Here is a 57,671-nt window from a genome sequence, read left to right on the forward strand (position 1 = left end):
TCACTTCCCGAAGGGGAATGATGCAACGCTACCTCATAAATTGTGCCCGCGCAGCAACTCTGAAGGATTGCGCACCTTTCCCATGTTGATTCTCGGCATCAGAAACAAGAAACCGGAAATCTCTATCGGCAGAATCTGCGGGTTGAGGGGAGCTGACCCCTCGTCCCTCACGTCGTAGGAGAAAGAAGGATGCTGACGGTCTCTCCGACTGCAGTGATTTTTGCGATCAAAGCGATTTTTCCGGATTTACCGTTGCAGCGAATTTCGGCAGTTCAGCGAAAGTCCCACTTCTTTCGCTAACAAAAAACGTGATTTTCATCTTCCAGCGATGTGATGGGTCACGAAATGCCGATTCAAGGTGAAGAGTCAGCCGTCTCCGGCTGGGTCTCGAATTCTGTCAAGGGCAACATTTCGGGCGTGCGGCAACGACCGGGATCCTTGCTTCTGAGTCTTTCTAACAGGACATCCAAAGCTATGCGCAAATACTCTTATTTCGCTCGCCTCGCCGCATGTGCCGCGGGCCTGAGCGTCGTGATCCCCGCAGTGGCCCTCCAGGCTGGTGAAAAGCCCGCCAGCACCCGGCAGATTGGCAGCGATGTCGTTCTGGTGGGGGGAACCCTCAAAGGTCAATATGTCACCGCCACCGGTGCCCCGATTGACGGTGCTCAGATCGTCGTCCGTCAGGGAACCCGGGAAATTTCCCGCACCACGACCGACGCCAAAGGGGTCTTCACCGTCAGCAACCTGAAAACGGGTGCTTACGAAATCCAGTCTCCCAACGGACTCGAAGTCGTCCGCGCCTGGGATTCCAACGTCGCCCCCGCCAACTCTGCGCAGTCGGCCACGATTGTGAAGTCCGGAGTGGTCCGCGGGCAGGGTGGTTCCAACACGACTCTGACCTACGTCGGCGTGGGACTGGGTGCCATCGGTGCCACGACCGGGATCATCGCCCTGGCAGAAGATGACGACCACAGCCACCGCACCGTCAGCCCGTAAGCGGGAGGGGACTCGCGACCGGTGGTTGCAGACGGGGAAGCAAGTGATCCGTGCAGGGACAACACTTCCGCGACCAACCTCGTCCCGCCAGCCCGCTCCGATTCCCTGACATGTTTGCGAACGTACCCGCACATTCCTGGCAATGTGCGGGTTCTTTCATTTTCAGTCATGTCTTCGTGACGGGCTGGCCGATTTCTTCGGTCCCGGCAAAGTGCTGATGTGGCGGTCCCCATCCCGTTGAGACGCCTGATTTCGCGCGGTGCCGAATCGACCGATCCGATGCAGACCATGCTTCGCAGGACAGACAATGAGCCGGTCTTCTTCAGACCCTACCACGCTGGATGAGCTACACACCTATATCCATCGCACGCTGTGCGACGCGGAAAACCTGTTGAGCGACCAGTTTGTCACCCGCGTTTCCCCGCTCTTCTCTCAGGGGAAACCGTGCGGTCTGGAATATTCTCTGCAGGGACTGCGCAGCGTCCGACTCACTGCCATCTGGGCCGCCGATCCCAACGTCGTCTATTTCTATGACGCCCGCGGTGAACGATTCCAGAAGGTGAAGCTGAAACACCGGCTACCGCTCCCCGAGACGCCGACAGCCGCTGCCGGCTGAGGATTTCTCAGTGGGCTGCCGGCCGAGAGACAAAGAGCAATCCCTGCAAGGCGAGATAGATTCCCAGCGGCAGAAAGACCGCCACCCACAGCAGGGATACGATTCTCTCGTACCACGGGCCTGGGAGATTTCTTACATTCAGCCGGTTGCCGACATCGCGCAGCTGCGACTGTTCCAGTTGCGTCATAATCAGCTGACGACGGGCATTGGCCAATTCGTCATCGGGAGTCGATTCGACGATGAGGACCGGGCTGGTCTGAGACCAATGACGAGCGATCTCCTGCAGGTGGGCACGGCCGGCATCCGTTAGCTGCGGCTGCTGATCAACAAACTCTGTATCCCGCAGTATGAACCCCGCGTTCTGTGAGCGACGGTACTCCCGGTCTCGGGGATCGATGAGCTTCGCGAGTCCCAGCAGCGCCACAGTTCCGAACAGAGCCCATAACAGTGCACCGCAGCCAATGGCTGTCATCTGCGATTTGAACTGACTTCGCTCCGAGACGTCTTCATAGTGGAGATCGATGGTCCGCCGACGCTGATGAGAACGCCGTGCGGCGGCCGCCAGCTCACCGAGTTGCAATATGTCTTCCCAGCGTGGTGTCGAGCCCTGAAGAGGCTTAATCAACTCCTGCAGTTGTGAGCCCGCATCGGCATTCATGGCGTCTTCCAGAGGAATCACTTCGGCCGATTCCACCTGCCGTTCTGTCGACCGCTGCTCGCGAGCGCTGACTTCGATCCTCTCCTGTTGTTGATGGACTGTCAGCCGCCATTCGGCTTTCGGTCCGGAAGTGAGGGTCCAGCGAGCCTCCGGCAGCCCGTCTCCACGCAGGACAACCTCAACCTGCTGCGGATCAGTCCCGGGGTGTCCGGAACATTGCATCGTCACCTGCGTGTGACGGCCGCACAGAGTGCGAATCCAGTCAAGGTCCTGCAGCAGCCAGCGGTCGACCAGTGCGGGGTTTAGGCCGCTGCCGATTGGGACTGACGGAACGCCGCGAACGAATTCCAGTTTCCAGTAGGGGGCGCCGGTTGATTCGTCGGGAGGAGCGGCGAACCTTCGGGCAACTTCACGAACCCCCGATGTCATGAGGGGGCGAATCAAATCGGGATGGTCCTGCCAGATCCGCATCGACTGAAACAAGGCCGGTGGACCAGCAACAGTATCGGTGACGATCCACAACGGCACCTTCCGCTGCGCCAACTGGTGCATGGCGGCCACAATCTCAGCGGATGTGCCGGCAACCAACACTGCGTCGGGCATCTCTTCCGTCAACAGCAGGTCCCAGCTTTCCACGACATCCAGTTCAGGAAAATCGTTTTGTAGTCTCTGTTGCCACTCGGCACTTTCTCCCCAAGCCCGGATTTGCGGAGTTCCACTCAGCTGCAAAGCGGCGTGCAGAAACGGCCAGGCTGCCCGATCGCCAATCAGAGCGACGAGTTTCATGCTTTCCAACTTTGGCAGGAGGCTTTCGGAAACGTGTCCGCAAAGTACGGTTTCTCTCGTTCCGCCCGAGATCGGCTGACGGGACTGAAGTGCACCGCCTCACTGTGATGACTGCAGTAGTATTAGAACAAGTTGTTCGGCATACTGCCTGCCACCTGCAGTTCACTCTCAGAATCTGAGCCGAATCCAGCAAAGCACAACGAAATGCCCATTACATTGACGCTGCGTGCCCCGGGGGCCCTCCCCGTCGATGTCTCGTCGCTGCGGCTCGATCAGCTTTGCGGCCAGGACGAGTCCACCGCCGCCCGGACCGTGATTGGCATTGGGAACCGGCAGCTCCCCTGTGGCGAGATCTTTCATGTGAGCGGGTCTGCTGCGGCGGATCAGCTGCTGATTTTTGAGGGAGACTGCCGCAACGTTCAGGGGATTGGAACCGGGCACGCTGTGGGCCGCATTCGTGTTCTAGGTTCCGCGGGGGTTCGTCTTGGGGAAGAGATGCGCGGCGGCGAAATTGTTGTCGAGGGAGATGCGGGCGACCGGGTCGGCGTTCAGATGCGGAGCGGACGCATTCGCATCCAGGGGAATGCCGGAAATCGGGTCGGCGCGGCGGACTGCGGCGCTCGAAAAGGGATGACCGGCGGCGAAATTCTGATCGCCGGTCACGCGGGGCACGAGATCGGCCAAGCGATGCGCCGAGGGGTCATTGCGGTGGGCGGGCAGGCAGGCGATGCGGCCGGTGCCAGCATGATTGCCGGGACGATCCTGATTTTCGGATCGGTCGGCCGACTTCCCGGCGCCAACATGAAGCGGGGGACGATCGGCCTGCTCAGCCCCCGCCAACAACCTGAACTGCTCCCGACATTCCGCTATGCCACGACCGAGCGGTTCGTGGCGATGCACCTGACTCTCCGTTCTCTGCAGCGGCTGGGATTCGTCGTCCCGGAACCCTGCCTGTCAGCCGAATTTGATCTCTATCGGGGAGATTTCCTCGAACTCGGCAAAGGCGAGATCCTGACGATGGCAGGCTGAGCGACCGGAAGGGGGAACGCAGGAGCCCCTGCGTTGGCACTCCATCCGTGCAGCATCGCGAATATTGATCGCGTTCCGATACCGCACGGACTCCTGCCTGCCGGATGCGTCAGGCGCCTCCTCCGCTCTGCAGTTTTTCGAGCCGCTGGCGTGCATCTTTATAATCGTAATCGTGGACAATGATTTCGCCGTAATATTTCTCCGCGGCGGCCTTGTCCCCGAGTTCGTCTTCGCAAATCCGCCCCAGCAGGTAGTAGCACTCTTTGTAAAGGTCGATGTCGTTCTCTGGACTCAGATCCGGGAGCGCCCGTTCGAACTGGCCGCGGGCCAGCGACGGCTTCTTGTCATAGACGAAGCTCTTCCCCAGGGCGACCAGCGACTTGGTCTTCATTCGTGGATCCTGAGCCGATTTCTGCAAGAGCGGGATCGCCTGAGACCATTTCTGCAGCTGCATCAGCAGCAGTGCCAATTCATACTTGATGTTCAGATTGGACGGATAACGGTCGACCCGTGCCGTAAGAATTTCGATTCTGCGGGTCCGGAAGTCGATCGACATCTGCGCGACCTGCTTGCGATCCTCATCGCTCCCACTGGCGGACGCCTTTTCTTTCGCGGCGTCCAGTTGGTACTTCGTCATGAGCAGTTCATAATCTTCGGCCTGCTCGCGGACGGAGGGATCATTCCCCGACACTTCCTCGGCGGTCTTCATGACCTCATACGCGTCTTCGAACTTTCGGGCCGATTTCAAATGAGACGCGAGCTTCAGATAGTGCTCGATCTTGGTCGGCTCTTTCCGGATCGCGTGCCGCAGGTCGGTCTCCGCATCCTGACCGGGAGCGACCGACTCACCCCGCCGACCGGCGGTGGCACCTCGATTGGAGGCCACGTCACGCGTGTTTTGAGCGTCGGTATAACCGCCGCGGTCCGTGGTCTTCTCGGTCTGCAGCTCGGTAATTTTACGGCTCGCGGTCATGTCGGCCGGTTCCAGTTTGTGAACCTGCTCCCAGACCTTGATCGCATCGTCGTACTCACGGCGCTCGCGCAGCAACTCCGCCAGTTTTGTCAGCAACGCTTTGTCTCGGGGGGCTGCCTTACAGGCTTCCATGAGCGCAAACCGGGCGATATCGGTTCGCTCCAGCTTGACGGAGGCTTCTGCAAGTTCCTCGTTGAGCTGCGTATCCCACGGGTTGACGAGAAACCCTTCTTCGCAGGCCCGCGAAACCTCATCCCAGTCTCCAGCGGTCTTGGCCTTCTTGATGCGGCTGCGGATGCCCATCAGCTTGGTGCGCTCGAATGTCCCGCCCCCTTTGCCGTTGTCGTTGTATTTCTTCTTCGTCGACTGTCGCAACAATTGACGGTAAGTCAGATTCTGGGGCTTGAGCTTGACGCAGGACAGGAACATCTCCATCGCGAGTCCCCAGTTCTGCTTGTTGATCGCGTCATTTCCACGGCGAAAACACTCTGCTGCCCATCGATCTTCGTCGGCCACTCTCGGCTCTCCCAATATCCGCACTGAACCTGAATCGACTTGACCGGGCGGCACCGCAGGACCCTTCCGGCCAGATGTCTATTCTAGGCAAACTGGTTCGTGCCGGGCTATCGACTTCGGCGATTCTCAGCTCATTGTCCGGCTAAAAGTCCGCTTCCAACTCCCTGTCGGAGTGCCGGGGGCAAATGCGGCAACCTGCCCCGGTTCTGCGAACGGGACACCAGTTTTCAAATGGCGGACTCACTGCTACCATGCCGCGTGAGTACCGAGAGGGGTATCCGTTGCTGCCGACGGACCGGATCCATCCACGCTGAGGGAAGACACGCTGTGGAAGGTGGGCGACAGGACGTTAGACCCGGCGTCGCCACAAACCGGAAGGATGGACCCCACTGGACAGTTTCAGGGATCAAGGAACGAATCATGCTCCGTCGAGCCGCTGACCTCTTTTGCGCAGGGATGTTGATCATGACAATGCTGACTCCGGCCGCCCGGGGAGCCGAACCCAGGCTGGTGACTTCGGTCGAAGGGATTTCGGAATATGAGCTGGAAAACGGCCTGAAAATCCTCCTGTTTCCGGATCCTTCGAAGTCTCAGGTCACTGTCAATCTGACGGTTTTTGTCGGATCGCGACATGAAGGCTACGGCGAAGCGGGCATGGCTCACCTGCTGGAGCACATGCTGTTCAAAGGAACGCCAACCTTCCCGCAGATCCCGAAAGTCCTCAAAGACCACGGAGCCGATTTCAACGGCACCACTTCGCTGGACCGCACCAACTATTATGAGACTCTCCCTGCCAGCGATGCCAATCTGGAATTCGCGATCACCCTCGAAGCCGACCGCATGGTCAACAGCTACGTCAAGGGTGAAGACCTGGCGACCGAGATGACCGTGGTCCGCAACGAGTTTGAACGTGGAGAAAACTCTCCGCGGGGAATTCTCGACCAGCGCGTCATGAGCGCCGCCTACGAATGGCACAACTACGGCAAGTCGACGATCGGAAATCGCGCTGATATCGAACGGGTTCCCATCGAAAGTCTGCAGCGGTTCTACAAGAAGTATTATCAGCCTGACAACGCGATGCTGATTGTCGCGGGGGCTTTTGATCCGGAATTCGCGCTGAAGCTGATTCAGGAGAAATTCGGAGCGATTCCCCGTCCCGAGCGTGTGCTGGATCAGACCTATACCGAAGAGCCGGCACAGGACGGCGAACGGCTGGTGACGTTGCGTCGCGTCGGTGATGTCGGCCTTGCGGAAGCGGTCTATCACATTCCGTCCGGAGCCAGCCCCGAGTACCCCGCGATCGACTGCCTGGCCTACATCCTCACCTCGACCCCCTCAGGCCGGCTCTACAAGGCGCTGGTGGAAACCAAACTCGCCTCACGCGTCAGTGGCTATGCCGATTCACTGCATGATCCGGGAGTTCTGAAGGCGATGGCCGAAGCCGCGCCCGGCGTCGAGCCACGTGATCTGCTGGGCAAGATGCTGGAAGTGATCGAGTCGACAGGCGAGCAGGGTGTGACCGAAGAAGAAGTCGAACGGGCCAAACGCTACTGGATGAAGATCTGGGAAATGTCGCTGACCGATAGTGCCGGACTGGCCCGATATCTCAGCGAATGGGCCGCGCAGGGGGACTGGCGACTGATGTTCCTCTACCGCGACCGGTTGGAACAGGTGACTGTCGAAAGCGTCAATGCGGCAGCCAGGCAATACCTTCGCCAGAACAATCGCACTGCTGGAATCTTCATCCCGACCAAGGTTCCCGAGCGGGTCTCGGTCCCCAAGACTCCTGATCTGGCTGAGATGATCGGTGACTACAAAGGTCGCGAAGTCGTCGCTGCGGGAGAGGCGTTCGACGTCTCGTACGAAAATATCGAGCAGCGCACGCAGCGTGTCATTCTTCCTTCCGGCGTGAAAGCGGCTTTCCTTCCCAAGAAGACCCGGGCCGAGGCCGTCGTCGTCCGACTGAGCCTGCGTTACGGAACAGCGGAATCACTGCAGGGACTCGCGCTGGCCTGTGAAGCCCTCCCGCATCTCATGTTGCGAGGGACCAAGCAACTGACGCGGCAGCAGATTCAGGATGAACTCGACAAATCCAAAACGCAGCTGACCGTCCCGTTTCAGGGGGCATCGGCCGGCAACGCCGTTTTCGAGATGGTCACCCGTCGCGAACATCTGCCTGCTGCCCTGGAACTGTTGCGGCAAGTGGTCCGTGAAGCCACGCTTCCCGCTGCCGAACTTGAATTGATTCGCACGCAGCGTCTCAGCAGCTATGAACAACAGCTGTCCGATCCGTCAGCGCTCGCGCAGAACGGGCTGTCGCGGGCCCTGAACGCCGCCTATCCGCCCAACGATGTCCGGTACGTGGCCTCACCGGCCGAGGAACTCGAGCGCTGGAAGGCGCTGCAGCGGGATTCCGTTGTCCGCCTGTATGACAACTTCCTCGGCGGGAACTACGGCGAAGTCGTGGTGATCGGCGATTTCGAAACGGCGGAGATTCAGCCGCTCGTGGAAAAGATCTTCTCCAATTGGTCTGCGAAGGAAGTGTTTGCTCACATTCCGCGCACCGGCAACGTGGCGGTGCGTTCCAACCACGAAGAAATCCGGACTCCTGACAAGGAGAACGCCACCCTGATGGCCGGCAGCGTCTTTCCGATGCTCGACAACAATCCGGATTATCCGGGATTGATCATCGGCAACTTCGTGCTGGGCCACAGCGGCCTCTCTTCTCGACTGGGGGATCGTGTCCGACAGAAAGAAGGGCTTTCCTACGGTGTCGGCTCGGTGGTCCGGTCCTCGGCACTCGACCAGCGGACTACCTTCCTGATGTACGCCATCTTCAATCCGACCAACACGACCAAGGTGGAGACCGCGATCCAGGAAGAAGTGGCGCTCCTGCTCAAGGAGGGGATTACCGAAGAGGAACTTCAGGCCGCCAAGAAAGGCTACCTGGAGGGACAGCTCATCGAACGCAATGATGACAGTTACATCGCCTCGCTGCTGACATCTTCGCTGTACCTGAACCGTGACCTGTTGTTCTACTCGACACGGGACCAGCAGATTCAGCAACTGACTGTCGCACAGGTCGGAGAGACCATGCGGAAATGGATCGATCCTTCAAAAATCGTGACGGTCGTCGCCGGCGACTTCAAGAAAGAGTAGTCACGCAATTACGGTCTCTGCAGCGTGCTTCGCATGCTGCAGGGACCACTTTTGAGGGCCGTTTGCTCATTGCCTCGCCTCAGCAGCGTATTTCTGTACGACAGAAAGCCTCTTCTTCCAGGACGGCAATGGGTGAAGGAATATGCTCTCAGTTTCGATATCAGCCCGAATTACAGGCTTCGGGCAACGCTGCTCGGCGGCCGCGACGTGCGGCCGGAAGATTCGTCGATGATCTTCTGGTCCAGCTGACCCAGTCTTCAGATTCCGCGTGATCGACGAGTCGGCCCGCTTCCTGATTTCGAATCGGAAGGCATCGACTGCGGACAGACGCAACTTTCCCCGTTCAGAACCGGAGCTCCCATGACCGATCCCGCAAATGCCCCTTTCCAGACAACCGGAAGCGGCCTGAAGTACAGAATTCTGGCAGCGGGCAGTGGCAAATCTCCCACCGCCAGCAGTGCCGTCACCTGTCATTACCGGGGGTGGCTCGATAACGGCAATGAGTTCGACAGCTCGTTCGGCGGGGCCCCCGTCACCTTTCCATTGAACCGTGTGATTCCCGGCTGGACGGAAGGACTGCAACTCGTCCAGGAAGGGGGAAGGGTCGAACTGGAAATCCCGTCGAATCTTGGCTACGGTCCTCGAGGAATGCCTCCCGTCATTCCAGGTGGAGCAACACTCCATTTCGAGGTCGAATTGCTTGAGGTCAGGTAATTCATCTCATTCGGCCAGGCCACTTCCCGTCTGGATTCATCTCCCAGTTTCTCAACCGAATTTTCAGTGCGAGCCTTTATGAGAACTCTTCTCACTGGTTGCCTTGTTGCGTCATTACTGTCGAGTTGCGTATCGGGTCCGGAAGAAGAGGCCACCAGGGCCGAAATCCGTGAGCAGGAATTGGTCGAGGTCGCAGAGCCGCAGCTCGATGTCATTCCTGCTGCCAATGAAGCAGCAGCCGAAGCGCCGGCGGACACGGAGTTCAAGACGACAGCCAGCGGCCTGCAGTACAAGATCATCAAGCCGGGCAACGCGCGGAAGCCGACTGCCAGCTCCAATGTCACCTGCCATTACAAAGGCTGGCTCGACAACGGTCGCGAATTCGACAGCAGCTACAAGCGAAATGAGCCCTTTCGGACCTCGCTGGGGGGAGTCATCCCCGCCTGGACGGAAGGGATGCAACTCATTGGCGAAGGGGGAGAAGTCGAATTGATCGCTCCTCCGCAACTGGCCTATGGTCCTCGTGGAATGCCTCCCGTGATCCCGGCGAACGCAACCCTGCACTTCCGAGTAGAACTGATCAAAGTGAACTGAGTGACGGCCGACGAAACCTCAGGCTGATCAACGAAAAAAGCCCGCCGACAGTGGTCAGCGGGCTTTCATTTTTTTGGCAGGTCGACGTTGCTACTTGGTCGCATCTGCGGCTGGCTCCGCAGCCTTTTCCGCTTCGTTGGCCTTCTCTGCCTCTTTCAGGCGCCAAGGAGGGAGGGAAACCGGAGGAGGCTCGAGCGGCAGGAGGTAAGCCCATGTCTCGCTCAGGTCTTTGTCTCCATCCTTGAGCGTCAGCTTCAGTTCAACCGGCCCTTCGCCCGTCGGCTTCACCGTGAGATTTGTCGTCCAGACGCCCGGGACGCGTTCTTCCACTTTCGACGACGTCACTTCACCTCGAATGGAAGTGATTGCTGCTGTTGGGATGCGGCCATCCGCCGGAGCAGAACCGCCGGTGAAGTCGATCGCCAGCTTGATGATCCCCGGCTGATCGCGGCTCACACGGTAGGCGCTCGCCTTTTTCAACGTGTGGTTGGCCCGATCCCCGGCAAAGAACGAAATCCGGTACGAGAGATCGACCGGCTTCCCGGGTTCCGGTTTCTGATCCGGAACCCACCAGACCGCAACGTTGTCGATCCCTTCATGTGGAGCGGGGAGTTCCAGCAGCTCGACTGCTCCCGGACCCCAGTCCGATTTCGGTTCAATCCAGACGCCGGGACGGGAATGGTAGAGCGCCTCATCATCGAGGTAGTGTGACTTCGTCCGGTCACGCTGCAGCAGACCGAAACCTCGCACCCCGGGATAGCTGAGATGCACCAGCGACGGATAACTCTGCCGACAGAGTGCCCGCCATAACCAGGTCCCGTCGGCCGTTTCAATCTGGAGTCCGTCCGAATCATGGACTTCCGGTCGGTGATCTCCTTGAGGCCCATCGAGTCCATCTCCCCACATCCACATGCTGCTCAGCGGGGCGAAGCCGACCTTTTCCGGAGTGTTCCGGAAATAGAGCGTGGCCCGAACGTCGATGTCGGTCGACTCGGTCCCCGGAATCAGGTGAAACTCATAGGCACCGGTGACGCTGGGGCTGTCCAACAGAGCCAGCACTTTGAGAGACGTGTCTCCCGGTGCGGGTTCGGTGATCCAGTATTCGCGAAAGACCGGGAACTCTTCCGCCTTGGGAAGACCACAATCGATCGCCAGGCCACGAGCCGATGTTCCCAGCCCGCCCACTGCCGGGCGAGCCCGGAAGTAGCTGGCTCCGACAAAGCTGAAAATCTCTTCGAGCTTTACCTGTCCGGGAAAACAGGCATTGACACGAAATCCTGCAAATCCCAGATCGTCAGGAATCGGGAGATCCTTGGTGAACTCACGATACTGGAAGTAGTTCTTCGAAAAGGGGAGCGGCTGCTCCTGACCGTCGACGATCAGATTGATCGTGACGTCGTCATGATGCACATACCCTTTGTGGTAGAAACCGATCCGGTAGGGGAGGATCGTATCTCCCCAAATTGCCTTCGTGTCGTCGAACCCGATACGTCGAAACGCGTCGTAGTTCATGTGCTCGGGAGACAGACACTCGGGCACCGGAGGCTGCTGGCGATACTCGCTCGCAGCCAGCGTGCGGGCGGCTGCCTGCAACTGATCGAAGCTCTTGACCGGGTTAACGGTCAAGCGGTTGTCGGCTGCCTGTACGACGCCGAGCATGCACAGCAACAGGGCAGATCCCGACAGTTGGCTGCGCCAGTGGCGCACCATCATGACCATTCGCATCAAGGCAATGACCCTTCGATAAAGTTCGCGGCGACTTTGGGTTTCAGAGCGGACCGTCAGTCGCTCCCGTTCACACTCTCGTGAAGCGGATGCCGCGAAAACCGGATTCAGAAGCAATTTTCAGGCAATCGAGGGTATCCCAGCGGAGCAGAACGTCAAGCCCCGTTGCCGCGGCATTGAATCTCCGTACGCGATCGGGACGACTCCGTCCGGAATGATGGCGCAGCCTGAATCCAATGCATCAGTTCCCGGCTGCGCGTCGCCCGTGGTGATCCACTTTCTCCAGCGATTCAACAGGCAAGTCCGCTCCCGTTGCAAGCCCCTCAGTCAATTCAGCGCCACCAACAGCAAGCGACGGGCTGAAGGCTCAACCCGTCGCGGCGTCAACATCGTGAAACAGTAGCAGACTTTACGGCTCGAGCAGCCCCTCTCGAATTGCCATTCGGGACAGCTCCACACGGTCATGAATACAAAGCCGCTTCATCAGCCGGTACTTCTGGCTGTCAACCGCCTTTTCGGTCAGCTGCATGCGGGTTGCAATATCACGGACACTCAGCCCGCTGGCGAGATGTCGGAGAACGTCCAGCTGGCGTGAAGAGAGCTTCATGAGGTCCAGCTTCTGGCGACAACGGAGTCGACCCGTTTGCGGATCTGCTTCCAGGCGGGCCAGCGCTTCGTCGCAGAAGACCTGCTTGCCCTGAGTCGCTCGATTTAAAGCGTCGCACAGAAAGGAGATCGGTCCACCTTTGATGAGAAATCCGGCGCAGTGCAGCGAGAGCGCTCGATGCAGATGTAGGTCTGACAGCATCCCGCTCAGGAAGATGACTGGGAAATGCCCGACTTGCCGAAACATCTCGGCGGCAATATCGAAACCACTTTGTCCCGGCAGCTGGACGTCGATCAGGGCGACATCCGGACGAGACTGCACTGCCAGCGAAATGGCAGCCTCCGGAGTGGTGGCAATTCCTGAAGTTCTCAGGGTTTCGGACAAATCAATTGCCCGCCCCAGGGCCTGTGCCACCATTTCGTGGTCGTCGACAATCAGGACGGACTTCAAGTCTGTTGATTCGCTCAACACGATTCACGACCTCATCTCTCAGGCAGGAAAACGAACTCGTTCACGGAAAAATCATTAATGCCCGCAAAGTCAGTTCAGCAGTCTCATCAGGTGGGGGAATCACAAAGTCAAATGTTGCAATATTAAACGTGTGTGGCCTATGTTTCCAAGGCAGGAAACCGGCGAACGACCTAATTGACCTTCGGTGTTCCAACAGTGAGGGGAGTCAAAAGATGTCGACAATAGATCCAATGGAAGCAGGCCCCTTGGCCGCGCCGGTTCGTCAGCTGATCTCCCGGTTCTCGATTGTCATTCCGGCCTTTACGCTCCTTGGAATGGGGGTCGGGGCAACGCTTCCCCCCGGATTTGCCGCCATCACGTTTGGCTCTGGGATCGTCGGTATTATTGCTTTTGCCTACTTTGAAATGCAGAGCCGCCAGTCGAGCCCATCCCACGAAAAAGGGATCGACGAACTTGAGAATCGATTATATCGCCACACCCGTGACGGCGAGTGAGATTCCAGCCATCGGGACGCTCTGAACAGAGAATTCTCATCCTCGGGGGCGTTCTCTGATATGCCAGTCGGCGTTTGTGGAACTTGCTGCGAAAAGCCTCAGTCCACATGTGTCCCCTGCAGACGCTTCAGGGAAATGTGTCGAAATTGCAATGGCCGGTCTCCGTTCCGGAATTCGGCACGGACCGTTGGTGCAAAACGGCTGTTGCACACCGTCCTGGAAACGAGTGCCGCGTTAAGCCCACCCAGGATGCCGGCACCGCAGGGCTACGGCTTCTTGCGCAGGGAGAGGGGGGGCGACAAAATTTCCTGAATCAGGATCGCGTCGCGGACTCCTTTTCGAGAGCGCAGTGCAGACATCATCGCCGCTGCGGGTGAGCGATAGGTTTCGTGGGTCGCTTTAAATGCTGTCGGGCGGTGGGCTGCCTCACTGCTTTCCCCCAGAACCGTTGTTGCTGCAGAGATTTTCTCTTTCGAAACAGGTGCCGCAGCGGGAACCACAGGCTGACGAGGGGGGGCCGCTTTCTTCGCTGCTGCGGGCTGCTGGCGATTGGCTCCTTTGTTCCGCTGTTGTTTCTGCTTCTTCCCGGTCTGTTCTTTCCAGATCTCTTCCCGACTACGGTGGCTCTCCTGCGGGACGGGAGAGGGTGCCCGACGTTCCTCCGGTTGAGGAATCTGGGCGGTCGGGCCACCACGTTGTCCCTGCTTCAGAAAGCGATCGATTTCCTGCTGGATGAGGTCTCTCCGGGCGTTCCCCTCTGCATTGGCGGGTCGCGGCCGGGGCGGTCCTCCTCCTGGCGGTTTGACCCCAGTAATGAGATTGCGAATCCAGCCGACGATCATAAAGAAGATCGCTGCGACCCAGATCACTCCATCGATGTCGACGGCGAGTGTCACCGGCAATGGAATCATGTCATCGGGCCTTCAGGGTGAATTCACAGATCGTGAGATCAGCAACCATGCTGCAGAAAATGGGGCTCGCGAAACGTGACTTCGAACTGGTATGCACCAGACGTACCGTCCCTGGGTTATTCAGCTGATTCGCTTCCCGGACGGGGCGACTTCGTCTCCGACTCCCGCAATGGCGGACCGCATTGATGTGTCGGCCTGCACATTCTTCAATTCATAGTAATCCATCAGCCCGAGTTTTCCCTGACGGAATGCGTTGGAGATCGCCATCGGCACCTCTGCTTCCGACAGAACCACGGCCGCCCGGTTTTCTGTCGTCAGTGCGACCATTTCCTGTTCCTGGGCCGCTGCTGCGGCTCGACGCTGCTCTGCGCGGGCCTGGGCGACCCGCATGTCCGCTTCTGCCTGGTCAGCCTGCAGGCGGGCACCGATATTGTCACCCACATCGATATCGGCAATGTCAATCGAAACAATCTCGAAGGCGGTTTGCGCTTCCAGCCCCTGATTCAGCACTGTCTGTGAAATGCGGTCCGGGAATTCCAGCACCTGCTTGTACGAAGGGGTCGAGCCGATCGCCTGAACGATCCCCTGACCGACGCGTGCAATGACGGTTTCTTCGGTGGCTCCCCCGATCAGCTGTTGGATATTCGTCCGCACCGTCACACGAGCGCGGGCCTTCAGCTGCACACCGTCTGCTGCCACAGCATCCAGAGTGCCGACGCTTTTCTTCGGGTCGGGGCAGTCGATGACTTTGGGATAGACGCTGGTCCGCACCGCGTCGAGCACATCTCGCCCCGCCAGATCGATGGCCTGTGCGACCTGCCAATCCATGTCAATCCCTGCGCGGTGCGCCGCGACGAGTGCCCGAATCACATTCGGCACATTCCCCCCCGCGAGGTAATGGGCCTCCAGTGCGCGGGTGGTGATTCCAAATGCCTCGGTCAGACCCGCCTGGGTCGCCATAATTTTCGAGCGGACAATGATCGTCGGGTTCACTTTGCGGAACGGCATCACGATCAGTTCCCGGAGTTTGACTCGGGCTCCGGTCAGAATGCACTGCACCCACAGCCCCAGATACTTCGCGAAGATGGCGAAGCCGACAATCAGCACCAGACAGGCGATGATTAAACCGAAAACAACCCAGCCACTGGTCATTTCGCTGCCTTGCAGGGGGTCCGAGAGTTCAATTCTTCACAACGCCAAAAGCCATGTGTACTTGCGCTATTGCATTGCGTCAAGGGACCGGGGAGGAGCCGTTTTCCGGCCGTCGCTGTTCCTCCGCTTGATCCAACCCGATCGGGGAAGGGAGGCAAGGGATAAACGGACCTGCGTGTTGTTGGGGGGCGGGAACGGTCCGAGAGTGCTTATTTCGATTTCCCCGCAGCGGGTGGGGCCCCGCCCGCCGGGTTCTCTTCCGTGACTTCCGCCGACTTGTCTCCCACTTTCTCTTTCACCGTGGGGATGACATAGAAAATCAGAGCAGCAATCACGCCAGCCGACGCCAGAACCGTCAGGGCCAGTCCCAGGATCACTCCCGGCCCCAGGCCGTTTTTGCGACGTTCTTCACGCTGCTGGCGTTTTCTCTCTTCCGCCTGCTGCTTGGCGAGCACCGCTGGATCGATGACTTCGATTTCTTCGTGAGAGAACGAGTCGAGATTCAGACTCAGCAAATCTCCCTGCTCGTCAGACGGTTTGCCCGACTTTTTCCCCTTCGCTGTCCCTTTTTTCTCTTCACCGACAACGGACGGCTTTTTGCATTGCGGACATTTGATTTTTTTGCCTTGGAACTCGTCCTTCAGCCGACTCTGGAAGCCGCATTCACAACGAAAATCAATGGGCATGCGAAACTCACACTCTCTGCGCTGACTGCCGAGACTTGCAAAACCGAGGCTGACTTTGCCGTGAGATTAGTGTTCGAGCCCATCCAAGTCACGTATCGAGGCGGAAGGCACTCTGAATTTTCCGATACCTCTCGCCCTCCGCTGGTCAATTTCGCGTTCGCCATGACAATCGGAAAGAACCCGATATGATGGGTGGGACCAAGCTCTCCGGGATCCCCTGCGGAACGAATTCATGATCTATGTCTGGGCATCCCTGCTTTTAGTCGTCAATTCGCTGAGCCTTGCCAGCAATCTGTTTTCGCTCCCCGGAAACTGGTTGATGCTGGTTTTTGGGAGCCTCTATCTTTACCTGCAGCCGGCCGACATCCACCCTCGGCTCGAAGCGAGTGTTCTGATCGCAGGACTGATCATTGCCATTGGCGGAGAGGTCTGGGAGTTCGTGGCGAGTGCCGCGGGGGCGAAGAAGCAGGGGGGCAGCCGCCGCGGTGCGGCATTTTCGATTGTCGCGTCCATTGTGGGAAGCATTGTCGGCGCTTCTCTGGGATTGCCGATTCCGGTCGTCGGTCCCATCATTGGGGCTGTGGGAGGGGGAGCCATTGGTGCTTTTGCCGGAGCTTACTACGGGGAACGGGACCGGAATCATCAGGAGCGAATGGCAATCGGGACCGGGGCCTTTGTGGGTCGCCTGATGGGAACTGCCGGCAAGCTGATCTGCGGGCTGTTGATTCTCGTCCTCCTCACGCTCGATTCATTCGTCGATTTCTAGGGCAATTTGACTTTTGATTGCCCCGTTCTGGCCCCGCGGCCGTCGGCCTTTTACCAGGCGAAACGCTGGCTGCGCGGGCACTGAACAGAGCAATTCGCTCTCGCCCAGATCCCGAGTCAGCGACGATTCCAATTGGCGAGTCCGGCCACTCATGTGACACGCTGAGACCACCGAACTTTGACGCGACGGCCCCTAGCTGTTGAGCACCTTGCGAAGCTGGTTCATCTGGGCCTGGACCCGGTCCTCGACATAGGCCATCGCCTTCTGGACCTTGGCCTGCGCAGCCGGGTCGTCGCGATGAATTCCCATGAGAATCTCGAACATCCCCTCCGCGGAAATGCTGTCGAATTCAGGGGCCCATTCTTCAAGGCCAATATCTTTGAACATCCAGCATTTCGGTGAACGATCTTCTGAGAATGTGTGCAGGATGGGTGTCCCGACCGTCAGCGCCATGATCGGCGAATGCGGTTCGTGACAGACCACCGTGTGGGCGCGGGCGAAGAAAGAGCAGGCTTCATCAGCACTCCAGGATTCGTCGAAGGTGACCACATGCCGCTTCAACTCGCGAGGCAGCGGATCGGAGATGAACTTCTTGTTGTAAATCATCTCCTTGCGTGCCTCGGGGGCAATCACCACCTTCCCGCCTGTTTCCTTCACCCACATGCTGATCAGGTCCTGATAGACCTTCGCGCGGCGTTTATCGTCGGCAATGTTTTCGGGCGTCGGATGAAGCGGATTCAGCTTCTGCGGACGTTTGTCGTCGACACCGGGTGAAGAGGGACTGTGCGTTCGCAGCTGGATGGTGATGAATTTTTTCTCTTCCAAGCCGTGCTTTTTCATCCGCGCGATCGCTTTTTCTTCATCGCGGACGTCGATCCCGAAGCAGCCATCCGCTGCAAACTCCGTAAACGGCGCATTGACGCGTGCCGCTTGCAGGGGCTGCAGCGATTTCGTTTCGCGACAATAGATGAATGACGCGGTGTTCAGCGCCGCAATCCGTTCTTCTTTGCCCGGGCCATTGACCATGTCAGGAAAGAACGAGTTTCAGTGAGATGATGAGCTGCTGGCGCGAACAGGGCATTCAGATTGCCATCGCTGACTTTGGAACCGGCTTCTCTTCGATGGCTTCACTCAGCCAGCTGCCGTTGGACCTGCTGAAAATCGACCGTGCGTTCATCAGCAGGATTGCCTCATCCCGCAAAGGCTCCCGCATCGTCCAGACAATTCTCGCTCTGGCCGCTAATCTGGGACTGGAAGTGATCGCCGAAGGGATCGAGTCGAGCGAGCAGTGCGAAGAACTTCGCAATATGGGGTGTCAGTACGCTCAGGGATTTCATTTTTCTCCACCGCTCCTCGCTGACAAGGTGCATCAGCTGATTCTGCTTCCGGCATGCGGAGGGCGCGAGCGACGAATGTTGCCTGTCTGACCGTGACGATCAGTCTGCCTGCGGAATGGAAGAGTCCGATGCCGGCAGATCGCGATGCAGCCCCTGCTCCCACTCCGACCGAAAACGTTTTTCGACCACGTCCGCTCCCACAACGGATCTCTTCGCCCATTCCAGCTGAAGTTCCTTGTGTTCCCGCTCCGACAGCTGCCAGGGAATTTGCCCGGCGTGCAGCCGGCGAGTCGTCTCCTGGAGACAAAGCGCCGCAGCGACGGAGACGTTAAAGCTCTCGACGAAACCATACATCGGCAGGTGGACGCAAAGATCCGCAGCCGCGATCGCCTCTGAGGGAAGGCCTTGCTTTTCAGTGCCGAAGCAGAGTGCCACCGGTCGATCGAGCGGAAGTTCCTGAATCGGCCGGCTGCTTCCTGACACGACAGTTGCCACCACCCGGTAACCGGCCTTCTTGACCGAATCCAGGCAGACCGGAAGCGCATCAGGTCCGCGGTAATGCTGTAGCGTCAACCAGCGGTCCGTGCCGAGTGAGATTTCGGGATTGGTCTCAAACTCATGTTCCGTTTCGGCGATGTGCACATTCTGAATGCCAAACGCTTCACACGTTCGAAGGATCGCACTGGCGTTGTGCTGCTGGTAGAGATCTGCCAGCACCACCGTCACCCAGCGGGTTCGTCGACGAAGGACTTCATCGAATCGCTCCATGCGCCGCGGTGTGACGATCTGCTGCAGATAGCGATACAAGGCGAGTTCGTATGGGGGCATGTTCGTGGTTCATCCCGGCGGCACGGTCAGTGTGGTGCACTCGGGGGCCAATCAAAAGAATGGAAAGACTACCGCAGATCCAGCGGATCGATATCGATCGTTAATTCGACTTCCGGATGGATATTCAGTCGCGGCACCGCGGCTGTCCAGAGCGCTTGGATCAGTTCCAGCTGCGGAGCCGTCATCTGAAAATGGTAACGGAAATACTTTCGCAGTCGGGTCACCGGGGCCGGCGCGGGACCGAGAATCCGCACTGCCGATCCGCTTTCTGCTGCAATCCCCCGCACCAGATCCGTGATCCGACGGGTCTCCTGCTGGACGATTCTGTCGTCGAGCGACCGCAGAATCACGCGGGCCATCATCGTAAACGGAGGAGCCTGAATCTGCCGACGAATCTCCAGTTCCCTCTTGGCAAACCCATTGTAATCGTGCTGGGCAGCGAACTGGATGACAGGATCATCAGGGTTCATCGTCTGCACGAAGACGCGGCCTTCACGGTCCCCCCGCCCCGTCCGTCCCGCCACCTGCGCAATCAGTTGAAACGTCCGTTCCGCCGCCCGCAAGTCCGGTTGATGCAGAAGCGTGTCGGCATCGACCACTCCCACCATCGTCACGTTGGGAAAATCCAGCCCCTTGGCGATCATTTGCGTGCCGAGCAGAATATCGATCTTCCCCTGCCGGAACGCATCGAGTGCGGCATCGTGACTTCCCGGTTTGCGCATCGAGTCACTATCCATGCGAATCACGCGGGCATCCGGAAACTTGATTTTGACTTCGGCCTCCAGCTTTTGCGTCCCTGTTCCCAAAAATCGCATTCCGGGCTGTGCACAGGTGGGGCAGCGTTCGGGAACGGTTGTCTGGTGCTCACAGCTGTGGCAGAGGAGGACTTCGCGATCCCGATGCCAGGTCAGGGTCAGATCGCAGTCCGGACAGCGGATGCCGCCGCATTTGGGACACCACATGACCGGTGAGAAGCCGCGCAGGTTCAGAAACAGAATCACCTGTCCTTGCGACTCAAGTGCTCTCGTGATCCCCTGCCCGAGTGCCCGGCCGATGGCGTGCCGTTTGGAGATTAAAGGATCGTTCCGGATGTCCACCAGTGTCACCCGGGGAAGCGGTCGACGCTCCACTCGCTGCAGCATGGGAAGTAGAATGTCCGTTCCCGCCTGTGTGCGGACCAGGGATTCCAGCGTCGGCGTCGCCGAACCGAGAATCAACGGGATGTTCTCACGGCGGGCCCGTTCCCGTGCCACGTCTCGCGCATGATACCGGGGAGTGGTCTGCTGTTTGAACGTGGTTTCATGCTCTTCATCGATGACGATCAGTCCCAGATGCGGAGTCGGGGCAAAGATCGCGCTGCGCGCACCGACGATCACCTGCACGCGCCCCTGCGCAATCTCCTGCCAGTGCCAATGGCGATCGGCGTCCGAAAGATGGCTGTGAAGGACCGCGACGGAATCAAACCGGGCACGAAAACGCCGGATGGTCTGCGGAGTGAGGCTGATCTCGGGGACCAGGACGATCGCCTGCCGTCCATAGCTGATCACTTCGCGGATGGCCTGAATGTACACTTCGGTTTTGCCGCTGCCGGTGATGCCATGCATCAGCACGGTCTCGTGACGCTGATTCCTTAACAGGTCGACCAGGCAATCGAGTGCGGCCTGTTGCTCCTCGTTGAGTTTCAGATCGGCCTGCTTCTCGACATCGAGCGATCGGGCTTCGCCCACACTGCTGCGACGACGGAGGGGGACAATCAGGCCTTTCTTGCGCAGCGTTTCGATGGGTGAAGTTCCGCACGCGGCAGCCTGAGTCAGTTCCTCCACCGTTAAGGGTGCGTCGCTCGCAGCGAGCAGATCGAGAATCGCCTGCTGCTTGGGGGGCAGCTTTCTGCCTGTCGCGACCCCATCAGCAGCCAGTTCAAAGCAGACAATCTCACGGGTTCCCGCTTGCCTTTTCACTCCGGCGGGGATCACGCTGTCGAGTACCTGTCCCCAACTGCAGAGGTAACGCTCACTGATCCAGCGGGTCAGTTCCAGCATTCCTGCGGAGATCAGAGGTGTGCGGTCACAGATCTCGGAAATGGATTTCAGCCGCTTTCCGGAGAAGCCCTCGGTGACCAGACCGACGCAATATCCGAGTGTCGCCTGATCGCCCCGACCAAAGGGAACCTGCACCCGCTGGCCCGGTTCGATCAGCTCCCGCAGTGAATCGGGGACAAGATAATGGTAGGCTGTGTCCAGTGGACGGTTGAACACAACCTGGGCGATCAGCCGGTCCTCTGCAGCCGCAACTTCCCAGTCGGGCTGTTCGATCTCCGTGAAGAGGAGTCCGGGTTGTCGGGGGCGTGAGGTCACCGCGGTTGGCTCGTTGATCGAAAGTATTGATAATTCTGGGTTTACCGTACGATTCGTCTCGAATCCCAGGGGAGAGGGAGATCGGTCGGCGCCGAACATGCCGGCAATTTGTGACAGCTGGGGAGACAGGGGGCAATTATTGCCGTCCGCCTCCACGGACGAAATGGCGTGCATCGAGTTTATCGACTCCGACAGCGATCGGCAAAAAGGAGCAGTCCCTTCCGCTTCGCTGTCCACAAAGTCGATTGCCCTTGTTCGGGCCCTTTGAATTCCATAGCGTTCCCGCACCAATTCGCCGGTTTCGCTCCTGATCCGGCAACCTGTCCCTCCCCTCCCGTCGTTCGCTCAGACTGCCTGTCGGCAAGGATGCCGCGATGGCCCGTTGGCCGCGACAATTCGGCATTGCTTACCTCGCCTTGAGTGCGGGGTGTGTCTCGCTGGGCCGGCCGGTCAGTTTCTCTCCCAAATCGCACCCTGGTCAAAAGCCTGAAGCGCAGGCGGCACGTCAGGATGCCCCCCCTGCGAATCCCGTGGATCCGGTGGCCTCGACAACCAATGGTTCGGCCCGGCACGACCCGGCCACGAGAATGCTGATCGACGCCGAACTGAAGGATGCGACTCCTCAGGAGCGGGCGGAGTGGCTGGCCTATCTGGAAACAGTCAGCGCGGACAAAGTCCCCTACATCCTCAAAGCGAGACGCATCGAAGTCAGTCGACGGACCGAGCTGCTCGCGAAATCGACTTCATCGCCCACTGTCACTCCCGCCAGCCACGCTGAACCGGGCGGTCCGATCCCGCACATCATTCCCGGCGCATCCTCGGCCCTGGCCCAGGTTTCCGCAGCCGACACCACTCCCGGTCAGGAAACCCACCCCACGACCGCCTGGTCGGACCGCTTCAAGCTGGACCGCAATGCCCTCTGGCCGGAGCGTTCTGCTTTCGGTCTGCCGAAGAAGCCGATGACGGATTCCCATGCGGTGCAGGCGAGTGCGACCGCCCCACACGAAATTTACGATCCGGTCACGACCACTCCCCCTCCGAGTGACGTCCGTCTGACTCCGGGAGCCGCACTCTGGGAAGACGAACTCCGCAAGCTGATTTCTCTGCTGGAGGCCGAAACGTCCTCGGCAGCGGCCGACGCCAGCACACTCGAAAGCCGCGAGCACCTGCGCAAGCAGGTCGCCTTTCGGCTCCTCTTGCTCGTGGCAAATGAACCCGAGAAAGCCCAGCAGGCCATTCCCGGCATTTCTCCGGCGGAGCAGGAGTTCTGGTCCACGCTGTTCGTCGGGTTGTCCCAATTGCTGGATCAATCGAACTCGCTCGATCCGACGGAACGAGCGACGCAGACGATCATGCATCTGCGCACGGCTGCCAATCAGCTGCAGCAGTCGGCCCGCCTCCAGTTGAGAAACGTCACGTTCTGCGAACAGATCAACAGCTTCGGGAACTACCAGCCCTTTGAAACCGATCACTTCCGGCCGGGACAGCCTCTGCTGATCTACGCCGAGGTGCGGAACTTCAGCAGCGAGCCCACGATCTCCGGCTATTACCGGACCCGAATCAAATCGACGATTGAAATTTCCAAAAGTGGAAGCGACGGCGAGGTCGTCGACCAGAATACGTTCGATGCCACGGAAGACCTGAGCCGCACGCTGCGGTCCGATTACTATCACAGCTACCGCGTCGATCTCCCTGCTCATCTTCAGCCCGGTTCCTACATTCTGAAACTGACGATCCAGGATGAGCTGACAGGCCGTGCCGCACTGGAAACCATCGGCTTTCAGATTCAGTAGAGCCTGCGGGAAGCTCGGTGAAATAACAGGGATGCCGGCTGGTATCCTGTGACGACGCTGAGTGCAACGTGGCTCAGTCCGGCAGGTCGAAACGGTTCTCCGGAGCTCAACCCGAAAGCATTGCCGCAACTTGCACAGCGGAGGGATGCAGAGTGAGCGTTTCCAGCGGCGAAACACTGGCCAGAAAGAGCCCGCAGGCGAACGCGTTCTAATGGGCGGGACGTTGTGCCGAGAGCCGTCTGACTTCCAGCAGCCCCCGCATTTTTCCGGTTTCCGGATCAATGGACTGCAACCCCTGCAGCAAGACGTCTGTCGGCACCCAGTAAGGCTCGTACCAGCGACGATCAGGATCGAGAATCAGGACCCGATCATTTTTCTCGTCGAATGCTCCGAGAGGAGCCATGTGCCCGACCGCCCCTTCCGGATCTTCAGTCAGCGCACTCTGCAGGAAGTTTGCGAGGAGAATGTCACTGTCGCCCGCTTCATTTCGTCTCAAATGCTCACGCAATTCGTTGAGAGCCGTGTCGGCAGGACCCTCGTAACGGATGATCTGGACCTCGATCGGATCGGTCTTGAAGTGCCGGCTCAGCGGAGGGAAGATTCCCGCCACATCGGCGAGATCGAGCCCCGGCCCGGTCGGTGAGGCTTTGTCCCGCAGCTCTGCGCTGGGGATGGCCGCAAGGACATTGGCGGGCGTGGCGAGCTCTGTCGCCCCCGACAGGGACTGATGGACCCGGAGGGCGTTCAGCGCCATCGCGACAGTCGTGATCGTGCAGGAATGGTCATCCGGTTGAGCCACGTAATACGGAATCAGCGCCCAGAAGTCGGGCGCCGCCTGAGTCTGAAGATGTTCCCGCGACTGGGTCAGACGCACGACTTTTGATCCGTATTTCGGTCGCATCATTTCTCCTGCAATGGTCTCGGCAGGTCTGCCCTGTCCGCTGAGGAGCAGTATCGACACCCAGACGAGACAAGCTGACAAAAGGTTTCCGAACCGCCGTAACCTCCCCGGACTGCAGACGTCCACCTGCGCTGCTGACAGCACTTGCCCACAACCCTCGACCATAAAGGACCTCTGCTTTACTGTATGCGTGCTGCCCGAGACCTCTGATTGCACGCTGTTGCGAAATTGCAATGGCAGTGCGGCAGTCCGTGGGACAGCCAACATTGATCATCGACTTCTTTCACAGATCCGGCAACTATGACACTCCGCATTGGTCTCGGCCATGACACCCATCGCCTGCAGCCGGGAGGGCCGCTCACGATCGGCGGCGTTGTTGTTCCCCATGAGCAGGGATTCGTGGCGCACAGCGATGGAGATGTGCTGCTGCATGCGCTGATTGATGCCATTCTCGGGGCACTTGCCTGGGGCGATATTGGCGAGTGGTTTCCAGATACCGCTCCCGAGTTCCGAGGGGCCGACTCCACAAAACTCTTGGAAAAGGTCCTCGAGCGGGTCCGGGCAGAGGGCTGGGAGTTCGTGAACGTGGACAGCATCCTCTTTGCGCAGCGGCCTAAGCTCTCTCCTTATAAGGATCCGATCCGGCTGCGTGTCGCCGGGCTGCTGGGAATTCCGGTTTCGCAGGTGAACGTCAAAGCGAAAACCGGGGAGCGGGTGGGCCCGATCGGTCGCGAGGAAGCAATCTCGGCGGAGGTCGTCGTTCTGCTGAACCGAAGTGCGCATGTCGGGTAATCGCGTCGGTGGACAGATCAGAAATTTTTTCCCGGGAGAGCGTTTCGCGCAGCTTCGCTTGAAGTGCATTGCAACTGGAATGGCAGTAGTATTGAATAGCAGGCACTCTGCACGAGACGGTCGGGTGACACCGGCCCCCGACCCACAATAATCCGTTCCAGGATCTGGAGACCGGAAGAGATGAAGTCTTCCTCGACAATCTGCTGGTTGCGATTCGGCCCTTTCCTTGTCGCATGCCTGCTCCTGCAGTCCCAATGGATTGACTCACCACCGCTGCCCGCTGCGGAGCCGCAACCGCCGACTTCCGCCGCCAACAGGGAAGTGGAAGCGGTGATGCAGAACTTCAAGGGGAGAGGAGCCTTGGGTGATGGGAGTCTGCCAATGACTCCTGAGCAGGCACTGCAGCAGTTTCGGTTGGCCGATGGCCTCGAAATTGACCTGCTGGCTGCCGAACCGGAAGTCATGCAGCCGGTTTATCTTTCATTCGATGCCAAAGGGCGGATGTGGGTCGTGCAATACCTGCAATATCCCTTCCCGGCCGGTTTAAAGGTGACTCGGTACGATCAGTACCTGCGAGCCGTTTTTGACGATGTTCCCCGTCCACCGCCGCACCACGTCAAAGGAAAAGACCGCGTCTCGGTCTTTGAAGACACCGATGGCGACGGCAAGTATGACTCGTCACGTGTGGTCATCGACGGATTAAATATTGCCACCGCCGCTCTGGCAGGTCGCGGTGGAATCTGGGTCATGAACACTCCGTATCTGCTCTTCTATCCGGATGCCAATGAGGATGGTATTCCCGATGGCGATCCGGTTGTCCATCTGAGCGGCTTCGGACTGGAAGACACCCACGCTGTGGCTAACAGTCTGGCCTGGGGACCGGATGGCTGGCTCTATGGAGCAATGGGGTCGACCACCACAGCGACCGTCTCGTCGAAGGTGTCGAAGAATGTCGCTGTTGAAGGACAGCACATCTGGCGCTATCACCCGGAGACGACGGTCTTCGAAGTCTTTGGCGAAGGGGGAGGCAATACCTTCTCGGTGGAATTCGACAAGGAGGGTCGACTCTTCTCGGGGACGAATCATGGTTCCACACGAGGCATGTTCTATCCCCAGGGATCGTTTGGGGAAAAGAATTTCGGCAAGCATGGACCACTCACGAATCCCTATGCCTTCGGCTACTTCCACCACATGAAGCATCAGGGGGATCAGGTCCGGTTTCCGCAGACTTTCGTAATCTACGAAGGGGGAACTCTGCCGGAGATTTACGACAAGACCGTGATCGCAGCCAACGCACTGCATCACCGGGTCTGGGGGAGTGAACTGCAGCGAGACGGCTCCACGTACAGGACCACCGATCTCCCGGTGCTCTGTGACACGAAAGACACATGGTTTCGCCCGGTCGACATCAAAGTGGGGCCGGATGGGGCACTGTATCTGGCGGACTGGTACGACACCCGTCTGACGCACGTCGACCCGCGCGATAACTGGCATAAGGAGAGTGGCCGGCTGTATCGCATTCAGGGGAAGAGTGCCTCAGATCAGAAGCTTGTCGACCTGACGAAGGTCCCCAATTCAGAGTTGATTGTCCTGTTTTCTCATCCCAACAAGTGGCAGCGTTTCACCGCCTCGCGCGTTCTCGCCGACCGGCTGCGGGCCACACCCGAGTCTGCTGAATCCCAGACAACTCTCAAGCAGTTGCACCAACTCCTCACCGAACGGGCCTCCTCCGGGCTCGAAGCGCTGTGGACCTTGCACAGTGCCCATCAGATTCACGAGCAGCAACTCGGCGATCTGCTCTCTCATCCCAACCCGGATGTGCGTCGCTGGAGCGTCCGGCTCCTCGGGGACGACCGTGTCGTCACCCCTTCCACTGGTCGGACGCTGGCAGCGCTCGCTCAAAGCGAGCAGGATGTCCAGGTCCGCTCCCAGCTGGCATCATCCGCCAAGCGGTTCACGACTTCCGTGGCACTCCCGATCCTGCAGTCGCTGATCAACCATGATGAAGATGCCAAAGATCCTCATCTTCCCCTGCTGATCTGGTGGGCGTTGGAGGGGCACTGCGGCACGGAACTGGTTCAGCGATCTGCCCATATCGGAGTCGCTCTGGCGCCGGAAGAGTCCATTCCCCCACGCGACCAGGTTTTCGCGATGATCGCCTCCCCGGAAATCTGGGAGAAGCCGATCTTCCGCGACTGGATCGCAAAACGCCTGATGCAGCGCTTTGCTCTGGACGGAATCCGCCAGATGACCCGCAGCGAAGATCCAACAGCACTCGCCACTTGCGAGCGGCTCCTCTCGGTTGCTCCCGCCCGGATGCGACCTGTGCTGATGGCGGGCTTTCTGGAATCGTATCACGGTCGGAAAATGACCAGTCTCCCCGCGGGCCTGCAGCAGGCAATCAGCGCCTACCAGCAGTCGCTGGGGGAGACCGATATCGTGCTCGGAGTACGACTGGGGCAGCAGGAGTCGATCGATCAGGCACTGGCTCTGATTGCGAACGAGAAAGGGGATCTGTCGACGCGGCTGATGCTCATTGAAACGTTTGGAGGCATTGAAATCGAGAAGGCCGTGCCGGTCCTGGTCCGCCTGCTGAAAAGTCCTTCCAACGGGATCAAACGGGCCGCGCTGCAGGCGCTGACCCGTTACTCAAATCCGCAGATCGGAGAAGACATCTGCGGGGCCTGCCATTCCACGCTGACCGAAGAGGATGGCCTGCGCGAGGCGGCATACCGCGTGCTGGCCACGCGTGAGCCCTGGACGGAAAAACTGTTGAATGAATTCGAAAAGCGTCGACTCGTGAGCACGAGCGTTCCGGTGGACGTGGTGCAGCAGATGCGACTGCACGCCAATCCGAAGGTCCAGGCCCGGATCGACCACCTGTGGGGGAAATCGCGGCTGACCTCCGCGGAGAAGGTCGAGGAAATGGAACGACTGCGTCAGCTGCTGCTGACCCCCCCGACCGCCGGTCCCGATGAAGAGTCCCAGCTCGCGGAAGGGCGCAAACTGTTTACACAACGATGCGCTGCCTGCCATACGCTGTTCGCCGAAGGGGGCCAAACCGGGCCCAACCTGACAGGCTATGAACGCACCAATCTGGATTTTCTGCTGCTGGCGATTTCCGATCCCTCCGCGGGAATTCGCGAAGAGTACACCCAGTTCCAGGTGGTGACCGAAGATGGTCGGGTGATGACCGGACTGATCACCGACCGCAATGCCAGCAGCATCACTCTCCGCAGTGCCGACGGGAAATCGACGAATATTCCGCTCGAAGACATCGAAACTCTGCAGGCCATGTCGACATCCATGATGCCGGAAGGACTTCTGAAGGACCTGACCGAGGCGCAGACTCTGTCCCTGTTCCGTTACCTGATGTCGCGCACTCCTCCCAGTTCGCTCGACAGTGCGCCACAAAAACCTTGAGATTGCTCGGCATCGCGTGAAGCGGAATCCCGCCAGTGTCCCATCCCGCAGGCGGCACCGTGGCCGACTGCGCTGACAGTGCATATGATTCCCACCAACCGACTGCCGCGGACCCGCAGCCTCACAGATCAGGAATGGTGAGCAGTCATGGTCTCATGCGACCTGACCACCCCTGAAGTGTTGACGAGAGAACCCGCCTCCCGTTCCGCTCTCGTTCCACTGGCTGCCTCCGCGTCCCGTCGGCAATGAGAGTTTGTTGCCGGAGTGATGATTCGCCGGCCGCATCCCTAACCTGCCCCCTGCCGAGTTCTTTAACAGATGGACTGCCAGATGACTTTCAGGACTGCCGTTCGATTTCTGTCGGTACTGTCAGTCGGCATTGTGCTCTCCCTGAAGCCGGGATCGTCCCTCGGAGCGGATCCAAAAAAATTCGAGCTGCTGCCCAACGACCGCGTCGTATTTCTCGGAGCGGAGTTGACCGAGCAGGAAATCAAACACAACTTTCTCGAGGCGGCGCTTCTCTCGCAGTGGCCGGATCGAAATTTGACGTTCCGGAATCTGGGCTGGGCCGGGGACATACCGACCGCCGTCGCCCGAGGCTACTTCGGTGGGGCTGCCGAGGGATACCGGCGTCTGCTGGAAGAAATTGACCGCCTACAACCGACGGTTGTCTTTGTCGCCTATGGAGAGAACCTGACGGAGAGCACCGAAGAGGATCTGCAGGAATTTTTCAAAGGCTACACGCAGCTCATTCAGGACTTGACCGGTCGGAAGCTGCGACTGGTTCTGCTGGGGCCTCCACTGGCGGAGGCGAAATCCGCTCCACTTCCAGACGTCACTGCGCTCAATCAATCACGTCGACTTCTCGGAGACAGGCTTCGCAAATTTGCCGATGAACATCAGCTCCCCTATGTCGATCGCATGAGTCCAGCAGTCGACACGCTTCCCCAGGCCGATCACGCTCCCCTGACGTACGATACCATTCGTTATACGGCCGCGGGCTATCGCCGACTCGCTCAGGTCACCCTGTTCGAGCTGGGGCTGGCATCGGCCGCGATCAACAATCTCGATGCCGAGCTCCTGAAACTGATCCAGCGCAAGAACGATCTCTATTTCCACCAGTATCGTCCGCAGAACGAAACGTATCTCCGGGGTTTTCGCAAATATGAACAGGGGCAGAACGCCCGCGAAATCGCCGAATTCGATCCGCTGATCCAGCGCGCCGAAGAACGGGTGACCGCGCACCTTCTGAATCAGCCGGTCCCCCCGGAGATGACTCTCCCGGAGCCGGCGCCGCTGGCATTCAAACCACTCACCCCGGAAGATCAGCTCAAGACGTTTCGTCCAGCCGACGGGCTTGAGGTCCGGCTGTTTGCCGCCGAACCGTTGATTTCCAATCCGATCCAGATGAACTTCGACAGCCGTGGGAGGCTGTGGGTTGCGAGCAGTCCGATCTATCCGCAATTGCGACCGGGGGCGGAACCGAACGACTCGATCGTCATCCTTGAAGATCGCGACGGGGACGGGCTGGCCGAGACCAGGACGGTGTTCGCCGAAGGTTTGCTGATTCCGACCGCCGTCCTGCCCGACGAGCAGGGGGGAGCATTCGTCGCCAACTCGACCGAGTTGCTCTATCTCAAAGATACCGATGGAGACGGTGTCGCCGATGAGCGGCATGTCCTGCTTTCCGGCTTTGGAACGGAAGACACGCATCACATCCTCCACACGTTCCGCTGGTCGCCGGATGTGCTCCTCTCGTTCAATCAGTCGATTTATATTCACAGCCACATCGAGACCCCGTACGGCATCGAACGGATGCTTGGTTCGGGAATCTGGCGGTATCGGCCACAGACCGCCCGCGCTGCGCAGGTGATGCACGGCCTGGTAAATCCGTGGGGGCTGATCTTCGATCGCTGGGGTCAGAGCTTCGCCACCGACGGCGCCGGCAGCGACGGCATTAATTACGCCTTTCCCGGTGCTGCCTACCCGAGCGCTGTCGGCTTCGACCGGGTGCTGAGGGGGATGAATCCGGGACAGCCGAAACATTGCGGGCTCGAAATCATCAGCGGTCGACATTTCCCCGAGACCTGGCAGGATCTCCTCGTGACAGCCGATTTTCGTGGCAATCGAATCAACTCGTTCCGGCTCACGCCCGAGAAGTCCGGCTATATCTCCACTCAAGGTTCCGATCTGCTGACCAGCAGCGACCGCGCCTTCCGGCCCGTGGACATCAAACTGGCGCCCGATGGAACGCTGTACGTCGCCGACTGGCACGATTCGATTATTAATCATGGAGAAGTCGATTTCCGAGATCCCCGACGGGATGATCGTCACGGCCGCATCTGGCGGATCGTGGCCAAAGATCGAGAGACCCTCGCTCCCCCGCAGCTGGAAACGGCCACGATTTCCGAACTGCTGGAAATGCTCAAGTCTCCCGAGCAATGGACCCGGCAGATGGCCCGGGTTCAGTTGACGCTGCGTGATCCGAACGAAGTTCGCAGCTCACTTGACAATTGGATTCGACAGCTTCAGGTGGGCGACGATCAACTGCGGCTGGAAGCGCTGTGGACCGGTCAGGCGCTGGGCCAGATTCCTGAAGAACTTCTGCGTGAGATCCTGACATCAACAGAACCCCGGGCCCGAGCAGCAGGGATCCGCGCACTCTCGCAGGCCACGCAGGAGGGTTTTGGCCTGCCCGGCGGCTACGATTCACTCAGCTGGTTTGAAAAGGCTGTGGCGGACGACCACCCGCAGGTCCGGCTCGAGGCAGTCAACGCACTGCGAGCGATCGGGACCGTGCGTGCCGTTGGGCTGGCCATGCGGGCCCTCGATCAACCGATGGATCCGTATCTCGACTACGCACTCAGCCTGACAATGAAACGGACGCAGGCCAACTGGCTTCCCATGCTGAGTGCGGGAAAGGGCGACCTCGCGGACAGTCCGGAGAAGGCCCTGTTTGCACTGCTGGCTGTCGACAATGCATCGACGCTGGAAGGGCTCATGAAGTTGTTGACAGGCAATGCCATTCCCGCCGGGAAGCTGGACGCCGTTCTGGCCAGTGTTGGAAAGTTTGCGGGCCCCGGTGACGTCCAGGCACTGTTCAAGCGGGCAACGACTCACCCAGACGAGCGGCAGGCGATTCTGCAGGCACTTGTCACCGCCGCTTCCAAACGGGACGTCGTGCCGACGGGTGACGTCAGCGGCCTGCGGCAGTTCCTGACGAATGCGGATGCACTGCGCCTCGCCGGATACTGGAAGCAGAAGGACTTGCAGCCGCAACTCGTCCGGATCGCGACTGATGAATCGCAATCCGACACATTGCGACATGGGGCGATTGACGGGCTGGCAGCCCTGAAGGATGGCCAGGCCCTGCGTCAAATCGGGGAGAACGTGGCGATTCGCGTCCCCATCCGCAGGCTGGCGGTCGTCTCGCTGCTTTCCGTCTCATCAAAAGCCGCGGCGGATCAGGCTGTCCACATGCTTCAGGGCTTTGATGAAGCGGACAGTGCCGAAATCACCGCTTTGCTCGAAGGATTTCTATCGGCGAAGTCGGGGCCCCGTGAGCTGGCTCGGGCTCTGGAACACCAGAAAATTCCAGCCGCTGTGGCCTCGCTCGGAATTCGTGTGGCCGAGTCGAAAGGGAATCGTGGCATTCCGGTGGTCGATGCGCTGCGCACGGCAGGAGGCCTGACTCGTATCGACAAATCACTGACCGCCGAGCAAATGACGGCGCTTTTGAAGGAAGTCGAGGCTGCGGGAAATCCGGCCCGTGGCGAAGTCATTTACCGGCGGAAGGAATTGACCTGTATGAACTGTCATTCCATTGGGGGCGCGGGAGGGCTGGTGGGGCCCGACATGCTCTCGCTGGGGGCGAGTTCACCGGTCGATTACATCGTGCAGTCGTTGCTGGAGCCTTCGGCGAAAATCAAAGAGGGGTACCACACGGTTTCGATTGCCACGACCGATGGGAAAGTTCTCAACGGAGTGCTCGTGCGGGAAGGATCGGACAATGTGGTCATCCGCGATGCGCAGGGCAAAGAACTGACGATCCCCACTGCGGAAATCGACGAGCGGGTCATGAGTCCTGTTTCCATCATGCCGGCCGATCTGACCGGAAAACTGGCCCGCGACGAATTCGTCGACCTCGTCGCGTTTCTCTCCGCACTGGGCAAAGAAGGGAAATACAAAGTTCCCCAAAACCGCTTTGTTCGTCGCTGGACAACGCCCGCTGGTGAGCAGATCCTCAGCCAGGTGAACGGTCAGCTGGCGGCGACCGATTTCCCGGCCGAGCGCTCGGTGCTGTTCACGCTGCAGGTCACGACCCCCGGGAAGATCGGCCTGAAGGTCAATTCGGAACGTGCACTGTACCTCACACTCGACGGGGCTGATCAGAATCTGCTGGCTGAGAAAGCAGTGACAGTGGTTGATCTCCCGGCCGGGTTGCACACCTTCAAGCTAAGCATGTTCGGTCACCGTCGCGACCCGATCTCGATCGAGATCATCGACCTCGATGGAGAAGCGGGCCATGCGGAAGTGGTGAACCGTTAGAGCATTTTCATTTGAACTGCCTGGGCCAGCGCACGGGAGCAATGCCTAGGCATCAATAACTCGGTTCCGGAGCGGCAATCGCTGTCGTCTTTCCCCGAGGTTCAAACTCCGGAAAGACATAGGGATTCTCCGTGACCACCGGTTTGCTGGTGGTCGTGCGCTGCGGCTTGTCTTCGGCCTTCGGGGCCCGCGCCTGCACACCGAGCAGCTGATCTCCGACCTTGATGCTGGAAATCCGCAACGCGGAATTCGAGGCGAGCGACAGTGCAGTCCGACCCTCCGACAGGCCCGCTCCACCGGGCTTCAGCGTCAGGGTCACAATGGTGTCATCCGGATAGGTCAACTCCATTTGCACTTCCCGTGCGGTCTGCCCGTTCAGTCGGAGACCCCGCGAATCGCTGGCGGTGTATCGCAGATCGTAGTAACCCTGTCCGTTGGTGACGTGCGGCTGCGGCAGACGGACACCATCCTGATAAACATCGAGCTTGGCCAGATGCAGCTGCCAGCTGCTTCCCACGCGGAGCATCAACTGATCCGAACTCAGTGAGGAACGCGGGTAGGCTTCCAGCGACGCAACGATGTTGTTGACGACGACGGGCGGGACGCGGTCCACCCCCACCAGCGCCGCGCAGCGCAGCAGGACCGGTGCAGGCAAATGGGCCACCGCTTCGGCATTGTTCAAGAGGCTGACGAGTTTTTCATTTTCGTGTGAAAAGTAATACAGCGACGCCAGAAACACATGGCTCTGTGACTTCTCGAGACCGACGTCAATGTTACGGAGGATGGCATCTTCCGCATCGGGAATCTGCCCGTGACGCTGCAGAATGCGAGCCGACATCAGGTTGGCTTCCCACACGTCGGTCGAGTAGGCCAGCGACTTGCGGGCTGAATCGACTGCGGTTTTCCGGCCCAGATAGTCTTCAATCGCCGCCATGTTGGCCATGGCGGTCGAGAGCAGTTCATCCTTGCGGAAGTGGCCGTTGCCAATCTTCTCCAGCCGCTGGTACTGCTCGGCCGCTTCCGAGAGCTCACCGAGTTCCTGTTGCGTTCGGGCGACGTGATACCAGTAGGGAGGATAGGCTTCCATATAGTTTTCCATTCGCCGCAGCACGCGCAACCGCACCGCCGGGTCGTTCTCCTGCATCGCTTTTTCGAGCTGATCGAGGTCATCACCGCGGACCAGCCAGCGATCGGGGATATTCTTCTTGCGGGCCAGTTTCCAGAACGTGTCCAGAAACTGGTTGGAGCGCTGCACAACGCTCGCCACGCGGTTCTTCTCGATCTTGAACAGATCGGTATCCCGCTGAAACGTCTTGGAGCGGTAATCCCACCAGCTGTTGGCGCCGGTCTTGACCGCGCTGCCGAACTGGGCGGTCAGCAGGTCGGTCCCGAACGCCACCGCATCCCAGGTCACCTGTCGCCGGATATTGGCCGTATGGTTCTTCTGGTACATGCTGCGTTCTTTGTCGACGAGACCGATCTGGCTGATCTCATCGAGCACGGAGGAATACAGCGCAATCACCTCAGGATCGTTGACGCGACCGAGGTTCAGATTGTTGAGGATCTTTTCCTGCTCCTCGCGGAGCACAGTTTCCGTGGGGTATTTGCGAATGCGATGAAACGAAGCGCGGCAGTAATTCAACGCCACGGCGGTCGCCATCGAACCTTCGTTCGGCTTCTCCTCTGCGAGAACCGGTGCAACAAGCAACGTCACGATCAGCACTCCCCGAATCAGCGGAGAGATGATTCTGTGATGCAGGAACGGGTTGATCATGGAAATCTGTCGCGGAATGTGAATACGTCAAAGCAGTGGACGTCATTCCCACTCTACCCTTCCCATCGAAGGGCTGCAGAACTCCTCTGGCAGTTCGCATACCCATTCCGGGAAAAGCGTGAGCGATAACGGTCAGTGAAGATTTCGGTCCCCCGCACATCTTTTCTGACCGCAGTAATCGCTCCAGATTGCACGAATCGACGTGCACGCTGTTGCTCGACCGGCAGAATCGGCCGGAATCGCTGCCGGCGCCCCTTCCCGCCGTCGGCGGGATTTGCAACGCAGTTTGCAAGTTTTGCACAGCGATTGAGGAGAGAAGCCCGATGCTGAGACTTCCCGCCCCCCGTCCCGCGGCGGCCGCATTCCGATCGGGAAGCTCCACACAAGGGGCTGTCCTCGTGCCGCTGTTATTTCGCTCCCAGATTGGTCGCCACCAGCGAGTAGACCCACGGGATCAGGTAGTAGAGGCCGACTCCCACCGCTGCGAGAGCCGCGAGGTAGACAACAAGGCTCATCATTCCCAGAGTGTTGTTCAACATGTTGTGCAGCGCGCGCCAGATCTTGCGCCGTTCGTACTGCTTGGCCAGTTTGTTGTATTCCGTTTTGAGGCTCTTCTCCTGCACGTGGGCATGCAGGCGGGTGAGCATTTTGCGGGCTTCTTCATCAAATGCAGGAATCTGAGCCAGGGGGAGGAATGGTCCTTTGGCGTTCACGCTGGCCCTGGTTTTCTCGTCGAATTTGTCGTTCTTCATCGCGGTCATCACCTGCACCGCCGTCATCTTCATAATGCTCGGTTTCCCCTTGGCATCCGGAACCTGCACAAACCAGCTGGTCTCGAATTTCGACGTGGGTGCCGACTTGGCGCCGGCTGGCGTGGTTCCGGACTTTTTCTGGGGAGCAAGGCCCGGCCGGGTCTGTCCCCCGATGATCGTCGAGGCGGCTTTGCGACGGACCACCACCCGTTGATCGTCGGAAATGAACGTGAGCGCCTCCGATTCCAGCCCGAGGGACTCCAGGTCCTTGATGAAGTCGGCACAACTCTGGTAGCGATGCTGAGGATCGGCGGCCATCGCCTTGTCGATCATCAGGTTCAATCGATCGGGGACTTCATTATTCAGACGCCGGGCGGGAGTAAACGTCCCCTTTTCCTTGTTGGTGATCAACTCCAGAATCGATCCGCCAGCGAAGGGGGTCTTGCCGGTGACGAAATGATACAGCGTGCACCCCAGTGCGTAGACATCGCAGCGCCGATCAACCCGCTTGGCATTCCGCGCCTGTTCGGGGGCCATGTAATGGGGCGTTCCCAGCCCTGTGCCGCTTTGAGTCAGCGACATGTCCTCGTCGTCGACCGCCTTCGCGAGGCCCAGGTCGGCGACCTTCACGACACCTTTCCTGGTGACGAGGATATTGTCCGGCTTGATATCGCGATGCACCATGTTCAGCTCATGCGCATAATGCAGTGCCTCGCCGCAGATGATCGTCACCAGCAGTGCATCCGGGAGGGGAATCTTTCCCAGCTGATTCAGCCAATCCTGCATGCTTTTGCCGTCGATCAGCTCCATCGCGACATAGTGATTCCCTTTGTGTTCACTGACGGCATAACAGCTCACCACATTGGGGTGGGCGATTTTTGCCATCGAGCGGGCTTCACGAATAAAGCGATCCACAAAGCCCGGTTTGGCTGCAATTTCCCGAGCCATGACCTTCACAGCGCAGTCGCGGTCGAGGCTGATCTGGTGCGCGAGATACACGACACCCATCCCCCCTTTACCCAGCTGACGTTTTAGCTCGAAGTCACCCAGTGTAACCGTTTTCTTCGCGGCATCAGTGTTCTCGCCAGCCATCGAATCGCCCCTTGGATTGGTGTCGCCCGAACGAAATGGAGAGAAATGAAAGCAGCGACACGACTGTGAGTGGAACCGGCGATGACCCGGAAATCGGTCGAACGACCGCGGCAGAAGGTCCTCCGATTCAATCGCTGGCAATTATGTCCGGAGATATCAGCGGATGCCAATGAATCCGGAAATTTGATCGGTCTCCAGGCGTTGACGCGGCTTGACCGGACTGCGGTTCGCCCGCACAATCGCAGAACATGCTGACACGACGCACACTCACGCTGGTGATTCTGCTGATTGTCCCGCTCGTGGTGTATCTCGGGCTGGGAGCTTACGCGCTCTGGCAGACGGGCCTGTTTCTGCAGACGTTCTGGATTCTGCCTGCGTTCTGGATCCTGACCTGGTTCGTTTCCATGCTCTGGGTGCAGGACAAACCGCTCCATGTGCTGGAATCGCCGTTACCGCCGCGGCACTTTACCCGTCGCGATGAAGAGGCCCTGCAGATCGTTCGGCGCTACCAGCAGCGCGTCGATGAACTCAATCCTGATCAGCTGACCGACTATCAGTTCTACGCCGATCTTTCGCAGGAGCTGGCGCAGGAACTCGCCCGGCATTACCATCCCCGGTCGACCGACCCGGTCTCGAATCTGACCGTTCTTGAAGTTCTGGCTGCGGCCCGGCTGGCGCTCGACGACCTGGAAAGCTGGATGCTGGATTCCATGCCCGGAAGCCAGCTCGTCACCATTCGACAGTGGCGCTGGCTGCGACACGCTCCCAAGTGGGTCCGGCGCATCCAGAACACCGCCTGGGCTGCGGGGATGCTGATCAACCCGGCGAACGTGCTGAAATATTTTACCTCGCAGATGACGGTCGGCCCGATCGCCGAAGAGGTGCAGACGGAGCTGCTGGCTGCGATTTACCTCCGTTTTGTTCGCCAGGTCGGCTTCTATCTGATCGAAATGAACAGCGGCCGTCTGCGGGGGGGAGCGGACCGTTATCGTCAGACCTTTGGCCAGGGGCTGGATGCCTACGGCCAGACACGCTCCCTGCCGCCGCAACTGGCTCCTGAATCATTGACGGTCGTCCTTGTGGGGCAAGTCAAGGCGGGGAAATCGAGTCTGGTCAACGCCCTGATCGGCCAGAAGGTGGCGAGTTCCGATGTTCTTCCCGAAACTCGTCACGTGGCGCGGTACCGTGTGCAGGTCCCCGAGACGGAGGTCCAGCTGACACTCCTCGACACGCCCGGTTACGCCGATGCCGGCGCGACCCGCGAACAGATGCAGGAGGTGCAGCAGGCACTCCATGATGCCGACGTTGTCCTCCTCGTGCTCGATGCCCACTCTCCCGCCAAAGCCGCAGATCGGAAGGTAATGGATGACCTGAAGCGCTGGTATGACGGTCAGCATGCACTCAAGCCCTCACCGGTGGTGATCTGCCTGACACACATCGATCTCTTGAGTCCAGCGCTGGAATGGAACCCGCCCTACCAGTGGCAGGCTCCCCAGTCCCGGAAGGAGCATTCCATCCATGACGCTGTCGAGTACGTCCGCAGCCAGTTCTCGGATGTCACCCGAAGTGTCGTCCCGGTCTGTTCCGATGTAGAGCGGGGCCGGTCGAGCCGTGTGATTGAGGATTTGTTCCCGGCGTTATTGTCCGTACTGAGCGAAGGGCAAATGGCTTCGCTGATCAGGACTTATCACGAGCAACTGGATCGCGAGCGATGGAATTCCGTTCTCCGGCAACTCCGCAATAGCGGCAAAAATCTGCTGAGAGTCTGGGTCGAAGAGCGGCTCGGCGGCGACAGCCAACCCGATGGTCCTCCTTAGCGGGCGAATGCAGATAAAACGGCTCATCTTATTATGCAGGAATTGCTTGCGACGAATTCCCCGCAAAATCGCCTCTGAAATCGCATCGGCCTTCTCCAATTTTTTCAGTCTTTCCCATCTTGCGTGCCTAGAATTGTTTAGGTCAAGAAGCCCGTTGGATTGGAAGGGGAATGACGACTCTTGGGGTTTTGACTGTACGATGCATTCGCTAAACATCAACTTTTGAAAGTCCCTCCGAATCGCATCAACACAGACTGAATAGTTCGCATCCGAATGGTCGATGATTCCAGCATGAAGCCGGAATGACTGATTCGGGCCCGCCCTGAGATTCCTCCCCGCAAGGAAGTGGAGAAAGGAGCCCACCGTGTTAACGTTGCTCGGCAAGCAGATGTCGCTGTGCGACACGCTGGACCGCAGAGCCTTCCTGCGAATCGGCAGCCTGGCGATGGGTGGACTGACCCTTCCCCAGATGCTGCGTGCAGAACAGCAGCACGGGCTGAACGGGCACGGCAAGGGGATCATCATGATCTACCTTCCCGGCGGCCCTCCACATCAGGATATGTGGGACATCAAGATGGACGCCCCCGCCGAAGTCCGGGGCGAATTCACTTCGATTCAGACCAAAGTTCCTGGCGTCGAAATCTGCGAACACTTTCCGCGTCTGGCGTCCTGCGCCGACAAAGTGACCTTTATCCGCTCGGTTGTCGGCGCAACTGGACAGCACTACGCCTTTCAATGCCTGACCGGCCAGGACAATCGGAATCAGCCTCCCGGTGGCTGGCCGGCTCTGGGGTCTGTGCTCTCCAAGGTGCAGGGCGCTCGCGATCCGGCGCTCCCGGCCTACGTGGGGCTCTCCCCGAAGATGGGATTCATGCCCTGGGCCGATAACGGCTCCCCAGGGTTTCTCGGACTGGCCCATGCACCATTTACCCCCGCGGGAGACGGGAAAGAAGATCTCGTTCTCAATGGCATTACACTCGACCGGCTGAAGAACCGGCAGCAGGTGCTGGGGGCGTTTGATCGCTTTCGATCCTCGGTCGATCAGTCCGGCATGATGCGGGGGCTCGATGCCTTCAACCAGCAGGCCTTCGGCATCCTGACATCGAGCAAGCTCGCCGATGCTCTCAACCTCGAAGCCGAGCCGCGAGAACTGCGTGATCGTTACGGTTACGGAGAGGATCGCCTGCAGGAAGACGGCAGCACCCGGCTGCTGACCAACTTTCTCCTCGCTCGTCGCCTGATTGAAGCCGGGGTGCGCTGTGTCTCGCTCTCCTTCAGCCGCTGGGACTGGCATTACAACAACTTCGTTCACGCCCGCCAGGACTTCCCGATGCTCGATCAGGCGGTCAGTGCCCTGATTGAGGATTTGGACCACCGCGGGTTGCTGGATGACGTTTCCGTCGTCGTGTGGGGCGAGTTCGGTCGAACCCCCAAAATCAACGTCAACGCCGGACGGGACCACTGGCCGCAGGTCTCCTGTGCGATGCTCGCCGGGGGAGGAATGCGGCACGGACAGGTGATCGGTGCCACAAACCGTCTCGGAGAAACGGTGACCGAACGGCCCGTCCATTTTCAGGAGATCTTCGCGACGCTCTACAAGTCGCTGGGGATCGACACCGATCAGTTGACTCTCCCGGACCTGCAGGGTCGACCGCGATTTCTGGTCGACCAGAACAAATATCGCCCCATGCCTGAGTTGATCTGAGTGATCCTGTCGAAGCAGGTCCACTTCTTCGGACTCGTTCCGGGAAGCGATCTCCATGCGGCCGCTGCCGGTTCCCCGGCAAGCTTCAGCCCGTACGGTCGACAGCCTCCGGATGCCGGGAGTCTCTTTCCACATGGACTCCCAGGCGACGTCGCGGCGAGATGCCCGTTGCCGACCGACGCCGCCTCCTGTCGGCAGCTTCTCTTGAGAACACGGAGGACGACACTGCAAAGCAATCGCGACGACTTCGGCCAATGGATTCGCGAAGTCTCGGGCGGCGTCCTTTGTGTCGATCCGCAAGGATGTCATCAGGCCATTGAGAACATGGTGAGTTTCGGCTTCGGGGAAGTCCCCTGCACTCTGACGAGCGACGACATCTCCTGGCTGCTCTGTCGCCTGAAGGAGTTGAGACGGCAGCAAATCAGGGAGCTCAATCTGGGTGCGATGGTCTTCTACGCGTGGCTCGACGAACAGTCCGGGACATTACGGACCAGCCTCATCACGGGAGACGAAACTGCGAAACTCCCTTTCGGGTGCCCAATCCGCTGTCACACCGATCTGACCCTCACAGCCGATGAGGTCGTGGGCTGCCCGTATCTCAAGGGAATTCCATACTCGGAACTCGAAGAGGTCGGTCCGGATGAATTGCCAGAGATCGGGCCGCCCCTAAATGTGTATGTCGAAGTTCTGAACGCTGACGGCCCCGGCGCTGCTTGAGAACATCTCAGATCGCGTGGAAGTAACCGCGTGACTCGATCGCAGTTGAGAACTCGCTTTGGCGCTGGTTCTGGATTGAGCATTGACGGATTCGGTCTGCAGGGCGGCCCTATTCGGATCGGTAGACAGCCTGTTGAATAATATATATGTTGTCGATAACTCGTGTGGAGTTTTGTCTCACCGGCTGCGGCGTCCACTGCTGCCGCCCCCACATAGGACGTCGGCCATGCGCTGCACCTGCTCTCCATTGCCCCTTTCGCGCGCTGCGGCGATTCTGGCGGGCCTGCTGGCTTGCTCTTTGAATTCGCATGTCATCGCCCAGCTCCCCGCAGCTGTGAACCCTTCACCTGCCGCCAACCGTCAGTCGACGCTCCCGATCAAGCCCGGTCCGGACTACGGGAGAGTTCTCGTTCCGACCGTGGCGACCGATCTGCAGTTCATCGCGAACACTTTCGAGAATGCCTCTCCGTTGTGGTACGAAATCGACGGGGAGGGGAACATTCAGCTCTATTTCGTGTACGACCACGAATATGCCGCTCCCAACCGGGCGATGCTGCATTTTCACTTTCGCGTGCATGCGAAGCCGGGGTCGACGCTGAACCTCGATGTGAACAATCTGAACAACGTCTGGAACGGTCTGAACTCGATGGTGGGGGACGCGACGAAATCCTTTGTGACATCGGCCGACGGCATCCACTGGGAACCGCATCGCACTCAAAGCCTGCCGGGAAACCGGGTCCGTCTGCAGATCACCATGCCGGGGCCGATTCTCTATATCGCCCGCATCGAACCCTATCGCCTTTCCGATCTCGACAAGTTACTGACGTCGATTGCCGGGCATCCTCTGGTCGAAATCAAAAATATCGGGAAGACGGTCGACAATCGTCCGCTGGAGATTGTCCGGGTTGGCAAAGAGGATGCTCCTTATCGCATCTTCCTGCGTGCCCGGGCTCATCCCTGGGAGTCGGGAGGGAGCTGGGTCGTGGAAGGTCTCATTCAACGACTCCTGAAAGGCGATGATGACGCCCGGAAATTTCTGGAACGCTACTGCGTCTACATCATGCCGATGGCCAACAAGGATGGGGTCGTGCTCGGGCGCAGCCGTTTCAACGGAATGGGACGGGACCTCAACCGGAACTGGGAAGAACCGGCAAATGCGGAACTTGCTCCCGAGAACTATGCGCTGGAACAATGGCTGGAAGAGATGATCCGCAACGGTAAGAAGCCGCATCTGGCGATCGAGCTGCACAACGATGGCAACGGGAAACTGCACTTCTCCAAGCCTGATATTCCGGAAGTCGAGCGGTATCTGCAGCGGATGAAAACTCTCGAAGGGCTGCTGGTGGTGCATACCTGGTTCCGGGAAGGTTCGATCATGCCGAATGCTTATACCAATTCCGGAACACTTGGCGGGGGGTGGCTCTCCCGATACGGGATCGACGGGCTCGTTCACGAACTCAATTGCAATTGGATTGCCGGACTGGAAGATTTTCCCTCAGCTGAGCACTGGAAGGATTACGGGGGCGATCTGGCCACAGTCTTCTACGAGTATCTCGCTGCGACCAAGCCGTGAAATTCCGCAGAAATCCCGCCCGTTACGCAACTCTGCCTGAACCTGATACCATCGGGGCTAGATGCGGGCAGCGAACGGATCGCTGTCGGCTTTCCGGAATCGCGCGGGATGAGGTTGATGGCAGTCGAGCTGCAGAATTCGTTGCGGGATGCACTCTCACAGATTGTTGGTGAAGAGGGGTTGTTGTCGGCTCTCGATGAGCGAATGGTGTACGAGTGCGACGGCTACGTCGTCGAGAAGCGCGTGCCCGACCTCGTCGTGTTCCCGCGAACGACGCAGCAGATTTCCGACATCGTCCGGGTCTGCCGGAAATTCGATGTTCCGTTCGTCCCCCGGGGAGCCGGAACCAGCCTCGCCGGCGGGACTCTTTCCGTCGGGGGTGGGGTGATGATCTGCACCACGCGGATGAAGAACGTGCTGGAGATCAATACTCGCGACCGTTACGCCGTGGTCGAACCGGGGATGATCAATCTGCATCTGACCCAGAAACTGAAAGGGACGGGCTTTCACTTCGCCCCCGACCCCTCTTCGCAGGGAGCCTGCACAATCGGCGGCAACGTGGCCACGAACTCCGGGGGACCTCACACCCTGAAATACGGTGTGACAGTCAACCACGTGCTCGGAGTCGAAGTCGTGCTGCCCGATGGAGAGGTCGTTCAGTTCGGCGGCCCCTGCCAGGAGCCGTCGGGCTATGATCTGACCGGGTTGTTTGTCGGCAGCGAAGGCACCTTCGGGATCGTTTCCAAAATCTGGGTCAGACTCACCCGCGATGCTGTTGGCGTGCGAACCATGCTGGCCGTTTTCGAAACGGTGCAGGCTGCCACCGAAGCGATCAGCGGCATTATCGGCGCTGGTATTGTTCCCGCCGCACTGGAGATGATGGACCAGGGGATCATCGGTGCTCTCGAGGAAGCCTTCCACTTCGGATTCCCGCTCGATGCCGGTGCCGTGCTGCTGATCGAAGTCGACGGACTCGAAGTGGCGATGGACGCCGAAGGGGCACAGGTGATCGAAATCTGTGAGCAGCATCACGCTCGGGAGGTGCGTCGTTCCCGTACGGCGGAAGAGCGGATCCTGCTGTGGAAATGTCGCAAGCAGGCGTTCGGAGCGATCGGGCGACTGGCCCCCAGCTGCTGCACGCAGGATGGGGTTGTTCCGCGGACCCGCCTGCCCGAGATTCTGCAGGCGATTGAGGAGACCAGCCGACGACATCACATTCGCATCGTCAACGTTTTTCATGCGGGCGATGGAAACATTCACCCGGTGCTGCTGTTTGATGAGCGCGATGGAGAGCAAGTGAAGCGGGTCATCGCGGCGGGAGATGAGATTCTGCTGAAGTGCATTGAACTGGGAGGGAGCGTGACCGGAGAACATGGAATCGGCGTGGAGAAGATCAACCTGATGAACAGGCTGTTCACCGATTCGGATCTGGCGGTCATGGCCGACATCCGGCAGGTCTTCAACCCCGAGGGGCGATGCAATCCGAAGAAGCTTCTGCCGACAGCGGGAGCGTGTGGCATGGAACATATCGAGCGCTCCGGAACCGCTCGCCGCGCCGCCCTGTAATTATGGCGTCCACGCGCGGATCGGCGCATCTCCCGTAGCGTGTCACTGGTCGCTGACCAGCCCTTCCATCTGCACGACTTCAAAATCGCCGCCGTGGACCTTCTTCAAGGTGCGCAGGGCATCGTCATTCCAGCGCGGGTCGGGTGCTCCGGAGATAAACCAGTCGCTTCCATTGTCGGCGAGAAACATTCCGTATTTCTTCAGGGCGGTGAGTACGACCTGGGCTTCCGGCGGGAATGGAGTCAGATCGAAATCCTTTTTCAGGCGGACCCGCATTCCCAGCGGCGGCAATGAAGGGTCGGTGTGCCGACTGGCCCAGTGCCGGGCCGGGGGGACATAGGCCCGACGTGTTTTCGCGACCGTAAAACGCAGCGCGTGTTTGATCTCCTTCTGTTCCACGATTTCGTCGTAACGGGCCAGTCCGGGAAAGATGGGAAGCCCCGCAGCGTCGGCGCTCGTCCAGCCTTCAGGGCGGAGGTCATTCGTTTTCAGGTCAAAAATGGCGCCGCACTCCGCCCGCCAGAGTCGGCCATTGGCAATCGGAAAGGCCCGGAACAGTTCGTACAGCTTCCAGTCATCCCGGTCGATCACGAGGACGTGGCGGTCTCCATCGACGTTGGGATCTCCTTCGATCATGGCATCACCGGGAATTGGATACGGACCAGGATCACTTTCATCCCCATAGGCCGTGTAGGCAATAGGGGCCTTGGGCTGTGTGCCGGAAACCACGACATAAGGGATGCCGATGGGGGCACCGTTCCATTCTCCCGAACCGAAGTCGGGGTGGACGTTCTTGTCCCGGCCGATTTTGTTGATGATCACATCGGACATCGGGTCGACCGGCAGATGGTCGATGGGCTGATTCCAGGGGTTGTCGGGAGGGAAGGGGAGCTTGCCTCCGAGCGAGGCGCCGTGCCCCAGATGGACCACGTCCTTTTCGTAGGGCTTCGGAAGTGGGAGCCTTGCCTGTACGGTATCCGCATCTTTGGGGACCTGGACCGGAGTCTCCGGGATGGCAGACTGGGCAGAAATGGCAGGATCGGTATTCGGCTTCAGGGGGCGTCCCTGATACAGTGCCGACGAACCGGCAAGCAAGCCTGATTCGTCCGCATCGGCCCCCTTCCGGTCGAGGACAATGACCGTACCCAGTACGGCGGCGACAACCGCCGCTAAAGCCAATACATCAGCGTGCTTCAGCAACTTCCGCATTTTCGGAGACCCTGTCGAGGCGCAACCCGCGTCTACCTTCAACATTTAGGTGCGAAATTGCCCCCAGGCAACACAGTTTCCCTGAATTGCCGGATTTCCCTCGTTGCACCGAGCCACAGAATGCAATTTCCGGAACGGTCGAACAGCGTGAATTCGTAAATTCGATCTCTTCTCATCCCAGGCAGGCGGGTAAACTTACGGGCCGGCAGCGATTGTTGCCGGCTCACCAGCACGGGCGCAGGGGTCTCCCCGCATGTTAAGTTCCATCTTTAACTCTCTGTCCGGACGAAGTTCTTCGGCCCGCAGTGCAGGTTTTGGGCGAAAAGGGTGGTCCGCTCTGGCGCTCGCCACCGCTCCAACTCTCTTCGCGTCAATCACAGCCTTCGCCCAGCCAGCCTCTCCCGTCCGCGTTCGTGGAACGGAGGTGCTGCAGCGATTGGCCGACGATCACCAGATCTGCATTCTTCTGGGTGAAGGGTTCGCCAATCGAATTGTCGAGACGGACAATCTGGATGAAGGACCGGTTTCCAATCAGGAGCCCGGGATGACGATTCGTGGGAGCCAGCGGACCACCGCCACCACGTCGTTCGATGCTGTCCCTGATCCCCGGGCAGCCAAATTCGAAATTCTGCTCAACGGCCAGACGCTGCACCACACTGTCGTGACCACTCCCCAGGCGACCGTGCATCTGGACGGGGCGTCGCAGTTCCAGCTTTCCAAGCAGGTCGAATTCGATGGCCGGATGCTCACGACCCGCAGTCCGTCTGCCTACCTGACGACCAACCAGCGTCCGGTCGGGGCGATGACCGCCGTCAGCGGCATTCCCATTCTGGGGCGGATTGCCACAAACACCGTGTTGAACGCGGTGGAGCAGCGTCGTCCCTCGACGGACTGGCTGACCGCCATGCGGATTACCAGCCATGTCGGTCCCCGATTCAACAATGAGCTGGACCAGCAGCTTTCGAAAATCAATGACCGGCTCAGTTCATTTAAGCGTCTGCTGGCGATGAAGGGTCTCGACCCGGAAATTGTCCGCGCTTCGTCGACCGATGATGCGGTGCTCTGGGCGGCGAGCTTCCGATCGACGCTGTCGACTCCGACGTTCGCCCCGGTGCAGGATGCCTGGCCCGTTCCGGCCGACCCGTTTCAGGGGAAGCCGGTCGTCCCGGTGCCGGACCTTGCTGCCAAAAGCCGACGGACTCCATGGCAGGCTGCGAGCCTGTCGTCGGCAGATGTCTCGGTCAGTGACCAGCTGATTGTCAGTATTCACGAGTCATTGCTGGACGATGTCCTGTCGCGGTTCTCGCTGGCGGGTCGCGAAATTTCCGATGCCTCCCTCGGCAAGCTGCTGCAGGGGGATCTTTCCGGAGGACTCAACGAACCGCCGCAGATGGCCACGCTGATCCTCGACTCCGAGCGTCCTTTTTCCTTGAGTTTCTACGGCAATGAAATTCTGCTCGAGATCCGGCTCGCGGTCCGGCTGACCGTCGGGAAGGAAATGCCGCCGCAGATCATTACGCTCTCCATTGTCCCGGTCCTCACCGGCGACAATGTCGAGATCCGCCCCACATTGAAATCCATTAAACCGGTGAATCCTGACAACGTGGTGACGATGGCGGCCCTTGTCGAGCCGGTGCTCAAGCAGAAAATCACGGAGAGCCTCAAGAACGTCACACTGCCGGCGACATTCAGCCTGCCCCCAAAAGGGAATCAGCCTCCCGTTGTGATCCGGACTTACAGCGTCTCCATGCGTGAAGGTCGGCTGAACGTCATTCTGGAAGCGGCTCCCAAGGCCTCGAACGTGGTCGGAATTCCCGGGATCTACGATCCGAAGTGAACGTTGGCGACTTGTTCTCAGCATTGCGGGAAGCGGTCTGCTGGCAGAGAGAGGACCTGCTGTCAGCCCTTCTCCGTCAGCACCCTGCGCACCTCTTCGAACATCGTGAGATCCTCGCGGGTGGCGATGACAAAGATCCGTCCCCGGGAGCGAGGGAGCGCGATCTCCTGATCCGGACGGCAGCGGACATTCGCAGCATTGTCGATCTGAAGTCCCAGACACTCGAGCCCCTCGCAGGTCCGGCGACGGATCTCGCTGGAATTTTCCCCCACTCCCGCGGTAAAAACCAGCGCATCCAGGCCCCCCATCGTCACCGCCAACGCTCCAATTGCCTGCCGCAGGCGATGGACGTAGATGTCGACTGCCAGACGGGCCGCCGGCTGTCCCGCCTCGGCCGCCCCCTCCACCTGCCGCATGTCGCCGGAAATTCCAGAGACTCCCAGCAGTCCTGAGCGACGATTCAGAATCGTTTCGACATCGTCTGCGGTCAGTCCCTGTCCCTGCACATGCAGGACCACGCCGGGATCGATCGACCCCGAGCGTGTTCCCATCATCAGCCCTTCCAGTGGGGTGAACCCCATGGTGGTCTCAACCGATTTGCCGGACTGGACCGCTGTCGAGGAACAACCATTCCCGAGATGGCAGATCACGATTTTCAGATCGGACAGCGGGCGGTTCATCAACTCAGCCACCCGGCGGGCGCAGTAGGCATGGCTCAGCCCATGAAAGCCATATCTGCGGATTCCCCAGTCCTGTGTCCATTCCTGCGGCACGGGGTAGGTGTACGCTGCCGGCGGAAGAGTGGCATGAAATGCCGTGTCGAAGATGGCAATTTGCGGGACACCCGGAAGTGCGGTCTCGGCGGCAGCGAGCGTTTCCAGACTGGGCGGGTTATGCAACGGCGCGAGCTCCACGAGCGCTGAAATCTGGTCGCGGACTTCCGGAGTCATGAGGACACCGGAAGTGAATTTCCCCCCGTGGACGATCCGATGTCCCACCGCAGCCACTTCGCCGGCGCGAGCAGAACCTCCAGGGAGCAGATCCTCAATGACTTGCCGGACGGCCTGCGCGAAGCCTTTCCAGTCTGCATTTTGCCGGGTCTTCTCTTCGCCCTCCGGCTGCAGCTGGTACTGCGTCGGCGAGCTGGACCAGTCCACGGTCGCACTGCTGCGAGTGGCCCCGCTGGCAGCATCGGCCAGAGTCGCCTTGAGGCTGCTGGAGCCGGCGTTCAGGAGGAGAATCTTCATGACACCAGAATGCCTTGCGGTCGTCACAACTTCTGAACCAACGGGAGGCTGTTCTCATTTGCGCCGTCCCCCGCCAGTCAGTCGTTGTCCCCTTCCGTCGACGTATTGCGGGAAGTGCGGGGTGACTTCTGTCCCCATTTCCAGCCGCTGATCTCCGGCATGTCGTCTCCGTATTCCGCGATATACCGCTTGTGGTCGATCAGTTTTTCCTGCAGGGCCTGCTTGAAATAGGCGGCACGTGCTCCCAGCTGCGGGAGACGATCAATCACATCGCCGACGAGATGGAAACGGTCGAGGCTGTTGAGCACCACCATGTCGAAGGGAGTCGTGGTGGTCCCTTCCTCTTTGTATCCACGAACGTGCAGATTGCTGTGATTGGTGCGGCGATACGTCAGCCGATGAATCAGCGAGGGATAGCCGTGAAACGCGAAAATAACCGGCTTGTCTTTGGTGAACAGGGTGTCGAAATCGCGATCACTCAGTCCGTGTGGATGCTCACTGGCGGGCTGCAGCTTCATCAGATTGACCACGTTGACCACACGCACTTTCAGTTCGGGGAGATGCTCGCGGAGCAGACTGACCGCCGCCAGTGTCTCCAGCGTCGGGACGTCACCACAACAGGCGAGGACGACATCAGGATCGCAGCCTTTGTCGTTGCTGGCCCAGTCCCAGATGCCGATTCCCTGTGTGCAATGCTTCACTGCCTGATCCATGGTCAGCCACTGCGGTGCCGGTTGTTTGCCGGCGACGATGACGTTGATGTAGTTGCGGCTGCGCAGGCAATGGTCGGTGACTGAAAGCAGACAGTTCGCATCGGGCGGCAGATAGACGCGGATCACCTCCGCTTTCTTGTTCACCACATGGTCGAGGAATCCCGGATCCTGGTGTGAGAAGCCGTTGTGATCCTGACGCCACACATGCGAGCTGAGCAGATAGTTGAAAGAGGCGATCGATCTCCGCCAGTCAATCTGGTTGCAGACCTTCAGCCACTTCGCGTGCTGATTGAACATCGAGTCGATGATGTGGATGAACGCTTCGTAGCACGAAAAGAATCCGTGGCGGCCGGTTAACAGATAGCCTTCAAGCCAGCCCTGACACTGATGCTCGCTCAGGACCTCCATAATTCGCCCATCCGGGGAGAGATGGTCATCTTCCGGATAGATCTCCGCCATATAACAGCGGTTCGTGACGTCGAGCACATCCTGCCAGCGGTTGGAATTATTTTCATCAGGGCTGAACAGGCGGAAGTTACTGCTGTTCAAATTCAGCTTCATGACGTCACGCAGGTACTTGCCCATCACCCGCGTTGACTCGGCCTGAGTGGCACCCGGAGAGGTAACCTCCACCGCATAGTCGCAGAAGTCCGGCAGCTTCAGGTCCCGCAACAGCAGGCCGCCGTTCGCATGAGGATTGGCACTCATCCGGCGCGGGCCCCGGGGAGCCAGATCGGCCAGTTCGTCGAGGAATTTTCCGTTGGCATCGAAGAGTTCTTCGGGGCGGTAGCTCTGCATCCAGCCTTCGAGGATGCGAATGTGCTCGGGTTTGTCCATATCTCCCATTGGGACCTGATGACTGCGCCAGTAGTCTTCACATTTCTTGCCATCGATCTCCGGCGGACAGGTCCAGCCCTTGGGAGTCCGGAACACAATCAACGGCCACGCCGGACGGCGCACGACTCCTTGTGACCGCGCTTCCTTCCAGATGTTCTGAATCTCGGCGAGGGCCTCATCCATGACCGCGGCGAGTTCCTGATGGACGAGTTCCGGGTCATGTCCTTCGACGAAATAAGGCCTGTAGCCCATGCCTTCGAAGTACTTTTGCAGCTCATCGCGGGGAATTCGGGCCAGAAAGCAGGGATTGGCGATCTTGTAACCGTTCAGATGCAGGATCGGCAGCACAGCCCCATCGCGGGCCGGGTTAAGGAACTTGTTACCGTGCCAGCCGGTGGCGAGCGGTCCGGTTTCTGCTTCGCCGTCGCCGACGATGCAGGCCACAATCAGATCGGGATTGTCGAACGCTGCTCCATAAGCATGGCTGAGGGCGTAGCCGAGTTCCCCCCCTTCATGAATGCTCCCCGGTGTTTCAGGAGCAACATGGCTCGGGATTCCGCCGGGAAAACTGAACTGTTTGAAGAGTCGCTTCAGTCCCTGCGTATCCTGACTGATATTCGGATAAAACTCGCTGTACGTTCCTTCCAGATAGGCATGTGCCACCAGCGACGGGCCACCGTGGCCCGGACCGATGACATAAATCATGTTGAGATCATCCCGTTTGATGACCCGGTTCAGGTGCACATACAACATATTCAGACCGGGGGAAGTCCCCCAGTGACCGAGCAGTCTGGGTTTGATGTGCCGGCGTTCGAGGGGCTGCCTGAGCAGAGGATTATCCAGCAGATAAATCTGCCCGACCGAAAGATAATTCGACGCCCGCCAGTAAGCGTCGAGCTTGCGTAATTCTTCGGTTGAAAGTGGCACCGGAAGTGTGCGGGTAGAGCGAGCTTGAGGGATTGCAGTCGACAACGATGGACTCCTGCAGGGGGACTTCAACCAACCCGTCGAAGTTGAGAACAGAGAACGTTCGGATGCGCCTGGTTGCGGATGCGCGAACGAAATCAACCTGATCGACCTTCGGCATTATGCCCTTTCTCCGGGAACAGAGAAAGGCATTCCCGGAATTCGCGATCGTTAACGCGGGTCGTGACGAAAAGTCACAGCCTGTTGAGTGATTGCTCCACAACGCCCATCTTCCGCGGTGGTGCAAACTTGCGAGGGGCCTAGGGATGTGGGAGACTTCGCGCTGATCGCTGTTTCTCCCATTCTGGAATGGCTACCGATGTCCAAGAAACTTCTGGCTGTCGTGCTGCTCGGCCTCGCAGGCACCGCTTTTGCCGGATATCAGGTCTGGCAATCGTTGCAGTCGCCCCTGCCTGCAGGGATCGTTTCAGGAAATGGTCGGATTGAGGCCAAGCTCGTTGATATTGCCGCCCGTGAATCGCTGCGGGTGAAGAAAATTCTTGTCAAGGAAGGGGCACTCGTCAGCCGGGATCAGGTGCTGGTCGAGATGGATATTTCGACACTCGCCGCCGAACTGGCCGAAGCCAAGGCGAGTGTGGCCTCTGCGAAGGAGCGGGTTGCGGTCAACACTTCGTCGATTGTTCGTCGCAAGAGCGAGCTGGCTCTCGCTCAGATCGAATTCGACCGTTACAAGAAACTGCTGGACACGGCGGCCGGGACGCAACAGGAGTTTGATCGTCGGCACGCCAATCTGCAGGTGCAGATTGCTTCGCTCGCCGAAGATGAGGCCAAGTTGCGAACTGCGATGCAGGAAGTGGAAGTTGCCGAAGCGAACGAAGCAAAAATTCAAACCCGCATCGACGACGCAACGTTGAAATCGCCCGTCCGTGGACGCGTGCTGTATCGGCTGGCGGAAGAAGGAGAAGTGTTGAGCGCGGGGGGTAAGGCCCTGACGCTGGTCAACCTCGAAGATGTCTACATGGAGATCTTTCTCCCGGCGGAGTGGGCCTCGCGTTTGAAAATCGGTGCGGAAGCCCGCGTGACGGTCGATCACGCCCCTGGCCGTGCCGCGGCGGGGACGGTCAGCTTTGTCTCTCCCGAGGCCCAATTCACTCCCAAACAGGTGGAAACAAAAAGCGAACGGGAAAAGCTGATGTTCCGGGTCAAGATTCAGGTTCCCGAAGAACTTGTCTCTTCCTACATCGAACGGGTTAAAACCGGAGTGCGCGGTGTCGGCTATGTGAAAGTTGACGAATCTGCCCAGTGGCCCGCATTTCTTCAGAATCTGGTTTCACCGCCCGAAAAGCTCGCACCGGTCAGTCCATCGGCGACGGCAGCAGACAATCCCAATGCCGTCCCGGATTCTCCCGCCGCCGGGAAATGACGTTGCCGCAGGTTCTCCACCTCTCCTTGATCGCGACCTCATGATGTCCGTAGACCCCGCGAGCGGCAACTCCGTTGTTTCGGTGACAGAGGTTACGCACCGCTACGGTCGAACTCTCGCGCTCGACAGCCTGTCCCTGCAGATCCCCCGCGGACAGATGGTGGGAATCGTCGGTCCCGACGGCGTGGGCAAGTCGACACTGATGGCCTTGATCGCCGGTTCGAAGGTGATTCAGCAGGGACGGGTGATCGTTCTGGATGGAGATATGGCCGACGCGCGGCACCGGCGAGAAGCCTGTCCCCGAATCGCCTATATGCCGCAGGGACTCGGCAAGAATCTCTATCTGGAATTGAGTGTTTACGACAACGTCGACTTCATGGCGCAGCTGTTCGGCCTGACCGCGGCCGAACGGCCCGCACGCATCCAGGCCCTGCTGCAGGCAACCGGTCTGGCCCCCTTTGCCCATCGTCCTGCCGGAAAGCTCTCGGGGGGGATGAAGCAGAAAGTCGGCCTGTGCGGAGCACTCGTTCACGACCCGGATCTGTTGATTCTCGATGAGCCGACGACTGGGGTTGATCCTCTTTCCCGAAGGCAGTTCTGGTCGCTGATCGATGAAATCCGGGAGCAGCGCCCCGGCATGAGCGTGGTGATCTCGACCGCCTACATGGACGAAGCCCAGCAATGGGACTGGATCGTCGCTATGGATGACGGCAAAGTGCTGGCGACCGGGGCTCCCATCCAGCTGATGCAGCAGACCCGGACGACCGATCTTGAAAAATGCTTCGTCGCCTTGCTTCCGGAAGAACGGCGTATGGGACACCAGGAACTGGTGATTCCCCCGCGTGGAGACAATCTGACCGAAGTTGTCATCGATGCGCAGGGGCTGACCCGCCGGTTCGGCGATTTTGTGGCAGTCGATCACGTCACACTGTCCATTCAGCGGGGAGAAATCTTCGGGTTTCTCGGATCGAACGGCTGCGGGAAGTCGACCACCATGAAGATGCTGACCGGTTTGCTCCCTCCGACAGAGGGAACCGCAACGCTCTTTGGAAATTCGGTGGAGGCCGGGAGTCTGGAGGTCCGGCAGAATCTCGGCTACATGACTCAGGCATTTTCGCTTTATGGCGAACTGACCGTGCTGGAAAATCTCGTTCTGGATGCGAGGCTTTTCCACCTGCCCGCAGACAAAGCGAAGGAGCGGATTGAAGAGCTGGTGGAGAAATTTGGCCTGAGGGATCATCTCCATGCCCCTGCCGGGGAACTGCCGATGGGCCTGCGTCAACGGTTGTCGCTGGCCGTCGCGGTGCTGCACGGGCCGGAGATCCTGATTCTGGATGAACCGACGTCCGGGGTCGATCCTGTGGCGCGGGACAGCTTCTGGGAACTGTTGATCGAGATGTCGCGTGAGCAGGGGGTGACCATCTTCATCACAACTCACTTCATGAATGAAGGAATGCGCTGCGACCGGATTTCACTGATGCATGCCGGTCAGGTGTTGGCCTGCGATACTCCGCAAAAGCTGATCGACGGACGGGGTGCGGCCAATCTGGAAGAAGCATTCATCGGTTACATGGAAGATGCCGTTGCCGAGAATGTGCGGGGAGATGCCCAAGAAGGACTCGCAGCCGAAGCAACCCCACCCATCGCCGCTGCCGAGCATTCCTCCCCTTCCGGCTCTCAGGTCGCGATCGGGCGAATGTTGGCCTACACCCGCAACGAAACAGTACAAATTCTCCGCGATCCGGTGCGGCTACTGTTCGCCTTCGTGGGCTCGGCGCTGCTGATGCTCGCTTTCGGATTCGGGCTGACCACCGACATCGAACACATTCGCTACGCCACGATGGATCTCGACCAGTCTCCGGAGAGTCGGGCTTTTCTTGAACAGTTCGCCGGCACAAGCCGCTATTTCAACCGCATGCCGCCGGTCCAGTCAGCCGGAGAAGCGCTGCAGCAGCTGCAGTCGGACAAGATCTCTCTGCTGCTCGAGATTCCGCCCAATTTCGGGAGAAACCTCCGAAAAGGAGTTCCGGCCGAAGTGCTGGCTCAGGTCGACGGAGCCGACACGTTTCGCGGGGAGAATATTGCGCAGTACGTGCAGGGAGTGCAGTACACCATGCTGAGTGATCCGGCGAACGGACTGCAGTTCCACTCGCCGGTGGGGAGGGCGCAGATTGAGGACCGCTACGTGTACAATCCTTCGTTTGAAAGCATTTACTCCATTGTTCCCAGTGTGCCCGCTCTGCTGCTGATTCTGATTCCCGCGATTCTGATGGCGGTCAGCATTGTGCGTGAAAAAGAGCTGGGCTCGATGATCAACTTCTACGTCACTCCGACACGACGAATCGAGTACCTGCTAGGGAAACAGATTCCCTACATCTTGATCGGGATGATCAACTTTCTGATTCTGGTCGGAATGGCATTGTTCGTCTTCGGGGTACCGATCAAGGGGAGCTTCCTGATGCTGCTCGCCTGTACGCTTCTCTATGTGACGGTCACCACCGGCATCGGCATGCTGATTTCCACCTTCACCAGCAGTCAGGTCGCGGCGGTCTTCATCACAGCCATCATCACCATTATGCCCACGATTCAGTTCTCGGGACTGATGCAGCCGGTGTCGACTCTGGAAGGGCGGGCCCGCCTGATCGGAGCGATCTGGCCCACGACCTACTACATGCATTCCAGCGTGGGGGCGTATACCAAAGGTCTGCGGGCAGGCCTGATGCTGCCGGACCTCATGTTCCTCGCCTGCTGTATTCCTGTTCTCTGGCTGCTCAGCATGATCGGTTTGAGAAAGCAGGAACGATGAACTCGAAATCGCTTCTCAACATCTTCTGGCTGGGAATCAAGGAGCTGCGGAGCCTCTTCAGCGACATGGTCATGTTGCTGTTTGTGATCTACGCCTTTACGGGAGCCATTTACATCCAGGCGACGGGGACGTCGAGTGAGGTCAACAATGCCTCGCTGGCGTTCGTCGACGAGGACGGCTCAACGCTGTCAAAAGAGCTCATGAACTCATTCTATCCGCCTCGCTTTCAGCAACCGCAGCTAATTCAGGCGAGCGAAGTTGAAAACGCGATGGACCGGGGAAAGTTCATGTTCGTGGTGGTCATTCCGCCCCGGTTTGAACTTGATCTGCGCGCCGGACGCGATGCTTCGATTCAGCTCAACATCGATGCGACGGCCATGCAGCAGGCAGGGGTCGGCTCAGGATATATCAGGAACATTCTGACGGAACGCGTGACCAGCTTTCTATCACGCACCGATCAGCGGTACGAACCTCCGGTCAATCTGGTGATTCGGAAACTGTTCAACCCGAACGGCGTTTCTGCCTGGCGGACGGGAGTCGTGGCGATCATTAATCAAATCACCCTGCTGACCGTGGTGCTGACTGGAGCGGCGGTCTTGCGCGAAAGGGAACATGGCACGCTCGAACATCTGCTGGTGATGCCTCTCAGTGCCTTCGAAATCGCCATGGCCAAAGTGCTGGCAAACGGCTTCGTGATTCTGCTGGCCACGGTGGCGTCGCTGTTTCTGGTGGTGAAGTGGGCGTTGCAAGTCCCCTTCGCAGGCTCGCTCCCCCTTTGGCTCTCGGGAGTGATCCTGTATCTGTTTTTCGCGACAGCTCTGGGAATTTTTCTAGGGACAATCGCTCGGTCCATGGCGCAGTTCTCGCTGCTGATCATCCTGATTGTCATTGTGCTGCAACTGCTCTCTGGGGGGACCACTCCCGTGGAGAGTCAGCCACGCTGGCTGCAATACCTGACATTCCTGCTTCCCTCGCGCCACTTCGTCAGTTTTTCGCAGGTGATCATTTATCGCGGCGGTGGACTGAACGCGGTCTGGCCACAATTTCTGATGGTTGGTGGCATGGGACTGGCGTTCTTTATCTACAGTCTGGGGTTGTTCAGGAAATCGATCGCGGTGACGAAATAAGTGGCCGGATGCTCCAATGCAGGTTGCATCAATCCTGCAGTTCGAAATGGAAGTGATTCTCCCCCGACTCAAGGACTTCGACTGTCAGCTTCGAAGTGTCGGGAGAACCGTACCGCTCCGGAATCAACCAGCGTGCACGCGCAGGCGGGAGACTGTCGACTGCGGCGACTGGCATTTTTGCGATGGCCTCGTTGACTTCGGCAGCGGTCATGCCCACGAGCTTGGTACCCGGAAAGTCCACCTCAAACCGGGAAATCGAAACTCGCTGCGACCCCGGAACAGCACCATCTCCACGCTCAAATGTGGAGAGATTAAATTTTCCGTTTGCGTCTGTCGTCGCTGAGGCGGACCGTCCCGCATCCGTACAGGTAAACGTGACCACAGCTTCGGCCAGCGGCTTGCCTTTGTACAAGATTTCGCCAGTGACCGGGACACGCTTCGGACGGTTACGTGTCCATTTATCTTCCCGTGTGCATCCGGTCATCACGGTGAGAACGATGGCCGCGGAGGTCATCCATACAGCGCCCCGCCGGATTCGAGTCAGGTCATTGATCATCGCGAACAGCTCTTTGCGTAAGGTTCACGTTCAGGTCCCGGGAACGATCAGTCAATTGTCCGAACGGGCTCGAGCGTGGTGACTATTGATTGCCTCGCCCTCGCCATGCGGAAGTCAGTCTTTCACCACACGAATCGCTTGCTGCGCGGATACTGGAAAGAGCAGTCTGCTCTAGAAATCGCCGATGACCTCACCTCCGGAGATCGTTCCCAACGCGCCCCAGACGCCGTAGGGACTCGGGCCCTCGAAATTCAGCGAAGGGGATGTGGCGGCGGTGTTGCCTGTGTCGATGTTCTGGCTGATGAAGCGAACCGAGCCGTCGACCAGCAAGGCATGTACGCCTCCCGGATGTCTGCTTTGGGCGGAATAGATGCCCCAGCTGCTCGTGCTGGTTCCGCAGCTCGGACTATTGGGCGGCAGGACCGTCGTGAAGCCGCTCGACCCCGGATAGCTGTCGAAGGCGAGCCGAAACTGTCCCGCTGCTTCAGTGCCAACGACATAGGTGGACTTGAAGTCGATCCCGTCGCTTCCGACTGCTTCCAGACAGAGTCGCGGATTCAAGTGGATATTGGGAATGACAGCCATGCTCCCCATGACTTCCGTAGGCCGATCGGTCGCGTTCACGCGCTCCGACAGCGCCAGTGTGTTGCTTGTGCCGTCCGTCACATCGCGGACACCCTTCTGTCGCGCATTCATCGCGGTGGTAGGATGGTTGCTTCCCCAGAACAGCCCACGGCTCTGCGGATTGACATTGTTATTGATCAGGTCGCCCAGACAGAAGACATAATGAGTGGTTGAGGAACCGCCGAACGGGCCACTCTGCCCTCGCGGATTTCGCAGGGGATTTGTCGAGGGACAGAGCAGGAATTTTGGCTGATACCGTGCACTGAATGGTCCATAGGCGGTATCGGTGGGGCCACCCATGAACGGTCCATAGGTGTAGCCGTCCGGGCCGGTCCAGGACCCACTGATCATGCTGTACAGGGGGCCCTCATCCACATAGGGCAAGATCGAGGCGAATGGACTCATCCGTCTGTCGTTGGCGAGATTTCCGGTAGACCTGTTGATCGGTCCTCCACCGACCCCCGGGAAGACTGTGTGGGCATCGTGGTAGTTGTGCAGAGCCAGGCCGATTTGTTTGAGATTATTTTTGCATTGGGTGCG

39 protein-coding genes and 1 pseudogene (1 of these 40 only partly in view) are annotated in these 57,671 nt (G+C 59.1%); 22 read left to right on the forward strand and 18 right to left on the reverse strand.

Translation table 11 applies throughout. The annotated features are described in order from the left end of the window. Nucleotides 1–474: 474 nt before the first annotated feature. A complete protein-coding gene (locus SH664x_RS07850) occupies nucleotides 475–996 on the forward strand; it encodes a carboxypeptidase-like regulatory domain-containing protein (RefSeq protein WP_437206480.1) in 522 nt (173 codons plus the stop codon). Nucleotides 997–1,303: 307 nt separating this feature from the next. Next, complete coding sequence (locus SH664x_RS07855) at nucleotides 1,304–1,612, forward strand: hypothetical protein (RefSeq protein WP_437206481.1); 309 nt, start codon at nucleotides 1,304–1,306, stop codon at nucleotides 1,610–1,612. Nucleotides 1,613–1,619: 7 nt separating this feature from the next. Here SH664x_RS07855 and SH664x_RS07860 read toward each other — a convergent pair whose 3' ends face one another. Beyond that, nucleotides 1,620–3,056, reverse strand: a complete 1,437-nt coding sequence (locus tag SH664x_RS07860; RefSeq protein ID WP_437206483.1) for a hypothetical protein — start codon at nucleotides 3,054–3,056, stop codon at nucleotides 1,620–1,622. A 204-nt stretch (nucleotides 3,057–3,260) separates the two neighbouring features. On the opposite strand from SH664x_RS07860, the gene SH664x_RS07865 reads away from it, so the two are divergent. Further along, nucleotides 3,261–4,085 carry a formylmethanofuran dehydrogenase subunit C gene (locus SH664x_RS07865; RefSeq protein WP_437206485.1) on the forward strand — a complete coding sequence of 275 codons (825 nt, stop codon included), beginning with the start codon at nucleotides 3,261–3,263 and terminating at the stop codon, nucleotides 4,083–4,085. 109 nt (nucleotides 4,086–4,194) lie between these two features. On the opposite strand, the gene SH664x_RS07870 is transcribed toward SH664x_RS07865, so the two are convergent. Continuing rightward, a complete protein-coding gene (locus SH664x_RS07870) occupies nucleotides 4,195–5,574 on the reverse strand; it encodes a tetratricopeptide repeat protein (protein ID WP_437206486.1) in 1,380 nt (459 codons plus the stop codon). A 465-nt stretch (nucleotides 5,575–6,039) separates the two neighbouring features. On the opposite strand from SH664x_RS07870, the gene SH664x_RS07875 reads away from it, so the two are divergent. From SH664x_RS07875 to SH664x_RS07885, 3 genes are all read left to right on the forward strand, one after another. Then, a complete protein-coding gene (locus SH664x_RS07875) occupies nucleotides 6,040–8,733 on the forward strand; it encodes a M16 family metallopeptidase (RefSeq protein WP_437206488.1) in 2,694 nt (897 codons plus the stop codon). Between the two features lie 360 nt (nucleotides 8,734–9,093). After that, nucleotides 9,094–9,447, forward strand: coding sequence for an FKBP-type peptidyl-prolyl cis-trans isomerase (locus SH664x_RS07880; RefSeq protein ID WP_437206490.1), 354 nt, complete (start codon nucleotides 9,094–9,096; stop codon nucleotides 9,445–9,447). Nucleotides 9,448–9,627: 180 nt separating this feature from the next. Beyond that, complete coding sequence (locus SH664x_RS07885; RefSeq protein WP_437206492.1) at nucleotides 9,628–10,041, forward strand: FKBP-type peptidyl-prolyl cis-trans isomerase; 414 nt, start codon at nucleotides 9,628–9,630, stop codon at nucleotides 10,039–10,041. A gap of 90 nt (nucleotides 10,042–10,131) precedes the next feature. On the opposite strand, the gene SH664x_RS07890 is transcribed toward SH664x_RS07885, so the two are convergent. Beyond that, nucleotides 10,132–11,754 carry a glucan biosynthesis protein G gene (locus SH664x_RS07890; protein WP_437206494.1) on the reverse strand — a complete coding sequence of 541 codons (1,623 nt, stop codon included), beginning with the start codon at nucleotides 11,752–11,754 and terminating at the stop codon, nucleotides 10,132–10,134. Nucleotides 11,755–12,175: 421 nt separating this feature from the next. After that, the gene (locus tag SH664x_RS07895; protein ID WP_437206496.1) at nucleotides 12,176–12,844 is read right to left on the reverse strand and encodes a response regulator; all 669 of its coding nucleotides are present in this window, start codon (nucleotides 12,842–12,844) and stop codon (nucleotides 12,176–12,178) included. A gap of 212 nt (nucleotides 12,845–13,056) precedes the next feature. Here SH664x_RS07895 and SH664x_RS07900 point away from each other — a divergent pair, with 212 nt between their 5' ends. Further along, nucleotides 13,057–13,338, forward strand: a complete 282-nt coding sequence (locus SH664x_RS07900; RefSeq protein ID WP_437206498.1) for a hypothetical protein — start codon at nucleotides 13,057–13,059, stop codon at nucleotides 13,336–13,338. Nucleotides 13,339–13,604: 266 nt separating this feature from the next. Here SH664x_RS07900 and SH664x_RS07905 read toward each other — a convergent pair whose 3' ends face one another. The 3 genes from SH664x_RS07905 to SH664x_RS07915 all read right to left on the reverse strand — a co-directional run bounded on the left by SH664x_RS07905 (nucleotide 13,605) and on the right by SH664x_RS07915 (nucleotide 16,087). Next, nucleotides 13,605–14,249: a hypothetical protein gene (locus SH664x_RS07905; RefSeq protein ID WP_437206500.1), complete on the reverse strand. Its 645-nt coding sequence runs from the start codon at nucleotides 14,247–14,249 to the stop codon at nucleotides 13,605–13,607. A gap of 120 nt (nucleotides 14,250–14,369) precedes the next feature. After that, nucleotides 14,370–15,401, reverse strand: coding sequence for a flotillin-like protein FloA (floA, locus tag SH664x_RS07910; RefSeq protein WP_437206501.1), 1,032 nt, complete (start codon nucleotides 15,399–15,401; stop codon nucleotides 14,370–14,372). A gap of 209 nt (nucleotides 15,402–15,610) precedes the next feature. Further along, complete coding sequence (locus SH664x_RS07915; protein WP_437206502.1) at nucleotides 15,611–16,087, reverse strand: hypothetical protein; 477 nt, start codon at nucleotides 16,085–16,087, stop codon at nucleotides 15,611–15,613. Nucleotides 16,088–16,319: 232 nt separating this feature from the next. Here SH664x_RS07915 and SH664x_RS07920 point away from each other — a divergent pair, with 232 nt between their 5' ends. Next, entirely contained in the window at nucleotides 16,320–16,853 is a 534-nt protein-coding gene (locus SH664x_RS07920) for a DUF456 domain-containing protein (protein ID WP_437206504.1), read from the forward strand. 192 nt (nucleotides 16,854–17,045) lie between these two features. On the opposite strand, the gene SH664x_RS07925 is transcribed toward SH664x_RS07920, so the two are convergent. Then, nucleotides 17,046–17,879: a polysaccharide pyruvyl transferase family protein gene (locus SH664x_RS07925; protein WP_437206506.1), complete on the reverse strand. Its 834-nt coding sequence runs from the start codon at nucleotides 17,877–17,879 to the stop codon at nucleotides 17,046–17,048. A gap of 23 nt (nucleotides 17,880–17,902) precedes the next feature. Here SH664x_RS07925 and SH664x_RS07930 point away from each other — a divergent pair. After that, nucleotides 17,903–18,280, forward strand: a pseudogene (locus SH664x_RS07930) (EAL domain-containing protein); the annotation flags it as partial. A 9-nt stretch (nucleotides 18,281–18,289) separates the two neighbouring features. Here SH664x_RS07930 and SH664x_RS07935 read toward each other — a convergent pair. Together SH664x_RS07935 and priA are read right to left on the reverse strand one after the other, a co-directional pair. Beyond that, complete coding sequence (locus tag SH664x_RS07935) at nucleotides 18,290–19,018, reverse strand: TrmH family RNA methyltransferase (RefSeq protein ID WP_437206508.1); 729 nt, start codon at nucleotides 19,016–19,018, stop codon at nucleotides 18,290–18,292. A 68-nt stretch (nucleotides 19,019–19,086) separates the two neighbouring features. After that, on the reverse strand, nucleotides 19,087–21,372 hold the full coding sequence (priA, locus tag SH664x_RS07940; protein WP_437206509.1) for a replication restart helicase PriA: 2,286 nt from the start codon (nucleotides 21,370–21,372) through the stop codon (nucleotides 19,087–19,089). A 374-nt stretch (nucleotides 21,373–21,746) separates the two neighbouring features. On the opposite strand from priA, the gene SH664x_RS07945 reads away from it, so the two are divergent. Then, nucleotides 21,747–23,165, forward strand: coding sequence for a hypothetical protein (locus SH664x_RS07945; protein WP_437206510.1), 1,419 nt, complete (start codon nucleotides 21,747–21,749; stop codon nucleotides 23,163–23,165). Between the two features lie 208 nt (nucleotides 23,166–23,373). Here the strand turns inward: SH664x_RS07945 and SH664x_RS07950 are convergent, their stop codons facing one another. Next, nucleotides 23,374–24,069 (reverse strand): phytochelatin synthase family protein, encoded by a 696-nt coding sequence (locus SH664x_RS07950; RefSeq protein WP_437206512.1) that lies wholly within the window; start codon nucleotides 24,067–24,069, stop codon nucleotides 23,374–23,376. A gap of 297 nt (nucleotides 24,070–24,366) precedes the next feature. Between SH664x_RS07950 and ispF the strand changes: the two genes are divergently transcribed. The 3 genes from ispF (at nucleotide 24,367) to SH664x_RS07965 (ending at nucleotide 32,829) form a co-directional block, all read left to right on the forward strand. Continuing rightward, nucleotides 24,367–24,858 carry a 2-C-methyl-D-erythritol 2,4-cyclodiphosphate synthase gene (gene ispF / locus SH664x_RS07955; RefSeq protein ID WP_437206514.1) on the forward strand — a complete coding sequence of 164 codons (492 nt, stop codon included), beginning with the start codon at nucleotides 24,367–24,369 and terminating at the stop codon, nucleotides 24,856–24,858. Between the two features lie 180 nt (nucleotides 24,859–25,038). After that, on the forward strand, nucleotides 25,039–28,281 hold the full coding sequence (locus SH664x_RS07960; protein ID WP_437206516.1) for a PVC-type heme-binding CxxCH protein: 3,243 nt from the start codon (nucleotides 25,039–25,041) through the stop codon (nucleotides 28,279–28,281). Between the two features lie 330 nt (nucleotides 28,282–28,611). Then, a complete protein-coding gene (locus SH664x_RS07965; RefSeq protein WP_437206518.1) occupies nucleotides 28,612–32,829 on the forward strand; it encodes a PVC-type heme-binding CxxCH protein in 4,218 nt (1,405 codons plus the stop codon). A 52-nt stretch (nucleotides 32,830–32,881) separates the two neighbouring features. Here the strand turns inward: SH664x_RS07965 and SH664x_RS07970 are convergent, their stop codons facing one another. Together SH664x_RS07970 and SH664x_RS07975 are read right to left on the reverse strand one after the other, a co-directional pair. Continuing rightward, nucleotides 32,882–34,603, reverse strand: a complete 1,722-nt coding sequence (locus tag SH664x_RS07970; protein ID WP_437206520.1) for a tetratricopeptide repeat protein — start codon at nucleotides 34,601–34,603, stop codon at nucleotides 32,882–32,884. Nucleotides 34,604–35,010: 407 nt separating this feature from the next. Beyond that, nucleotides 35,011–36,447, reverse strand: a complete 1,437-nt coding sequence (locus SH664x_RS07975; protein ID WP_437206521.1) for a serine/threonine protein kinase — start codon at nucleotides 36,445–36,447, stop codon at nucleotides 35,011–35,013. A 248-nt stretch (nucleotides 36,448–36,695) separates the two neighbouring features. Between SH664x_RS07975 and SH664x_RS07980 the strand changes: the two genes are divergently transcribed. The 5 genes from SH664x_RS07980 (at nucleotide 36,696) to SH664x_RS08000 (ending at nucleotide 43,825) form a co-directional block, all read left to right on the forward strand. Then, nucleotides 36,696–38,264 carry a GTPase gene (locus tag SH664x_RS07980; protein ID WP_437206523.1) on the forward strand — a complete coding sequence of 523 codons (1,569 nt, stop codon included), beginning with the start codon at nucleotides 36,696–36,698 and terminating at the stop codon, nucleotides 38,262–38,264. 364 nt (nucleotides 38,265–38,628) lie between these two features. Beyond that, nucleotides 38,629–39,969 carry a DUF1501 domain-containing protein gene (locus tag SH664x_RS07985; RefSeq protein ID WP_437206524.1) on the forward strand — a complete coding sequence of 447 codons (1,341 nt, stop codon included), beginning with the start codon at nucleotides 38,629–38,631 and terminating at the stop codon, nucleotides 39,967–39,969. Then, nucleotides 39,970–40,686: a hypothetical protein gene (locus SH664x_RS07990; RefSeq protein WP_437206526.1), complete on the forward strand. Its 717-nt coding sequence runs from the start codon at nucleotides 39,970–39,972 to the stop codon at nucleotides 40,684–40,686. 226 nt (nucleotides 40,687–40,912) lie between these two features. After that, the gene (locus tag SH664x_RS07995) at nucleotides 40,913–42,259 is read left to right on the forward strand and encodes a M14 family zinc carboxypeptidase (RefSeq protein ID WP_437206528.1); all 1,347 of its coding nucleotides are present in this window, start codon (nucleotides 40,913–40,915) and stop codon (nucleotides 42,257–42,259) included. A gap of 117 nt (nucleotides 42,260–42,376) precedes the next feature. Continuing rightward, the gene (locus SH664x_RS08000) at nucleotides 42,377–43,825 is read left to right on the forward strand and encodes an FAD-binding oxidoreductase (RefSeq protein ID WP_437206530.1); all 1,449 of its coding nucleotides are present in this window, start codon (nucleotides 42,377–42,379) and stop codon (nucleotides 43,823–43,825) included. 42 nt (nucleotides 43,826–43,867) lie between these two features. Here the strand turns inward: SH664x_RS08000 and SH664x_RS08005 are convergent, their stop codons facing one another. Continuing rightward, nucleotides 43,868–45,034 carry a hypothetical protein gene (locus SH664x_RS08005; protein WP_437206531.1) on the reverse strand — a complete coding sequence of 389 codons (1,167 nt, stop codon included), beginning with the start codon at nucleotides 45,032–45,034 and terminating at the stop codon, nucleotides 43,868–43,870. Between the two features lie 253 nt (nucleotides 45,035–45,287). Between SH664x_RS08005 and SH664x_RS08010 the strand changes: the two genes are divergently transcribed. Continuing rightward, nucleotides 45,288–46,871 (forward strand): hypothetical protein, encoded by a 1,584-nt coding sequence (locus SH664x_RS08010; RefSeq protein WP_437206533.1) that lies wholly within the window; start codon nucleotides 45,288–45,290, stop codon nucleotides 46,869–46,871. A 62-nt stretch (nucleotides 46,872–46,933) separates the two neighbouring features. On the opposite strand, the gene SH664x_RS08015 is transcribed toward SH664x_RS08010, so the two are convergent. After that, complete coding sequence (locus tag SH664x_RS08015; protein WP_437206535.1) at nucleotides 46,934–48,118, reverse strand: acetate/propionate family kinase; 1,185 nt, start codon at nucleotides 48,116–48,118, stop codon at nucleotides 46,934–46,936. Between the two features lie 77 nt (nucleotides 48,119–48,195). After that, nucleotides 48,196–50,640, reverse strand: coding sequence for a phosphoketolase family protein (locus SH664x_RS08020; RefSeq protein ID WP_437206537.1), 2,445 nt, complete (start codon nucleotides 50,638–50,640; stop codon nucleotides 48,196–48,198). A gap of 202 nt (nucleotides 50,641–50,842) precedes the next feature. Here SH664x_RS08020 and SH664x_RS08025 point away from each other — a divergent pair, with 202 nt between their 5' ends. The 3 genes from SH664x_RS08025 to SH664x_RS08035 are packed head-to-tail and all read left to right on the forward strand — an operon-like array spanning nucleotide 50,843 to nucleotide 55,951. Continuing rightward, nucleotides 50,843–52,018, forward strand: coding sequence for an HlyD family secretion protein (locus SH664x_RS08025; RefSeq protein WP_437206538.1), 1,176 nt, complete (start codon nucleotides 50,843–50,845; stop codon nucleotides 52,016–52,018). Nucleotides 52,019–52,058: 40 nt separating this feature from the next. Further along, entirely contained in the window at nucleotides 52,059–54,824 is a 2,766-nt protein-coding gene (gene rbbA / locus SH664x_RS08030) for a ribosome-associated ATPase/putative transporter RbbA (RefSeq protein ID WP_437206539.1), read from the forward strand. Continuing rightward, a complete protein-coding gene (locus tag SH664x_RS08035) occupies nucleotides 54,821–55,951 on the forward strand; it encodes an ABC transporter permease (RefSeq protein ID WP_437206541.1) in 1,131 nt (376 codons plus the stop codon). Before rbbA ends, SH664x_RS08035 begins: the two co-directional genes overlap by 4 nt. A 28-nt stretch (nucleotides 55,952–55,979) precedes the next feature. Here SH664x_RS08035 and SH664x_RS08040 read toward each other — a convergent pair whose 3' ends face one another. Together SH664x_RS08040 and SH664x_RS08045 are read right to left on the reverse strand one after the other, a co-directional pair. Further along, nucleotides 55,980–56,507, reverse strand: a complete 528-nt coding sequence (locus SH664x_RS08040) for a hypothetical protein (RefSeq protein WP_437206543.1) — start codon at nucleotides 56,505–56,507, stop codon at nucleotides 55,980–55,982. A gap of 171 nt (nucleotides 56,508–56,678) precedes the next feature. After that, nucleotides 56,679–57,671: the 3' portion of a DUF1559 domain-containing protein gene (locus SH664x_RS08045; protein WP_437206544.1), read on the reverse strand. 144 nt of this gene lie beyond the right edge of the window; 993 of the gene's 1,137 nt are visible here — the last part of the coding sequence; its start codon lies off the right edge, out of view — the gene reads right to left on this strand; its stop codon occupies nucleotides 56,679–56,681.

Origin of the sequence: Planctomicrobium aquicomposti, assembly GCF_051466325.1 — a bacterium.
In the GTDB taxonomy this organism is placed as follows: Bacteria; Planctomycetota; Planctomycetia; order Planctomycetales; family Planctomycetaceae; genus Planctomicrobium.

Bases quoted from the DNA above. Each gene is read 5' to 3' on its own strand.
- SH664x_RS07890 (WP_437206494.1), bottom strand. From the start codon at position 11,754: ATGATGGTGCGCCACTGGCGCAGCCAACTGTCGGGATCTGCCCTGTTG.
- SH664x_RS07905 (WP_437206500.1), bottom strand. From the start codon at position 14,249: ATGATTCCATTGCCGGTGACACTCGCCGTCGACATCGATGGAGTGATC.
- SH664x_RS07995 (WP_437206528.1), top strand. From the start codon at position 40,913: ATGCGCTGCACCTGCTCTCCATTGCCCCTTTCGCGCGCTGCGGCGATT.
- SH664x_RS08040 (WP_437206543.1), bottom strand. From the start codon at position 56,507: ATGATCAATGACCTGACTCGAATCCGGCGGGGCGCTGTATGGATGACC.
- SH664x_RS07900 (WP_437206498.1), top strand. From the start codon at position 13,057: ATGTCGACAATAGATCCAATGGAAGCAGGCCCCTTGGCCGCGCCGGTT.
- SH664x_RS07920 (WP_437206504.1), top strand. From the start codon at position 16,320: ATGATCTATGTCTGGGCATCCCTGCTTTTAGTCGTCAATTCGCTGAGC.
- SH664x_RS07945 (WP_437206510.1), top strand. From the start codon at position 21,747: ATGGCCCGTTGGCCGCGACAATTCGGCATTGCTTACCTCGCCTTGAGT.
- SH664x_RS08015 (WP_437206535.1), bottom strand. From the start codon at position 48,118: ATGAAGATTCTCCTCCTGAACGCCGGCTCCAGCAGCCTCAAGGCGACT.
- SH664x_RS07965 (WP_437206518.1), top strand. From the start codon at position 28,612: ATGACTTTCAGGACTGCCGTTCGATTTCTGTCGGTACTGTCAGTCGGC.
- SH664x_RS07960 (WP_437206516.1), top strand. From the start codon at position 25,039: ATGAAGTCTTCCTCGACAATCTGCTGGTTGCGATTCGGCCCTTTCCTT.
- SH664x_RS07915 (WP_437206502.1), bottom strand. From the start codon at position 16,087: ATGCCCATTGATTTTCGTTGTGAATGCGGCTTCCAGAGTCGGCTGAAG.
- SH664x_RS07980 (WP_437206523.1), top strand. From the start codon at position 36,696: ATGCTGACACGACGCACACTCACGCTGGTGATTCTGCTGATTGTCCCG.
- SH664x_RS08000 (WP_437206530.1), top strand. From the start codon at position 42,377: ATGGCAGTCGAGCTGCAGAATTCGTTGCGGGATGCACTCTCACAGATT.
- floA (WP_437206501.1), bottom strand. From the start codon at position 15,401: ATGACCAGTGGCTGGGTTGTTTTCGGTTTAATCATCGCCTGTCTGGTG.
- SH664x_RS07860 (WP_437206483.1), bottom strand. From the start codon at position 3,056: ATGAAACTCGTCGCTCTGATTGGCGATCGGGCAGCCTGGCCGTTTCTG.
- SH664x_RS07850 (WP_437206480.1), top strand. From the start codon at position 475: ATGCGCAAATACTCTTATTTCGCTCGCCTCGCCGCATGTGCCGCGGGC.
- SH664x_RS07875 (WP_437206488.1), top strand. From the start codon at position 6,040: ATGACAATGCTGACTCCGGCCGCCCGGGGAGCCGAACCCAGGCTGGTG.
- SH664x_RS07970 (WP_437206520.1), bottom strand. From the start codon at position 34,603: ATGATCAACCCGTTCCTGCATCACAGAATCATCTCTCCGCTGATTCGG.
- SH664x_RS08035 (WP_437206541.1), top strand. From the start codon at position 54,821: ATGAACTCGAAATCGCTTCTCAACATCTTCTGGCTGGGAATCAAGGAG.
- rbbA (WP_437206539.1), top strand. From the start codon at position 52,059: ATGATGTCCGTAGACCCCGCGAGCGGCAACTCCGTTGTTTCGGTGACA.
- SH664x_RS07935 (WP_437206508.1), bottom strand. From the start codon at position 19,018: ATGCCCCCATACGAACTCGCCTTGTATCGCTATCTGCAGCAGATCGTC.
- ispF (WP_437206514.1), top strand. From the start codon at position 24,367: ATGACACTCCGCATTGGTCTCGGCCATGACACCCATCGCCTGCAGCCG.
- SH664x_RS08005 (WP_437206531.1), bottom strand. From the start codon at position 45,034: ATGCGGAAGTTGCTGAAGCACGCTGATGTATTGGCTTTAGCGGCGGTT.
- SH664x_RS07925 (WP_437206506.1), bottom strand. From the start codon at position 17,879: ATGGTCAATGGCCCGGGCAAAGAAGAACGGATTGCGGCGCTGAACACC.
- SH664x_RS07865 (WP_437206485.1), top strand. From the start codon at position 3,261: ATGCCCATTACATTGACGCTGCGTGCCCCGGGGGCCCTCCCCGTCGAT.
- SH664x_RS07975 (WP_437206521.1), bottom strand. From the start codon at position 36,447: ATGGCTGGCGAGAACACTGATGCCGCGAAGAAAACGGTTACACTGGGT.
- SH664x_RS07950 (WP_437206512.1), bottom strand. From the start codon at position 24,069: ATGATGCGACCGAAATACGGATCAAAAGTCGTGCGTCTGACCCAGTCG.
- SH664x_RS07880 (WP_437206490.1), top strand. From the start codon at position 9,094: ATGACCGATCCCGCAAATGCCCCTTTCCAGACAACCGGAAGCGGCCTG.
- SH664x_RS08010 (WP_437206533.1), top strand. From the start codon at position 45,288: ATGTTAAGTTCCATCTTTAACTCTCTGTCCGGACGAAGTTCTTCGGCC.
- SH664x_RS07855 (WP_437206481.1), top strand. From the start codon at position 1,304: ATGAGCCGGTCTTCTTCAGACCCTACCACGCTGGATGAGCTACACACC.